The sequence below is a fragment of the Phytohabitans kaempferiae genome (assembly GCF_042433955.1).
Classification (GTDB): Bacteria; Actinomycetota; Actinomycetes; order Mycobacteriales; family Micromonosporaceae; genus Phytohabitans; species Phytohabitans kaempferiae.
The window spans coordinates 170,242-227,912 of sequence record NZ_JBHLUH010000013.1 but is presented as its reverse complement, the minus strand read 5'-3'; the positions used below and the strand labels follow the sequence as shown (position 1 = coordinate 227,912).

The window sequence follows — 57,671 nt, the reverse complement described above, 5'->3', positions numbered from 1 at the left end:
CGGCGCCACGATCTCCTTGGCCCAGCCGGTCTCCAGCAGCAGCTGCGCCTCGCCGGTGCGGGCGTACCCGCCGAGGAGGGCGGCGGCGCCGGCGAGCTGGGCGCGGGTGAGCAGCACCTCGCGGGCGTGCGGGTACGGCGCGCGCGGCTCGGCGTGCAGGTCGTCGCCGTCGTCCCAGAGCGCGACCAGCCCCAGGTCGGCGACGGGCGCGAACATGGCCGCCCGCGTGCCTACCACCACCGGCACGTGCCCCCGGCTCGCGGCCAGGAACGCCCGGTAGCGCTTGGCCGGTCCGAGCGCGGCGGAGAGCGCGACGTGCCGGCCCGCACCGAGCGTGGCGGTGAGCGCGGCGTCGAGGCGGTCGAGGTCGCGCGCGTCGGCGACCACGGCGACGGCGCCCCGCCCGGCGCGCACGGTGGCGGCGGCCGCCTCGGCGAACCGGGCCGGCCAGTCCTCCCCCGGCAGCGCCGACCAGACCGCGCGGGCGGCTCGCGCCTCGCCGAGGGCGGTGAGGAAGCCGGCCGCGCCGTACGCGCCCCAGCCGCTCTCGTCGACGGTGATGTCCGGGCCTTCCGCCGCCGGCTCGGGCGGGGCCGCCTGCTCGGCGCGGGCGTGGCGGGGCGGCACGGCGAGGCGGAGCACGTCGGCGAGGTTGCCCGCGTACCGGTCGGCGACCGCCCGGGCCAGCCGCGCCACCTCGGGCGTGAGCACCACCTCGGGCGAGACGAGCCGCTCGACGTACGCCAACCGCCCCTCATGCCCGGACTCCTCGGCGCGCTCCAGCAGCCAGCCGTCGACGAGCTGCCCGGAGAAGCGCACCTTGACCCGCGTGCCGGGCTGGGCGCCCTCGTCGAGCTCGGCCGGCACGAGATAGTCGAACGGCCGGTCGAGGTGCGCCAGCGGCACATCGACGCAAACGCGAGCGACCGGCAACCGTGTGGCCGGCTGCCGGTCGCTCGTCTTACGCGGGGTCACCGCGCCATTCTGCCGTCCCCTACGCGCCCGCGGCGCTCTTGAGGTCGGCGGCGCGGTCCGTGTTCTCCCAGGTCAGCTCGGGCAGGTCGCGGCCGAAGTGGCCGTATGCCGCGGTCTGCCGGTAGATCGGCCGCAGCAGGTCGAGGTCGCGGATGATCGCGGCGGGCCGCAGGTCGAAGACCTCGTTGATGGCCTTCTCGATCCGGTCGACCGGCACGTTTTCGGTGCCGAACGTCTCGACGAACAGGCTCACCGGCTGGGCCTTGCCGATCGCGTAGGCGACCTGGGTCTCGACCCGCTCGGCGAGGCCGGCGGCGACGACGTTCTTGGCGACCCAGCGCATCGCGTACGCCGCGGAACGGTCCACCTTGGACGGGTCCTTGCCGGAGAAGGCGCCACCACCGTGACGCGCGTAGCCACCGTAGGTGTCCACAATGATCTTCCGGCCGGTCAGACCCGCGTCGCCCATCGGGCCACCGATCTCGAAACGACCGGTCGGGTTGACCAGGAGGCGGTAGCCCTCGGTGTCCAGGCCCAGCCCTTCCAGCTCGGGGGAGATCACGTGCTCGCGGACGTCCGGGGTCAGCAGCGACTCCAGGGAGATGTCGGCGGCGTGCTGGCTGGAGACGACAACCGTGTCGAGACGGACCGGGCGCAAACCTTCGTACTCCACCGTCACCTGCGTCTTGCCGTCCGGACGCAGGTAGGGAATCGTGCCGTCCTTGCGTGCCGCGGACAGGCGGCGGGCCAGGCGGTGGGCCAGCGCGATCGGCAGCGGCATCAGCTCGGGGGTCTCCGAGCAGGCGAAGCCGAACATCATGCCCTGGTCGCCGGCGCCCTGCGCGTCCAGCGCGCTCTCCGAGCCCTCCGCCCGCAACTCGAACGCGTTGTCGACGCCCTGCGCGATGTCCGGCGACTGCGAACCGATCGAGACGCTCACGCCACAGGACCCGCCGTCGAAGCCCTTCTTCGACGAGTCGTACCCGATCCCCAGGATCGTCTCCCGCACGATCGCCGGGATGTCCGCGTAGGCCTTGGTGGTGACCTCACCGGCCACATGCACCTGGCCGGTCGTGATCAGCGTCTCCACCGCGACCCGGCTGCGCGGATCCTGGGCGAGCAGCGCGTCGAGAATCCCGTCGCTGATCTGGTCAGCGATCTTGTCGGGGTGACCCTCCGTGACCGACTCGGAGGTGAACAGGCGGCGTGCCACGGTGCTCCTCACGTTTGTGTCTTCGTTGTTCAACGTCAGTAGGTTTCGCGTCAGCATGTTTTGCGTCAGCATGTTTCGCGGCAGTGTAGCCATCGCCGCTTGAGCTTCGAGCCAGGACGGTCCCGGCCATCAGCCTGACTATCCCTTATGACAGGGCGGTTAAGTGGGGCAGGACGAGATCCAGGACCGCGTCTGCCACCTCGTCCTTGGGGCGTTCGGCCAGCTCAGTCGCTGAGCCGTCGGCACCGAAAACCACCGCCGTATTCGAATCCGCGCCGAACACCTTGTCGACGCCGACCCGGTTGAGCACGATCAGGTCGGCGCGCTTGCGGGCCAGCTTCGCCCGGGCGTTGTCGACCGCGTCGTCGCCCTCGCCCGTCTCTGCCGCGAACGCGACGAGCACCTGGCCGGGGCGCTTTCGCTCGCCCAGCTCGGCCGCGATGTCGGGGTTGGTGACCAGCTCGATCACCGGCGCCCCACCGCCGTCGGCCTTTTTGATCTTCGAGGCGGAATATGCCGCCGGGCGGAAGTCGGCGGGCGCGGCGGCCATCACCACCACGTCGGCGCTCGCCGCCGCGTCGACGGTCGCCTTCCGCAGCTCCTCGGTGGTGCCGACCCGCACGATGTCGACGCCCGCCGGGTCGGGCAGGGCCACGTTGGCGCTGACGAGCGTGACCCGGGCGCCCCGGGCGGCGGCGGCGCGGGCGAACGCGTATCCCTGCTTGCCGGAGGAACGGTTGCCCAGGAAGCGGACCGGGTCGAGCGGCTCGCGCGTGCCCCCGGCGGTCACCACCACGTGGCGGCCGGCGAGGTCGGCGGCGTCGTGGCCGGTGCCGCGGGCCAGCACGCGCCGGGCGATCGCGAAGATCTCGGCGGGGTCGGGCAGCCGCCCCTTGCCGGTGTCGGCGCCGGTGAGCCGCCCCACGGCCGGCTCGATCACGATCGCGCCGCGGTCGCGGAGTGTGGCCACGTTGGCGGCGGTGGCGGCGTGCTCCCACATCTCGGTGTGCATCGCCGGCGCGTACACCACCGGGCATCGCGCGGTGAGCAGTGTGTTGGTCAGCAGGTCGTCAGCGAGCCCGTGCGCGGCCTTCGCGAGGAGGTCGGCGGTGGCGGGCGCGACGACCACGAGGTCGGCGCTCTGGCCGATCCGCACGTGTGGCACCTCGTGCACCTGGGACCACACGTCGTCGGCGACCGGCTGACCCGACAGGGCGGACCAGGTCGGGGCACCGACGAAGCGCAGGGCCGAGGCGGTCGGGACGACGCGGACCGAGTGGCCGGACTCGGTGAGGAGCCGCAGCAGCTCGCAGGCCTTGTAGGCGGCGATGCCGCCGCCTACTCCCAGGACGACCGCGGCCACCGGCTACGGGTTGTCGGTGGGCTCGGCCGTCAGCAGGCCGGCGTTGATCTCGCGCATCGCGATGGAGAGCGGCTTTTCCTGGGGCGTGGTCTCCACCAGCGGTCCGACGTACTCCAGCAGGCCCTCTCCGAGCTGACTGTAGTAGGCGTTGACCTGGCGGGCGCGCTTGGCGGCGAAGATGACCAGCGCGTACTTCGACGAGGTCTTCTCCAGCAGCTCGTCGATCGGCGGGTTGGTGATGCCTTCAGGATTGGCGACGGAGCCCACGTGGATCCTTACTGGTCGCTAGCTGTTTGACCCCGGCCGTGCCGGGGCGAGAAATGATGAACCGAGCAAGCTTACCAGCTCGTCAGCGGCACGCTCGACGTAGTCGTTGACCACGGTCACGTCGAACTCCCGCTCGGCGGCCAGCTCCTCGTCGGCGTGGGCGAGGCGGCGGCGGATGGTCTCCTCGTCGTCCGTCCCCCGGCCGATGAGGCGCCGCTTGAGCTCCTCGACGCTCGGCGGGGCGAGGAACACCAGCTGCGCCTCGGGCATCGCGGCCCGCACCTGGCGCGCCCCCTGAAGGTCGATCTTGAGGAGGACGGGCTCGCCGGAGCGGAGCTTCTCCTCGACCGGACCGCGGGGCGTGCCGTACAGGTTTCCGGCGAACTCGGCCCACTCCAACAACTGGCCGCTGGCGATCATCTGCTCGAACTCGGCCCGGTCGGCGAAGAAGTAATGCACTCCGTCGACTTCGTAATCACGCATCTTGCGGGTCGTGACCGACACGGACAGCCACACCCACGGCGAGCGCGCCCGGATCAGCTCGATCACGCTGTCCTTCCCGACTCCGGAGGGGCCGGACAGGACGGTGAGGCGAGCCGCCGGGCGCGCGTCGTCTTCCATGCTCACTGCTTGTTTCTACACGGTGCGGCCGATCAGTTTGAAGCGAACTCCCCAAGCAGCGCCTTACGCTGCTGCTCGCCGAGTCCGCGGAGGCGCCGGCTGTCGGCAATCTTGAGCTTCTCCATGATCTGGGTCGCTCGAATCTTGCCGATACCCGGGAGCGCCTGAAGCACGGCCGAGACCTTGAGTTTGCCTACGACGTCGTCGGACTCGGCACGTTCGAGCACGGCGGCGAGGGTGGTCTTGCCCTGCTTGAGCTGCTCCTTCAGCTCAGCGCGGGCCTTGCGGATCTCCGCAGCCTTCTCCAGCGCAGCAGCGCGCTGTTCGGGGCTCAGTGACGGGAGCGGCACCAGTTCTCCTCAGGTCCCTATCGCGGCGGCGAAACCACCGCCGCATCTGTGAAACATGGTGTGGCCCGGAACCAAAGGGGCATGTGATTCCCGGCGCCGGGAAAACTAGCGGGCAGCGACGTTTTCGGCAACGTCGGCGCGCCATGATCACGCAATCGTGACGGTGGCATCACCCTGCGGCGCGGGCCAGCACTGCCCGGCACTCGGCCTGCGCACGCTCCACCGCCGCACGCAGGGCCGCGGTGTCCGGACCGCGTTTGAGCACCTCCCGAGAGTACGACGGGAGCACTGCCGAAACGTTCCCGGAAAAGACCTGGCGTAGATCATCCGGCGTACCGCCCTGCGCGCCGAGACCCGGCGCGAGCATGGGTCCGCCCACGCCGGACAGGTCGTGACCTGTCACGCCTACGGTCGCCCCGACCACCAATCCGAAGCTCCCCAGCGGCTCCGCACCCCTGTTGAGCTGGGAAATCTCGTCGATGACGGACTGCGCGACGGTCCGGCCGTCCGCTGCGACCGCGTGTTGCACGTACGGCCCTTCCGGGTTGGACGTCAGCGCGAGCACGAAGACGCCGCCGCCGTGCGCCGCCGCCGTCTCGAACATCGGGGCGAGCGAACCCACTCCGAGGTACGGACTCGCGGTGATCGCATCGACATACAGAGGACTGGATGGATCCAGGTACGCGTCGGCGTACGCGCGGACGGTGGAACCGATATCTCCGCGCTTCACGTCCAGCAGAACCAGAACACCGCCATCTTTAAACTGTCGGATAGTTGACTCAAGGGTGGCGATTCCTCGCGATCCATGCCTCTCGAAGAACGCGGACTGCGGCTTGACGATCGCCACCTGGTCGCCGACCGCCTCCACGACCCTCTCGCAGAAGGTCGCGAGCCCGTCCGGGTCGTCCGGAAGGCCCCACTCGGCCAGCAGCGAGGGGTGCGGGTCCACGCCCACGCAGAGCGGCCCCCGCTCCCCGATCGCCCGGTGCAGCCGCGCCCCGAAGGTCTCCATCAGCTCGTACCTCCCGCTCGTGCTTTTGATCTTGATTGGCCACCCCCGACGGGCGGCTCGGATCGGTCAGGCCGCGCGCGCGGCGGCGGCGATCGCCCGTGTGATCCGCGCGACATCGAGGTCGTCCGCCACGTACGGCGGCATCGTGTAGATCAGGTCGCGGAACGGGCGCAGCCACACCCCCGCCGCCACCGCCGCGGCCGTCGCCGCCGCCATCTCCACCGGCCGGTCCAGCTGGACCACGCCGATGGCACCGAGGACCCGCACGTCCAGCACGCCCGGAGCCCTCTCCAGAGGCGCGAGGCCGGCTCGGAGCGCGCTCTCGATCCTGGAGACCTCCCCCGCCCAGTCACCGTCGCGCAGGAGGCCGATGGAGGCGTTGGCGACGGCGCAGGCGAGGGGGTTGCCCATGAACGTCGGCCCGTGCGCCAGCACCGGCACCGCGCCCCGGGAGATCCCGGCGGCCACCTCCGCCGTGCAAAGCGCCGCGGCCAGGCTCAGGTATCCCCCGGTCAGCGCCTTGCCCACGCACATGATGTCCGGGGTCACGCCGGCGTGGTCGGCTGCGAAGAACGCACCGGTACGCCCGAAGCCGGTCGCGATCTCGTCCAGGATCAGCAGGACGTCGTACTCCCGGGTCAGGTCGCGCAGCGCCCGCACGTACGCCGGGCTGTGGAAGCGCATCCCGCCGGCCCCCTGCACCACCGGCTCGACGATCACCGCCGCGAGGCTGCCGGCGTGCGCCTCCAGCTCCGCCTTGAGCACCTGGAGGTACCCCTCGTCGGGCGGCGCGTCGAAGCCGTCCGGCGGCGCGGGCGCGAAGACCTGGCGGGGCAGCACGTCGGTCCAGAGCTGGTGCATGCCGCCGACCGGGTCGCACACGCTCATCGGATGGAACGTGTCGCCGTGATAGCCGCCGCGCCAGGTGGCGAGCCGGTGCTTGTGCGGGCGGCCGCGCGAGCGCTGGTACTGCAACGCCATCTTCACCGCCACCTCGACGCTCACCGAGCCCGAGTCGCAGAGGAAGACGTGCTCCAGCCCGTCCGGCGTGATGTCGACGAGCGTGCGGGCGAGCGCCACCGCCGGCTCGTGCGTCAGCCCGCCGAACATCACGTGGCTCATCCGCCCGAGCTGCCCGACCACGGCCGCGTCCAGCACCGGATGGCGGTACCCGTGGATCGCCGCCCACCACGACGACATCCCGTCGACCAGCTCCCGCCCGTCCGCCAGGCGCAGCCGCACACCGTCGGCGCTCTCCACGACGTACGGCTCGGCGGTGCCCGGCATCGGCCCGTACGGATGCCACACATGCGCTCGATCGAGCGCCACGATCTCGTCCGGCCTCACCTCGACGCCCTCCCCACTGGCCGCCATCCACTCATGCTCCGCCGGTACGCGCGGCCCGCGTACATGAACGAGGAACGGCCGCCGCCGGGATGAGGGCGACGGCCGGGGGTCACGGGCGGGCCTTGAGGGGGTGGTCCGGTGCGGCGCTGGAGGTCCGGGCCGCACGGGCGATGGCACGCACCAGGGCCGGGCCGCGGTAGATGAAGCCCGTGTAGAGCTGGACCAGGCTGGCGCCGGCGTCGAACAGCCGCGTGGCGTCGTCGGGGTCGACGATGCCGCCCACGCCGATGATCGGGAGGGCGCCGCCTGTCTCCCGGTATACGAATGCGACCACCTCGCGGGCCCGCGCGGTCAGCGGGCGCCCGGACAGACCGCCCGCCTCGGACTCGGCCAGCGCGGCCTCCGGCTCCGCCACGCCGGCGCGGGAGAGGGTCGTGTTGGTGGCGATCAGGCCGGCCGCGCCCCGGGCGGCGCAGACCTCGAGCACCTCGCCGATCGCACTCTCGGTGAGGTCGGGGGCGATCTTGACGAGTACCGGCGGGCCACCGGTCAGCGCCTCCAGGATCGCGTCCAGGTGGGCCCGGTCCTGGAGCGCGCGCAGGCCGGGCGTGTTGGGCGAGGAGACGTTGACCGCGATGTACGAGGCGTGGTCACGCAGCAGGTCGTACGAGGCGCGGTAGTCCTCCACCGCCTGCTCCAGCGGGGTCGCCTTCGACTTGCCCAGCGAGATGCCCAGCGGCACCGGCAGCGGGCCCAGCTCGGCCAGGCGGGAGGCGAGTGCCGCCGCGCCCTCGTTGTTGAAGCCCATCCGGTTGACGATCGCCTCGCTCTGTCGGAGGCGGAAGAGCCGGGGGCGGGGGTTGCCCGGCTGCCCGTACGCGGTGACCGTCCCGGCCTCGACGAAGCCGAAGCCGAGCGCGGGCCACGCGGGCAGCGCCACGCCGTTCTTGTCCATGCCCGCGGCGAGCCCCACCGGGTTGGGGAAGTCGACGCCGAAGACGCGCACCGGGGCGGCGACCGCGTACCGGCGGCGCAGGCCCGCCAGCGCGAGCGGCGAGAGGCGGGAAAGGCGGCGCAGCGTCCACTCGTGCGCCGCCTCCGCGTCACCGCCGCCGATCCGGAACAGCGCCGACCGGGCCAGCGCGTAACTCACTGTGTCTCCTGGTTCGCTCGCTCGTGCGGCGCCAAAGGCGACGTCTTCCTCCGCCGCCCCGAAACCCCGACTCCGTCGGCGGGGCAACTCCGTCCAGACGCCGCCGCGCCAACTCGCTCGCTCACGGTGTCTCCTGGTTCGCTCGCTCGTGCGGCGCCAAAGGCGACGTCTTCCTCCGCCGCCCCGAAACCCCGACTCCGTCGGCGGGGCGACTCCGTCCAGACGCCGCCGCGCCAACTCGCTCGCTCACGAGCCGCCTCGCAGGGCCGAGTGCAGCTCCTGGAGCGGGCGTACCGACATGTCGCCCCGGATCAGCGCCTCGATGCCCATCACCGCGGCGGTCACTCCCGGCACCGTCGTGATGCAGGGAATGTCGGCGGTGACGGCGGCGCTGCGGATCTCGTACCCGTCGGATCTCGCACTGGCTCCTGAGCCCTGAGGCGTGTTGATGACCAGGGCGACCTCGCCCGCGGCGATGAGCGAGACGGCGTCCGTGAGCCCCGGCTGGTCGCCGCGTCGCGCGCCCGCGACGCGGCGACCGGCCTCAGAAGGATCGGAACCGGCCGACTCGTAGTGCTTGGGCACGACCGATACCGCGATGCCGTACCGGCGCAGCACCTCGCCCGTGCCGGCCGTCGCCACGATCTCGAAGCCCAGGTCGGCCAGGCGCTTGACCGGGAAGACCATCGCCCGCTTGTCCCGGTTCGCCACGGTGACCAGGATGCGGCCGGCGGTGGGGAGCGAGCCGTACGCGCCGGCCTGCGACTTCGCGAACGCCTGCCCGAAGCCCACGTCGATCCCCATCACCTCGCCGGTCGACTTCATCTCCGGGCCGAGCAGGTTGTCGACGCCCTTGCCGGCCGGCGTGCGGAACCGCTTGAACGGCAGCACCGCCTCCTTCACCGCGATCGGCGCGCCGTCGGGCGGAGCACCGCCGTCGCCGGTGGCCGGCAACATGCCCTCGGCGCGCAGGTCCGCGATGGTGGCGCCGAGCATGATGCGGCTCGCCGCCTTGGCCAGCGGCACCGCCGTGGCCTTGGAGACGAAGGGCACCGTCCGCGACGCGCGGGGGTTGGCCTCGAGTACGTAGAGCGCGTCGTCCTTGAGCGCGTACTGCACGTTGAGCAGCCCGCGCACGCCCACGCCCCGGGCGATCTCCTCGGTGTACCGGCGCACCTGCGCGATGTGCGAGCCGGCGAGCGTGATCGGCGGCAGCGCGCACGACGAGTCGCCGGAGTGGATGCCGGCCTCCTCGATGTGCTCCATCACCCCGCCTATGAAGACCTCATACGTCCCGCTCGCAGCGTCATAGGAGCAGAGCGCGTCGACGTCGATCTCGATGGCGTCGTCGAGGAAGCGGTCGACCAGCACGGGGTGGTCCGGCGAGATCTCGGTGGCCCGCCCGATGTAGTCGCGGAGCGTCGCCTCGTCGTACACGATCTCCATGCCCCGGCCGCCCAGCACGTAGGAGGGGCGGACCAACACCGGGTACCCGATCTCGGTGGCGATCGCGCGGGCCTCCTCGAACGAGGTGGCCGTGCCGTGCGCGGGCGCCCGGAGCCCGGCCCGGGTCAGGAGCGCGCCGAAGGCGCCGCGGTCCTCCGCGAGGTGGATCGACTCGGGGGTGGTGCCGACGATCGGTACGCCGGCGTCCTTGAGCCGCTGCGCGAGCCCGAGCGGGGTCTGGCCGCCGAGCTGGACGACCACGCCGACCACGCCCGGACCGCCCGCCGCCGTGCCGGAGGAGTGCTCGGCGTGCCACACCTCCAGCACGTCCTCGAAGGTGAGCGGCTCGAAGTAGAGGCGGTCGGCGGTGTCGTAGTCGGTGGAGACGGTCTCCGGATTGCAGTTGACCATGACCGTCTCGTAGCCGGCGTCCCGCAGTGCCATCACCGCGTGCACGCACGAGTAGTCGAACTCGATGCCCTGCCCGATCCGGTTGGGCCCGGAGCCGAGGATCAGCACCTTGGGCCGGTCGGAGGGGGCGACCTCGGTCTCCTCGTCGTACGCGGAGTAGTGGTACGGCGTCTTCGCGGCGAACTCGGCCGCGCACGTGTCCACCGTCTTGTACACCGGGCGCAGCCCGAGCCGGTGGCGGAGCGTACGGATGCCGTCCTCCCCCGCGAACTCCGGGCGCAGCGCGGCGAGCTGCCGGTCGGAGAGCCCCGCCCGCTTCGCCCGGCGCAGCAGCGCCTCGTCGAGTACGGGCGCCGCGACGATCTGCGCGCGAAGCTCGACGAGCGAGGCGATCTGGTCCAGGAACCAGGGGTCCATCCCGCCGGTCGCCTCGGCCACCTGGTCGACGGTCGCGCCGAGCCGCAGCGCCCGCTCGACGGTGTAGAGCCGGCCGTCGTGCGGGGTACGCAGCGCGTCCAGCGTGGCTTCCAGAGAAGAGGAAGGGTCGGGCGCCGTCCAGAAGCCGGCCGCCGTGGACTCCAGCGAGCGCATCGCCTTGTTGAGCGCCTCGGTGAAGTTGCGCCCCAGCGACATCGCCTCGCCCACCGACTTCATCGTGGTGGTCAGCTCGGGGTCGGCGCCGGGGAACTTCTCGAACGCGAACCGGGGGATCTTCACCACCACGTAGTCGAGTGTCGGCTCGAACGCGGCCGGCGTCTCGGCGGTGATGTCGTTGGGGATCTCGTCCAATGTGTACCCGATGGCCAGCTTCGCGGCGATCTTCGCGATCGGGAAGCCGGTGGCCTTGGAGGCGAGCGCGGACGAGCGGGAGACCCGCGGGTTCATCTCGATCACGACCAGGCGGCCGGTCGTGGGGTGCACCGCGAACTGGATGTTGCAGCCCCCGGTGTCCACGCCGACCTCGCGCAGCACCGCGATGCCCAGGTCGCGCAGCTTCTGGTACTCCTGGTCGGTGAGCGTCATCGCCGGCGCCACGGTGACGCTGTCGCCGGTGTGCACGCCCATCGGGTCGACGTTCTCGATCGAGCAGACGACGACCACGTTGTCGTTGCGGTCGCGCATCAGCTCCAGCTCGTACTCCTTCCAGCCGAGCACGCTCTCCTCGATGAGCACCTCGTGCACCGGGGAGGCGGTGAGGCCGGCGCCGGCGATCCGCTCCAGGTCGTCAGGCGTGTGCGCCATGCCCGAGCCGAGCCCGCCCATCGTGAACGACGGCCGGATGACCACCGGCAGGCCGAGCTCGGCGACGGTCTGGTGGACCTCGTCCATCGAGCGGCACACCCGGCTGCGCGGCGTCTCGCCACCGGCCTTGGCCACGATCTCCTTGAAGAGCTGGCGGTCCTCGCCGCGCCGGATCGCGTCGATGCGGGCGCCGATCAGCTCGACGCCGTACTTGTCGAGCACGCCCGACTCATGCAGCGCGACCGCCGTGTTGAGCGCGGTCTGGCCGCCGAGCGTGGGCAGCAGCGCGTCCGGCTTCTCCCGGGCGATGACCAGCTCGACGAACTCCGGCGTGATCGGCTCGACGTACGTGGCGTCGGCGAACTCCGGGTCGGTCATGATGGTCGCCGGGTTGGAGTTGACCAGGCTGACCCGCAGCCCCTCGGCGCGCAGCACGCGGCACGCCTGCGTACCGGAGTAGTCGAACTCGCACGCCTGCCCGATCACGATCGGCCCCGAGCCGATCACGAGCACGTGCTGGATGTCGGTCCGCTTAGGCACGGTCCACCAACTCCACGAATCGATCGAAGAGGTAGTCCGCGTCGTGTGGACCCGCGGCCGCCTCGGGATGGTACTGGACGGTGAACGCGGGCACGTCCAGCGCCCGCAGCCCTTCGACCACGTTGTCGTTGAGGCACACGTGGGAGACCTCGACCCTCCCGAACTCGGTGTCGACCGTGGTCTCGCGTGGTGCGTCGACGGCGAAACCGTGGTTGTGCGAGGTCACCTCGACCTTGCCGGTGGTGCGGTCGAGCACCGGCTGGTTGATGCCGCGGTGGCCGTACCGCAGCTTGTAGGTGCCGAAGCCGAGCGCCCGCCCGAGGATCTGGCTGCCGAAGCAGATGCCGAAGAGGGGCACGCGCCGCCGCATCACCTCGCGGGCCAACTCCACCGGACGATCGGCGGTCGCCGGGTCGCCCGGACCGGGCGAGAAGAAGACCGCGTCCGCGCCGAGCCCGAGCACGTCGTCAACCGTGGACGACGCCGGCAGCACGTGCGTCGTGACGCCGCGGGCGGCCAGCCGCCGCGGCACGTTGCGCTTGATGCCCAGGTCCAGCGCGGCCACCGTGTACCGGTGCTCGCCCTCGGCCTTCACGGTGTACGCCTCGGGCGTGGTCACCTCGGCGGAGAGGTCGGCGCCCACCATCTCGGGCGAGGCGAGCACGCGCTCGCGCAGCGCGGCCGGGTCGGTCTCCACACTGGACACACCGACCCGCATCGCGCCCCGCTCGCGCAGGTGCCGGGTGAGCGCGCGCGTGTCGATGCCGCTGATGCCCACCACGCCCTCGGCGGCGAGCCGCTCCTCCAGCCCGCCGGTGGCGCGCCAGTTTGAGCCGACCCGGGCCGGGTCGCGCACCACGTACCCGGCGACCCAGATCCGCCCCGACTCGTCGTCCTCGCCGTTGACGCCGGTGTTGCCGATGTGCGGGGCGGTCTGCACGACGACCTGGCGGTGGTACGACGGGTCGGTCAGCGTCTCCTGGTATCCGGTCATGCCGGTGTTGAAGACCGCCTCGCCGAAGGTCTCCCCCTCCGCGCCGTACGCCTCGCCGTGGAACGTGCGCCCGTCTTCGAGCACCAGGATCGCGGCCTTGCGGGTCATTGCCTACCTCCGATCCGGACTGCGGGACTCGCGGGTGTGGGTCCGCGATGGCGCCCAGGCCGTCGAAGCTCGTTCCTCGCTCGGATCACTTCACAGCCTTTCCGTCGAGTACCGTCGCCTCGCCGCGCAGGAACGTCGCCACGACCCGGCCGGGGAGCGTCATGCCCGCGTACGGCGTGTTGCGGCTGCGGCTGGCCGAGTCGGACGGGTCGACCACGCGGCGGGCGGCCGGGTCGACGAGCGTGAGCGTGGCCGGCGCCCCCGGGGCGGGGTCGTGGCCGTGCTCGGCCAGCCCGGCGATGCGGGCCGGCGCGCGGGACATCCGCTCGGCGATCAGGTCCCAGTCGTCGCTGTACCCGCTGGCGCTCGCTCCGCTCGCGCGCGGCCCCGGATGCCGGCGCCGTCCCGCCTCGTCGCTGCGCTCCTCGGCCGGGACGTTACCGGCCCCGAGGCCGAGGACGTCGAGCACGATCGAGAGCGCCGTCTCCAGCCCGAGCATGCCCGGCCGGGCGTACGCCCACTCGCACTCCTTGTCCTCCACCGCGTGCGGCGCGTGGTCGGTGGCGACGATGTCGATCACACCCTCGCGCAGCGCCTTCCGGAGCGCCTCGACGTCGGCGGCGGTACGCAGCGGCGGGTTCACCTTGAAGACCGGGTCGTAGCTGGTCGCCCGCTCGTCGGTGAGCAGCAGGTGGTGCGGGGTCACCTCGGCGGTCACCTTCACTCCCCGCGCCTTCGCGTGGCGCAGCACGTCGACGCTGCCCGCGGTGGAGACGTGGCAGACGTGCAGGCGGCTGCCGACGTGCTCGGCGAGCAGCACGTCCCGCGCGATGATCGCCTCCTCGGCGACCGCCGGCCAGCCGGTGAGCCCCAGCCGCGTGGCCACCTCGCCCTCGTGCATCTGCGCGCCCTCGGTCAGCCGGGGCTCCTCGGCGTGCTGGGCGATCACGCCGTCGAACGCCTTCACGTACTCCAGCGCCCGCCGCATCAGCCGGGGGTCGGCGACGCAGTGGCCGTCGTCGGAGAAGACCCGCACCTGCGCCGCGGAGGTGGCCATCGCGCCCAGCTCGGCCAGCCGCTCGCCGGCCAGCCCGACGGTGACCGCGCCGATCGGCTGTACGTCGACCAGCCCCGCCTCGCGCCCCAGCCGGTAGACCTGCTCCACCACGCCCGCGGTGTCGGCGACCGGCGAGGTGTTGGCCATCGCGCACACCGCCGTGTACCCGCCGAGGGCCGCCGCCCGCGAGCCGGTCTCCACCGTCTCGGCGTCCTCGCGCCCCGGTTCCCTCAGGTGTGTGTGCAGGTCGACCAGACCGGGGAGCGCGACCAGGCCGTCCGCGTCGATGACGTGGGCGTCCTTGGCGCTGCCCTCGGCGATCACGCCGTCCCGGATCAGCAGGTCGGTCTTTCCCCGGCCCAGGACCGAAACGCCTTTGATCAGATATTGACTGCGGGGTGCGTTCACGACTTGCCTCCGAGCAGCAGGTAGAGGACGGCCATCCGCACGGAGACCCCGTTGGCGACCTGTTCGACGATGGTGGATCGGGCCGAGTCGGCCACCTCGGGCGCGATCTCCATGCCCCGGTTCATCGGGCCGGGGTGCATGACGATCGCGTGGTCGGGCAGCCGGCGCATGCGCGGCCCGTCCAGCCCGTAGCGGCGGGCGTACTCGCGGGCGCTCGGGAAGTAGGAGGCCGCCATCCGCTCCCGCTGGACCCGCAGCATCATCACCACGTCGGCGTCGGGCAGGACGGCGTCCAGGTCGTACGAGACCTCGGTGCGCAGGTCGGTCGGGATCAGCGTGGGCGGGCCGACCAGCGTGACCTTGGCGCCGAGCGTGGCGAGCAGGTGCACGTTGGAGCGGGCGACCCGGCTGTGCAGCACGTCGCCCACGACCGCGACGCTCAGACCCGCGAGGCGGCCGAGGCGGGCGCGCATCGTGTACGCGTCGAGCAGCGCCTGCGTCGGATGCTCGTGCGTACCGTCGCCGGCGTTCACCACCGAGCCGTCGACCCAGGTCGCGAGCCGGTGCGGCGCGCCCGAGGCGGGGTGGCGGATCACCACCGCGTCGGCGCCCATCGCCTGGAGGGTGAGCGCGGTGTCCTTGAGGCTCTCCCCCTTGGAGACGCTCGAACCCTTGACGGAGAAGTTGATGACGTCGGCGGAGAGTCGCTTGGCGGCCGCCTCGAACGAGATACGCGTGCGCGTCGAGTCTTCGTAGAAGAGGTTGACGACCGTACGCCCGCGCAGCGTCGGCAGCTTCTTCACCTCACGGCCGGCGAGCGTGGCCATCTCGGCCGCCGTGTCGAGGACCAGCGTCGCGGTGGCCGCGTCCAGGTCCGCCGCGGAGAGCAGGTGCTTCATGTGCCTACCTTTCGTTCGCGACTGCGGGGCTCGCGGGCGGGCCTAACGTCGCGCGCTCCGGGCCGTCGAAGCTCACTCCTCGCGCTCACAGCGCCTACCTTTCGTTCGCGACTGCGGGGCTCGCGGGCGGGCCTAACGTCGCGCGCTCCGGGCCGTCGAAGCTCACTCCTCACGCTCACAGCGCCTACCTTTCGTTCGCGACTGCGGGGCTCGGTCGCTAGCGCTCCCTCACTCCTCGCGCTCACAGGGCGGTACCCCCGTAGAGCTTGACCTCGTCAGCGCCGTCGATTTCGTCGAGCGTGACCTTGACGCTCTCGCTGAGCGCCGTGGGGATGTTCTTACCGACGTAGTCGGCGCGGATCGGCAGCTCGCGGTGGCCGCGGTCGACGAGGACCGCGAGCTGCACCGAGCGGGGGCGGCCGATGTCGCTGAGCGCGTCGAGCGCGGCCCGGACCGTGCGGCCGGAGAAGAGCACGTCGTCGACGAGGACCACGCGCCGACCGTCCACACCGGATGGTGGCACCTCGGTGGGCCCGATCGCGCGGGTCGCCTGGCTTCGGAGATCGTCGCGGTAGAGCGTGATGTCCAACACACCAACGGGTACGTCGATGCCCTCGAAGGTGTGAATGCGGTCGGCGAGCCGGCGGGCCAGCGGCACGCCCCGCGTCGGAATGCCGAAGAGAACGGTGTCCGCCGCCCCCTGGGTCTTCTCCAGGATCTGGTGGGCGATGCGGTCGACGATCCGCTTCACGTCGTCGGCACTGAGGATGGACTTCGCGAGGGCAGCCTGCGGTAACGCCACTGGCGGTCACTCCTTCCCCGCCTCACGGGACGGGTCTTAAAGGGTGTCGATATCCAGCGCGACCCGCGGCGTGCGGGCCGGCCGGTGGCCGCACGCAACGTTACCAGTGGACCTTGCAAGGACCTTGAAGGCAGTACTGACCTGCGATTCAGAACCAGCGAAAAAGCGGACAAGCTTACCTCAAGCGGACGGAGGGGCGTTCAGAGGCACTTGACGCTGTGTCTCAATCCCCGTACCGTCACGCTCCGTAGCGAATAGCTGGGGAGAGAACCCCGGGCAGAGCACTGGGAGTGTCGGAATGCCCTCTGAGTACGCCAAGTCCTTGGGCGCCCGCCTGCGCTCCATCCGCCAGCAGCAGGGCCTGTCCCTGCAGGGGGTGGAGGAGAAGTCGAACGGGCGCTGGAAGGCCGTCGTGGTCGGCTCGTACGAGCGCGGCGACCGCGCGGTCACCGTGTCCCGCCTCGCCGAGCTGGCGGACTTCTACCGCGTGCCCGTCTCGGAGCTGCTGCCCGACGGCAGTGGCGTTCGACACGAGCCCACCAACAAGATCGTGCTCGACCTGGAGCGGCTGTACGACGAGGTGTCCGAGGAACTCGCCTACGTCGCCCGGTACGCACGCGCGATCCAGCAGCAGCGCGGCGACTACAACGGCCGCGTACTCTCCATCCGCGCCGACGACCTGCGGGCGCTGGCGATCGTGTACGACATCTCGCCCTCCGGCCTCATCGAGCGCCTGACCGAGGCGGGCGTGCTGGTCGCCGACCCGAGGGCGTTCTTCGCGTCCTGACCCGGCTGCCAGGGCTTCGGCGCTCGGCACGCGCGGACCGGTCTTCGGCCGGAGCGGCGCGTACGGCGGCCGAAGCCTCGTGGCTCGGGTCGGCCCGGTCGGCGGCGCCTCCCTCCCCGGCGCCGCGCCGACCGAGACAAGGCACGTGGTCCACTCCCGGACCACGTGCCTTTCCGTTGTCCGCGGTCGCCATACGCCGAGTGACCGGGCAGGGAACACGGCGAGTGAGGCTAGCGCTCCAGGCTCCAGCCGGACGGGGAGCCGTCGCTCATCGAGCCGTCGTCGAAGCGCGTGGCCGCCGGCGCGGGCCAGGCGCCGTCGGGGAAGGCCACGTGGTCGGCGAGCTGGTGGCGGATCGTGGTGATGGCGTCGCTGACCCACTCGACCAGGCCGGCGAGGGCCGCCGCGCCGCCGCCCACCGCTGCGCAGGCGGTGGCCACGCTCGTCGTCGCCAGGACGATGGCAGCGGGCGCGCCCACGCCGCTGGCGGTGGCGACCGCCGCGCCGATGAGCTGGATCAGCGCCGAGCAGAGGGCCGCCGCCACCGCCGCCCACAGGCCGCAGATGCCGATCGCCAGGCGGGCCAGCGCGGTGTCGACGTCGGTGCCGATCGCCTGGAGCCCGGTCAGCGCCGAACGCTGCCGCGCGGCGGCATCCAGATAGGCGTCGGCGGCCCGCCCCTCCCACTCGTAGCCGGCGGCGAGGTGGTCGGGATCGATCTTGCCGATGTGGTCGCTCAGCGGGGCGGCGAAGTCGGTGGCCCAGCGGCGACCGGTGTCCCACACGCGCACCGGGTCGCCAGCCGGGGCGATGAGGCGGCCGACCAGGTCGAGCAGGCCGCGCACCAGCACCATGAACTCGTCGAGCAGCTGGATCAGATGGCCGGTCAGGAACGGCGGCAGCAGGCGCGCGGCCCGCAGCGCGTCGCTCACCAGGCGGTCGGCGGTCTCGCGGACCCGCTCGACCAGCCGGCGCACGCGCTCGATCAGGTCGTCGAAGCCGGCGGCCGTCAGCGGCAGCGAGAGCGGGAGCGGCACCGCGGCGGGCGGCAGCATGGGCGGCGGTGGCAGCGGGACGGGCGGGGGCAGCGGCACCGTCACGGCTACCACACCCCGCGCAGGCGGTGGACGGCATCGCGCTCGTCGCGCTCGTATCCCTCGGCGGCCGCGGTCAGCGCGTCGGCCACCTCGGCGAAGCGCAGCATGCCCTGCGCGGCCAGCACCTGGGCGTGGTGGCGGAGCGCGGAGTAGGTCTCCGGGAGCCCGACGACGCCGCTGAGCGCGCACATGTCGTTGACCGAGAGGTCGAGCTGATCGACCACAGTGGACGCTCGGGCGAGCGTGCCGGCCCACTCGCGCCACTGCGCCGCGTCGGAACGCAGCGCCGCGAGCGCGACCCTGATCTCCTCGTCGGTAGGCGGCACGCGCAGACGCTACAAACCGCGCCCCGCCCCGGCAACCCCGCAACCGCCGATCAAGGACCAACCGCCTTTCGGCGACGCCTCAACGGGCGGATCCGAGCTACCGCGATGCCCGCCGTGGCCCAGACCGCCGCTCCCGCGGCCTCGCCCTCCGCGTCCACACGACCCTGCCCCGGCGCGGGTCCGCCGAGGGCGAACAGCGGCGCCGTCGAGCGGCGAGGAGGCTTGAAGCGCCGCTGACAGACCCGACCTGCCGCCCGGCACGGTCCGACCCGGGCGTGGGCACGCGGACGGTGAGGCTGCGGGAGCGACGGCCACGAGCACGACGGGCATCGCGGCAGCTCCCCTCTTCCAGACCGGAAGCGAACCGCAACGGAAGGCGCGAACCTCGACCGCGAAAGATCTCTAGTGCGTCGTGAACTCGGCGATCCGCCCCAGCATCCCGTTGAGGAAGCGGGGCGAATCGTCCGTCGACATCTGCCGGGCCAGCTCGACCGCCTCGGTGATGGCGACCGCGTCGTCGATCTCGTCGACGTAGAGCAGCTCGTAGACGGCGATGCGGGCCAGGTTGCGGTCGACCACCGGCATGCGGTCGAGCGTCCACCCCTCGGCGTAGCTGGCGATCAGCTCGTCGATCCGGTCGCTGTGTGCGGCCACGCCCTCGACCAGCCCGATCGCGTATCCGAGGTGCTCCGGGCGGGGCAGCTCGAGGCGCCGCACGTACGCCCTCAGCACCTCGTCGACCGGCATCTCCCGCAGGTCGGCCTCGAAGAGCACATCGAGTGCCCGCTTGCGTGCCTTGCGGCGGGCGGGCATCTGCGACTTCGGCGCCTCAGCCATCGCGGAGACCAGAACGGAACCGAAGGACCCGGCGCATCACGCCCGGCCGAGGTAGCGGCCGTCGCGGGTGTCGACCTTGATCTTCTCGCCGGTGGTGATGAAGAGCGGCACCTGCACGGTCGCGCCGGTCTCGACGGTCGCCGGCTTGTTGCCGCCGGTCGAGCGGTCGCCCTGGAGGCCCGGCTCGGTGTACGTCACCTCGAGCACCACGCTGGTCGGCAGCTCGATGTAGAGCGGCACGCCCTCGTGCGTCGCCACCGTCGCCTCGGCCTCGGGCAGCAGGTAGTTGGCCGCCTCGCCCACGGTGCCGCCGGCCACGTGGATCTGGTCGTAGGTGTCCAGATCCATGAAGACGTAGTCTTCGCCGTCGGCGTAGAGGTACTGCATCGTGCGCTTGTCGACCGTCGCGGTGTCGACCTTCGTGCCCGCGTTGAACGTCTTGTCGACCACCTTGCCGGAGAGCACGTTCTTCAGCGTGGTGCGCACGAACGCGCCGCCCTTGCCGGGCTTGACGTGCTGGAACTCAACGACGGACCACAGCTCGCCGTCGAGGTTGAGCACCAGTCCGTTCTTCAGGTCGTTCGTGGTGGCCATGTCCTGCCTTGATCTTCATCGACTGATTGACCCACCAAGTCTACTGGTACACGCTCACCACGGCGGACTCGCGCCCACCGGCTCCGCGGGAAGCGGCGGACCCGCGCCCACCGGCCCTACGGGAAGCGGCGGTCGCCCGCCTGTCACGAAGACGTCAACCGATGTCTGCGTACCCGACACCCTTCGCTGACAGCCTGCACCGGTGTTGACCAACTGCCGCGTGTTGGGTCTGGAGGGCTCGGCACTCCTCGCGGCGGGTGGCCTGGCCGCCGGCGCACTGCCGGCGCAGGACCCGTTCGGGCTGGCGATCCTGCGGCGCCATCCGGGGTGGGGCGTCGTGGTCGCGTACGCCGGCCTGGTCCTGCTGATCGCGGCCTGGTGGCGCCTCGGCCACCTGGTGCGCGACGCGGACCGCGCCGGGCCGACGCCCCGCCAGCTCATGGTCACGCTCGCGCTCTGGTCCGCCCCGCTGCTGCTCGCTCCCCCGCTGTTCAGCCGCGACGTGTACAGCTACCTCGCGCAGGGCGCGATGGTGGGGGCCGGTCTCGACGTCTACGAGCACGGCCCGGCCTACTACGGCGGCCCGGTCGCGGCCGAGGTGCCCGCGGTCTGGCAGCACACGCCCACGCCGTACGGGCCGCTCTTCCTGCTCGTCGCCACCGGCGTGGCGGCGGCCGCGGGCGCGCACCTGGCGGCCGGCGTGTTGGGCATGCGGCTCGTGGCGGTGCTCGGCGTCGTACTGCTCACCGCCGCGCTCCCCGGCCTCGCCCGCCGCTGCGGTGTCGACCCGGCCGCGGCGCTGTGGCTGGGCGCGCTCAACCCGCTGGTCCTCGCCCACCTCGTGGCCGGCGCGCACAACGACGCGATCATGGTGGGCCTGCTGGTGGCCGGCCTCGCCGCCGCGGTCGCCCGCCGCCCGGCCGTGGGGGCCGCGCTGGTCGCGCTCGCCGCGCTGGTCAAGGCCCCGGCGGCGGTCGCGCTCCTCTTCGTCGCCTCGATTTGGGCGGAGCAGGCCACCGGGCGCTGGCGCCGGGTCCGCACCACGATCTCCGCGGCCGCCGTCGCGGCGGCCACCACCGTCGTGGTCACCGCTGTCGCCGGCACCGGGTACGGATGGGTAGGCGCCCTGGACACGCCGGTCTCGACGGAGAACCTGTCGCCCACGACCGTGCTCGGTCGGCTCACCGGCGCGCTGCTGGGGACCGCGCACGCCGTACCCCTGTGGCGGTGGATCGGGCTCGCCGCGGCCGTGGCGGTGGCGGCGGTGCTCTGGCTGCGCCGCACGCGCCTCGACCCGGTGTACGCGGTGGGGCTGGGCCTCGGCGCGATCGTCCTCTTCGGACCGGCGCTGCGCCCCTGGTACCTGCTCTGGGCCCTGGTCCCCTTCGCGGCCGCGGCGCCGGACGGCCACGTGCGGCGCGTGGCGGCGGTGGCCTGCGCGGCGCTGGCGGTGGTGGTGCTGCCGAGCGGCTTCGCGCCCGGCGCCGAGCAGGTGGCCCAGGCGATCTTCGGGTGCGCGATCGCGGCCGGCCTGGTCGCCGCGCTGCTCACCCCGCCCCGCGTCCCGGTGGTAGCGCGGTGAGGTCGCTCCACGAGAACGCCGTGCCGCGCTCCATGTCCACGCGGGGACCGCGCGGGCACCTCGACCGCCGGTGGCTGCTGGTCGCCGGGCTGGCCCTCGCCACCGCCCTCTTCCTCGCGTTCGTGCCCGCCCACCGCGGCTTCTTCGACGTCGGCGTGTACCACGGCGCGGTGCACCACTGGCTGCGTGACGGCGGCCAGCTCTACGACTACCTGCGACCCCGCACCAACTACGGCTTCACGTACCCGCCCTTCGCCGCGCTGGTGCTCAGCCCGCTCGCGCTGCTCCCCTGGCATCCGGCGATCGCGTTCAGCCTGGTGGTCAACACCGCCGCCGGCGCCGTGCTGCTCGGCCTGCTGGTCGACCCGATCGCGCGGCGGCAGGGCTGGCACCGAGGGCTCACGTTCGGGCTGGCGGCGTGCGCGGTGGCGGTGTTCGAACCGGTCCGCGACACGTTCAGCTTCGGCCAGGTCAACCTCGTGCTGCTCCTGCTCGTGGTCGCCGACACGCGGCTGCTGCGCCAGACCCGCTGGTCGGGCGTGGGCATCGGGCTGGCCACCGCGATCAAGCTGACGCCGGGCATCTTCATCCTGTACCTGCTGGTCAGCGGCCAGCGCCGCGCCGCCGCCGTGGCCTCCGGCACCGCGTGCGCGGCGACGCTGGTGGCGCTCGCGATCGCGCCGGACGCCTCGCGCACCTTCTGGACCGAGGCGCTGTGGCACACCGACCGGATCGGCAACCTCGCCTACGTGTCCAACCAGTCGTTGCAGGGCGTCGTGGCCCGCCTCGACCCGGCCGCGCCGAGCCGGCTGGGGTGGCTGCTGCTGGTCGCGGCGGCGCTGGCCGTGTGGGCGTACCGGGTGCGCCGCGTCGACCCGCTCACCGGCGCCGCGCTCACCGGCGTGGTCGGCTGCCTGGTCAGCCCGATCACCTGGGTGCACCACCTGGTGTGGGTGATGCCCGCGCTGGTGCTGCTCGCCGACTCGCGGCGGCGCGCGGGGGCGGCCGGCGCGTACGTCATCATGTGCAGCAGCCTCGTGTGGCTGTGGTGGGACGGGCTGGCGCCGGGAGCGTTCCTCGGCTCCAACGCGTACGTGTGGATCTGCGTCGCGCTACTGCTCGGCCTGCCGGCGCGCCAGGTGGTGAAGGGCGAGGCGGTAGCCGTCGACGCCGAGGCCGCAGATCACGCCGGTCGCGACCGCGGACACGACCGAGTGGTGGCGAAACTCCTCGCGCGCGTGGATGTTGGAGATGTGGACCTCGACGAGCGGCGCGCGGAGGAGCGCACAGGCATCGCGCAGCGCGTACGAGTAATGTGACCACGCCCCCGGGTTGAGCACCACCGCCGCCTGCTCGTCGGCAGCCGCGTGGATCCAGCCGAGCATCTCGTGCTCCGCGTCGGTCTGGCGCACCTCCACGTCGAGGCCCAGCTCCTTGCCGGTCGCCTCGCAGAGCTCGACCAGCCCCGCGTACGACGTCAGCCCGTACACGTCGACCTGGCGTGTGCCGAGCCGCCCCAGGTTGGGTCCGTTGAGGACGTAGACCTTCACGCCGCCTCCTCGCTTCGCTCCGAGGCGCCGCCCCCGCGAGCTCCTGAGCCTGATGGTTCGCTCGCAAGCTCGCTCACGCCGCCACCTCCTCGTACGCCGCCCGCAGCAGCTCGTCGCTCGGTCCGTCTAGTATGGACGGTCTGGCGATGCCGTCCAGCACCACGAAGCGCAGCTTGGAGCCACGCGCCTTCTTGTCCACACGCATGGTGGCGAGCAGGTCCGGCCAGGCGTCCGCCCGGTACGCGGTGGGCAGCCCCAGCGCCGCCAGCACGCTGCTGTGCCGTTTCGCGGTCGCCTCGTCAAGCCGCCCGGCGAGGTGCCCGAGGGTCGCCGCGTAGACCAGGCCCACCGAGACCGCGTGGCCGTGGCGCCACGAGTAGCCCTCGACCTTCTCGATCGCGTGGGCCAGCGTGTGCCCGTAGTTGAGCACCTCGCGCAGGCCCCCCTCACGCAGGTCGGCACCGACGACGTCGGCCTTCACCCGCACCGCCCGCTCGACCAGCTCCCGCGTGACAGCCTCGTCCGGCGGGCCCTCGTCGGGCGTGCGGCTCTCGATCAGGTCCAGGATGGCGGGGTCGGCGATGAAGCCGCACTTGACCACCTCGGCCAGCCCCGCGACCAGGTCGACCCGTGGCAGCGTGTCGAGCAGCGACAGGTCGCAGAGCACGCCCGCCGGCGGATGGAAGGCGCCCACCAGGTTCTTTCCGGCGGCCGTGTTGACGCCGGTCTTGCCCCCCACGGCCGCGTCGACCATGCCGAGCAGGCTCGTCGACACCGGTATCCACCGCACGCCGCGCAGCCAGCACGCCGCGACGAAGCCGGCCAGGTCGGTCACGGCACCGCCGCCCACGCCGACCACCGCGTCGGTGCGCGTGAAGCCGGCCGCCCCCAACTGGTCCCAGCAGCGTGCGGCGACGTCGATGCTCTTGCCCGCCTCGGCGTCCGGCACGTCGATCGCCAGCGGCGCGATGCCCGCCTCGGAGATCACTCGCGTGATCGCCTCCGCCTGCGCGCGCAGCGGCGGCGCGTAGAGCACGGCCGCCCGCGCGGCGCCGTCGAGCAGCCGCGGGAGGTGGTGCGGAAGATCCCGCCCCACGAGCACGTCGTAGGGGCGCTCGCCCCCGACGGCAATGGTGGTCACGTCGTCCATCGCCGGTCAGCCTAGCCGCCCGGGTTTGTCGCTGGACCGCCGCGGGCCGGCCTCAGACGGTGGCGTGCGCCGGATAGCGCGTGGCCATCTCGGCGAGCTGCTTCGCGTAGGCGGCCACCGCCTCGCGCAGGTCGTCGGGACGCAGCACCGTGAACGGCCACCCCAGGCCGGCGAGCATCTGGGCCGTGCCATCGAGGCTGCTGGCGCGGCACTTCAGCAGTACTCCGTCGGCCGACTCGCTCAGCTCGGCCACGGTCGGGGGGATGCGGCGGCGGGCCTGGTCGAGGTCGGTCTCGAGGATGACCTCGACCTCCCAGGTGTACGGCACGCCGGCCAGCGAGCGGGTCACGTGGGCGACCGCGTCGAAGCCCTCGGGCACCGCGAAGCTCTCGCTTCCCGCCTCGACGGCGCTGATCCGGTCGAGGCGGAAGGTGCGTATCTCGCCGCGCCGGTGGTCGTGGCCCGTCAGGTACCAGCGGCCGGCGTGGAAGACCAGGCCGTACGGGTCGACCTGGCGCAGTGACACGCCGCCGCGCCACGAGCGGTAGGTCAGGCTGACCCGCTGGCGGGCGCGGGTCGCGGCGCCGAGCGCGAGCAGTGTGGCGGTGGCGGGGCGGGCCGAGCCCTCCCGCCGTGGGCGGAGCGTGAAGCCGAGCGACTCGCGCACGGCGACCAGGCGGTCGGCGAGGGCGTGTGGGAGTACCCGCTCGATCTTGGCCAGGGCCACGCCGGTGGCCGGCGCCTCGGTCGTGAGGCCGAGCTGCTCGGCGGCGAGCAGCCCGAGCACGACGGCGGCCGCCTCGTCGTCGGTGAACATGAGCGGCGGCAGCTTGTAGCCAGGGCTGAGCCGGTAGCCCCCGTAGCGCCCCCGGTTGGCCGTCACGGGGATGCCCAGGTCGGCGAGGGTGCCCGCGTACCGCCGCACGGTGCGCTCGTCCACACCCAGCCGCGCGCCGAGGTCGGCGCCGGTGAGGCGGTGGTGGGTCTGGAGGAGTTCCAGCATGCCCAGTACGCGTGAGGCAGGATGTGACACGGGTCACGCTCCTTAATCGGGCGGGTTACGTCCGGATTCGATCTTAACGTTGCTCCCATGACGACATTTGTGCAGGACGCGGAGCTGCGCGGGCTGCCGACTGGCCACTGGCCGATGCTCGGCGAGCCCAAGCGCCTCGCCGAGGTGCTCGACGAGCCGGCTAGGCCACCGGCTTGAGGAGCGTGGCGATCTCGTCGGCGACCTCTTCGGGCTCGCGGCCGTCGGTCGCCACCGTGAACGTCGCGACCTCCTCGTACAGCGGGCGGCGCTGATCCATCAGCTGCTTCAGCGTCGCCCTCGGATTGATGGCCAGCAGCGGCCGGCCGACGCCGAGCCCCACCCGGCTCACCGCGTCGGACAGGCCGACCGAGAGGAAGACCACCGCGTGCCCGGCCAGCGCCGCGCGGGTGCGGGCCGAGAGGATCGCGCCGCCGCCGAGCGCGAGCACCCCGTCGAAGGAGGCCAGCGCCGTCTCCACGGCGGCTTCTTCGAGGGTACGAAAGCGTGCTTCGCCCTCATCGATGAAGATCTCGGAGATGGGGCGGCCGGCGGTCGCCTCGACGTCGGCGTCGGTGTCGCGGAAGGCGGTGCCGAGTCGCGCCGCCAGCAGCTCCCCCACCGTCGTCTTGCCCGCCCCCATGACGCCGACGAGCACGCAGGCGGGGCGGGTCACCGGATCACCAGGTGGTCGAGGTAGCCGGCGAGGTTGCGCCGGATCTCCGCCACCGAGTCGCCGCCGAACTTCTCCGTGGCCGCCTCCGCGAGCACCAGAGCGACCATGGCCTCGGCCACGACGGCGGCGGCCGGCACCGCGCAGACGTCGGAGCGCTGGTTGATGGCGGTCGCCGCCTCGCCGGTCGTCACGTCGATGGTGGAGAGCGCGCGGTTGAGCGAGGAGATCGGCTTCATGGCGGCCTTGACACGCAGCGGCTCGCCCGTGGTGATGCCCCCCTCCAGGCCGCCGGCACGGTCGGTGACCCGCCGCACGCCGCTGGCGGTGGGGATGATCTCGTCGTGCGCCACCGACCCCCGCGAACGCGCCTGCGTCCACGCGTCGCCGATCTCCACGCCCTTGATCGCCTGGATCGACATCAGCGCGGTGGCGAGGCGGGCGTCGAGCTTGCGGTCCCACTGCACGTGGCTGCCCAGCCCCGGCGGCACGCCGTAGGCCAGCACCTCGACGACGCCGCCCAGCGTGTCGGCGTCCTTCTTGGCGGCGTCGACCTCGGCCACCATCCGCGCGCTCGCCTCGGGGTCGAGGCAGCGCAGCGGGTCGGCGTCGACCCGCTCGGCGTCCTCCGGGCGGGGGGCGAGACCGGGCTTGGCGGCCACCGAGCCCAGCTCCACCACGTGCGACACGATCTCGATGCCCAGCGCCTGCTCGACCAGCGCCTTGGCCACGGTGCCCACCGCCACGCGGGCGGCCGTCTCCCGCGCGCTGGCCCGCTCCAGGATCGGGCGGGCGTCGACGTGGCCGTACTTCTGCATGCCGGCCAGGTCGGCGTGCCCGGGGCGGGGGCGAGTCAACGGAGCGTTGCGCGCCTGGCTGGCCAGGACGTCGGGGTCGACCGGGTCGGCCGACATCACCGTCTCCCACTTGGGCCACTCGGAGTTGCCCACGCGGACCGCCACCGGACTGCCGAGCGTCACCCCGTGCCGGATGCCGCCGATGATGTCGACGACGTCCTGCTCGAACGACATGCGGGCACCCCGCCCGTAGCCCAACCTGCGGCGGGCCAACTCCCGCACGATGTCAGCGCTCGTCACCTCGACCCCGGCGGGAACCCCCTCCAGGACGGCGACGAGCGCGGGCCCGTGCGACTCACCCGCGGTCAACCAACGCAACACAGCAGAGAGTCTGCCATGCTCGCCGCCCGGCCTTGTCGATCATGGACCCCCTCCCACCCTGTGGTGTCACGCCGAGGGCGCACACCGCCCCTCGGTCAGGGCTGGCGGCGGGCGGCGAAGAGCGCTTCGCGCATGGCGGCGCGCGGAGCGGGGGTCACGCCGGTGAACTGCTCCCACTGGCCGATCGCCTGGGCGAGCAGCAGGTCGAGCCCCGACACGATGCGGCAGCCGGCCGCGGCGGCGGAGGTGGCCAGTGGCGTGGGCCAGGGGTCGTACAGCGCGTCGAAGAGCACAGTGGACGGTCGCCAACGGACCTCGGTGGCGAGCGGGTCGGCCACGCCCTTCGGCACGGTGGAGACGACCACGTCGGCGGTGGCGTGTGCCGCGGCGTCGGGCCAGGCGGCGCCGGCGAAGGGCACGCCCACCGCCTCGGCCACCGGGCGCAGCTCGGCCACCGCCTCGGGGCGCCGCGCCACCACCGTCACCCCGGCGGCGGCGGCCTGGGCGGCGGCGGCTATCGCGGCGCGCGCGGTGCCGCCCGCGCCGAGCACCGTGAACGTCGCACCGCCGGGCACGTCGCCCAGCGCGTCGACCATCCCCGGGATGTCGGTGTTGTCGGCGTGCCAGCCGTCCTCGGTTCGTACCAGAGTGTTGGCGGCACCAACGGCGGCCGCGACGGGCGTGATGTGGCCGGCCACCGTGAGCGCCACCTCTTTCAGGGGCATGGTGAGCGACAGGCCGGCCCACTCCGGGCCGAGGCCGGCTACGACGGCGGCGAGTTCGGACTCGGCGCACTCGACGGCGGTGTACGACCAACCGGCCAGCCCCGCCGCGGCGTAGCCGGCGTTGTGGATGACGGGCGAGAGCGAGTGGGCGACCGGCTTGCCCAGCACGGCCGCCCGGTGAATCGTGTCGGTCAAAGGACGCCGTTCTGCCGTGCGATGTCTTTGTTGCGCTCGTGCTGGTTGGGGTCGTTGGTGAATGCCGACTTGCCCGCCTTGTCGATCGCCACGAAGAAGGTCCAGTTGCCCTCCGGCGGCGCCATCGCACCCTCGAGCGCGGCCTTGCCGGGGTTGTTGATCGGCGTCGGGATGAGACCGCGGAGTTTGCGGTTGTATGGGTTCTTGGGGTCGTTGAGCTCCGACTGGGTCATGTCCTTGGACGCCTTGATGGGCAGGTCGCGCAGCTCGCGCCAGTAGTTGACGGTGACGTCCATCTCGAGGCAGTTGCACGGGAACGCGCCGTAGAGCCGGTTGTACGCGACCCGTGCCACCTTGCCCAGATCCTCCGGGATGCCCGCTTCCGCCTGGGCGAGCGAGGCGACGATCAGCACGTCGTACGGCGTGAGGTTGAGCGCCTGCGCCTTCTCGTCGAGCTTGAGGTTGCCGGTCACGGTGAGGAAGTGGTCGACCATCGAGCGGACGATGTCTTCCGCCGTCCACTTAGGATCGATCTCGTACGTGTCCGGGAAGAGGAACCCCTCGATCGACGGCGTCACCTTCTTGCCGTCGCTCCGCGTGAACCACCAGTCCGGGATGCCCAGCGCGATCGGGTCCTTCGTCGCGTCTTCGAACTCCTTGGCCGGGATCTTCGTGGCCTTTTCCAGCTCCTTGAAGGTCGCCTTGGCGGACAGCCCTTCGCGGATGAGCACGCCGTTGACGACCTTGTTCTTCAGGTCGACCAGCATGTTGAGCGCCTCGACGCCACTCATCTGCAACCGCACCTTGTAGGTGCCCGGCTGGATGCCCTGGCTCCGATCGTCTTCCTTCGCCGCGTCGGTGAATGCCTTGGCGCTCTTCACCACATCGGCCGTCACCAGCGTGTTGGCGATGTCTGTGGCGGTGTCGCCCTGCTCGACCCGGATGGTCACCTCACCCTGGCCCGCGCCCGTGTAGTCGGGAGTGGTGAAGAAGCCCTGGAGGCGGTCGTAGCCGTACCACACGCCGACCCCGAGGCCGCCGAGCATCACGACCACCACCAGCAACGCGATCACGCTCTTGCCCGCGCCGCCACGCCGCTTCTTCTGGCCCCGCTTACGTCCACGACGGTGTCGCCACCGTTCGACGGGCTCGTCGTCGAACGCCAGCTCCAACTCGTCGATCATTTCGCTCGCCTCCGCTGCGCGTCTAGCCAGCCCTGCAGGATCTCCACCGCGGCCGCCTGGTCGACCACCGCTCGTTGGCGCTTGCCCCGCACGCCACGCTCGGCCAGCCTACGGGTTGCCGCGACGGTGGACATCCTCTCGTCGGCCAGCCGCACCGGCACCGGTGCGATCGCCTTGCCCAGGCGCTGAGCGTATGCCCTGGCCTGCACCGCCGCTGGTCCTTCCTTCCCGGCGAGTGTCACTGGCAATCCCACGACGACCTCTACGGTTTGATACGCATCTACAAGTCGCGCAAGTTCAAAGATATCGGAAGGAATAGCGTCAACTTCCGCATTCAGGTCGCGACGGAGCGTGGCCAAAGGGGTGGCGAGGATGCCGTCGGGATCGCTGATCGAGACACCGACCCGCACCTGTCCCACATCGACGCCAAGACGGCTACCCCGCACAAACTCGCCCATTTGTTCCCTCTGCTCGCGCACGCTCTGATCCATTCATGTTCGCGTACGAGGTGGGAGTGGGTCGCGGTCGGGGGCATGATCTCCCGCGCGCGGATCGGTCGCCAAGCACCTCGCCGTGCTGGAGCGGGCCGGCATCGTCCGAGGTCACCGCCACGGGCGCGGGGTGCGCTACAGCGTCGACGCCGAGCGGCTCCGCAGAGCCAGCCAGTGCATGGCGGGCGTCGCCGAGCAGTGGGACGCCCGCCTGAGCGCGATCAAACGCATCGCCGAAGGAGTGGCCCTGTCTCATGAGGACATGCCAGGCTTGCGGCGGCCCTAGGCGGTAGCGAGTGCCTGCTCCACCGACGCGAGCAGCCGGGGCGCCTCGGCCGCCGGAAGGCCACCGCCCTGCGCCAGGTCGGGAGAACCGCCGCCACGACCGGAGAGCGCCCCCTTCACCAGCTCGGACGCGGACACGCCCCGCCCGCGCGCGGCCTGGTTGACCGCGACCACCAGCGACGCCTTGCCGCTCGACCGGGCCGCCACCGCGACCACCGCCGGCCGGGCCGGGTCGATCTTGCCGCGGATCTCCTGGGCCAGCGTGCGCACGTCGTTTCCGGCCGCGCCCTCCGGCGCCTCGGTGGCCACGAACGCCACCCCGCCCACGTCGCGCGCCCCGCTCGCCAGCGCGGCCGCGCCGCCGAGTACGAGCTGGGCGCGGAGCTTCTCCAGCTCCTTCTCCGCGTCGCGCAGCTGCGTCACGGTCTGCTCGACCCGCTCGGCGACCTGCTCGTTGGGGACCCGGTACAGCTCGGCCAGCCGCGACACCAGCAGGTGCTCGCGGGCCAGGTAGCCGAACGCGTCGAGCCCCACCAGCGCCTCGACCCGGCGTACGCCCGAGCCGATCGACGACTCGGAGAGGATCTTCACCAGGCCCAGCTGGCCGGAGCGGGCCACGTGCGTGCCGCCGCACAGCTCGCGGGCGTAGTCGCCGACCTCGACGACCCGCACCTCGTCGCCGTACTTCTCGCCGAACAGCGCCATCGCGCCCAGCCGCCGCGCCTCCTCCTGCGAGGTGATGAACGCGTGCACCTCGAGGTCGCCGAGTAGCACCTCGTTGACCTGCTGCTCCACGTCGTGCAGCACGCTGGCCGGCACCGCGCCCGGCGTGTTGAAGTCGAACCGCAGCCGGCCCGGCGCGTTGAGCGAACCCGCCTGGGTCGCCGACTCGCCGAGGAAGTTGCGCATCGTCTGGTGTACGAGGTGGGTCGCGGTGTGCGACCGCGAGATCGCCTTGCGGCGGGTCACGTCGATCTCCGCGTACCCCGTGTCGCCGGGACGGACCTCGCCGCGCACGACGCGTGCCTTGTGGACGATCAGGCCGGGCAGCGGCTGCTGCACGTCGATGATCTCGACCTGCCCGCCCCCGACGGTGATCAGGCCCTGGTCGGCCTGCTGGCCGCCGCCCTCGGCGTAGAAGGGGGTGGCGTCGAGCACCAGCTCGATCTGCTCGCCCTCGCCGGCCGCCGGCACCGCCTCGCCGGCCGCGTTGAGCAGCGAGCGCACCCGCGACTCGCGCGCCACCTCGTGGTATCCGGTGAACTCCACCGGCCCGCCCTGGTCGAGCGACTCGCGGTAGCCGGAGAGGTCGGCGTGGCCGGTCTTGCGCGCCCGCGCGTCCGCCTTCGCCCGGGCCCGCTGGTCGGCCATCAGCCGGCGGAAGCCCTCCTGGTCGACCGAGAGCCCCTGCTCGGCCGCGATCTCGAGGGTGAGGTCGATCGGGAAGCCGTACGTGTCGTGCAGCTGGAACGCCTTGTCGCCGGGGAGGGCGATCGCGCCAGCACTCTTGGCCTCGACAAGGGCGGTGTCGAGGATCGTCGTACCCGCCCGCAGCGTGGACAGGAACGCGTCCTCCTCGGCGTACGCGTACTGCGAGATGCGCTCGAAGTCGCTGGCCACCTCGGGGTAGGAGGGCGCCATGCAGTCACGCGCCACCGGCAGCAGCAGCGGCAGCGCCGGCTCCTGCCAGCCCAGCAGCCGCATCGCCCGGATCGCCCGCCGCATGATCCGGCGCAGCACGTAGCCGCGCCCCTCGTTGGACGGGGTCACCCCGTCGCCGATCAGCATCAGCGCGGTGCGCACGTGGTCGGCGATCACCCGCAGCCGCACGTCGTCGGGGTGCGACTCGCCCGCCGCGTGGCCCGACTTCGCCCCGTACCGCCGGCCGGTCAGCTCCGCCGCCTGGTCGAGGATCGGCCGCACCTCGTCGATCTCGTACAGGTTGTCGACGCCCTGGAGGATCGACGCGATCCGCTCCAGCCCCATGCCGGTGTCGATGTTCTTGCTGGGCAGCTCGCGGACGACGCGGAAGTCTTCCTTGCTCTTCACATCCGCGATCTCGTACTGCATGAAGACCAGGTTCCAGAACTCCAGGAACCGGTCCTCGTCGACATCCGGGCCGCCCTCCGGGCCGTACGACGGGCCACGGTCGTAGTAGAGCTCCGAGCACGGACCCGCCGGCCCCGGAATCCCCATCGACCAGTAGTTGTCCTTCTTGCCGCGGCGCACGATCCGATCCAGCGGCAGGCCCACCGTCTTGTGCCAGATCTCGATGGCCTCGTCGTCGTCGAGGTAGACCGTCGCCCAGATCTTGTCGCCGTCGAGCCCGAAACCCCCCTCGGAAACCGGCTTGGTGGAGAGCTCCCAGGCCAGCGGGATGGCGCCTTCCTTGAAGTAGTCGCCGAACGAGAAGTTTCCGTTCATCTGGAAGAACGTGCCGTGCCGCGACGTCTTGCCGACCTCGTCGATGTCCGGCGTGCGGATGCATTTCTGCACGCTCGCCGCACGCGGATAGGGCGGCGTCCGCTGGCCCAGGAAATAGGGCACGAACTGCACCATGCCCGCATTGATGAACAGCAGGTTGGGATCCTCGATGGCCGGCAGAGCAGCGGAAGGCACGACCGTGTGCCCATTGGCCGCGAAATGGGCCAGGAACCGCCGCTTGATCTCCGCCGTTTTCATCGATTGCCTTCCCGTGTCATCAGTTCGTCGTCAACGGCGAACTCGTCGTCCTCGAAATGGACGCCCGCCTCGATCGCCTCGTGGATCTGCTGCTCGCGCTCGGCCATGCCCTCACGGACGTCATCCACGAAGCTACGCACGGACTCCACGAGCCCGCCAGCGGATTCCGAGAGCGACGCCGCGATGCCGCCCGGTGTGTACGACTGGGCCTTCTGGGTCACCTTGCGCACGACGAGCGCGCCCACCGCGAGCCCCACGCCCAACCAGAGCAACCGCCTCATGCTCTCATCCTTCCCGTACCGCCGACCGCGCCGAGCGCCGGGGGTCAGCGGATGACTTGTCCTGCCTTGCGGGCCGCGCGCGCCGCCTTGCGCTGCTGCTTGAGGGTCGTCCGCACCTCGCGCTCCTCGTCCGCGTGGCGGCGGGCGGCGGCGGCACGGCGTACCCCGTATCCGAATGCGGCGACCTTGACCAGCGGATTGGCCGCGGCGGCGGACACGACGGTGGCGAGGTTGGCGGCGTTGGCCGTGACGCTCTGCGCGTGGCCGGTGATCGTGTCCACCTTGGCCAGTTGGATGTTCACACCGTCCAACGTGGTGTGCACCTGCCCGAGCGCCTCGTTGACCCCCAGGATCGTGGTGTTGACGTTGCCCATCAGGGGGGCGGTGCGCTCGTTGATGTCATTGATCGCGCGCGTCGCCGCGTCCACTGTGTGCCGCAGGCGCAGGATCGGCACCATCAGCGCCAGCACGAGCATCAGAAACGCCCCAGCCAACACCAGCAGCGCGATTTCCCAACCGTCCACGCGCGTCCTCCTCCGCCCAGGCACACCCATTTCGCCAACGTGCAGACCCTACCGTCAGTGACGGGCGGTCGCCGGCTCAGGATGCCGACGGCGCCGGATCGTCGAGCAGCGGGTCGTCGGTGAAGATCGGATCGGGGTCTTCGCCGGTCAGCGACGGATCGGTGCTCGGCCCCGACTTGACCCGGTCGTCATCGATGGCATTGCGCACCTTCACCGATACCACCGAACCCTCGCACGTGCCCCCCGGACCCGCCGGTGGCGGTGTCACCGGCGGCGTCACGCCCTCGGTCGGCTGCACCGCGCACGACGGCGGCCGCACCCACAGGTCGAGCGTCAGCTCGTCCCGCGTCCAGCACGTGTAGCTCCCGGCCACCGGCTGCTCGGGGCACATCTTCGCGGCCTCCCACCGCTGCCAGCCGGCCCCGGTCAACGCCGCCTCGTACACCTGCGCCGTCTCCTCCGGCCCCTGCTGCGACTGCGCGGTCCGCTCCCGGAAACGGCAGTCCACCAGGCACCAGCGGCTGCCGCTCACCGCGTCCTGCGCGTCGACGGCCGCCCAGGCGGGCAGGTCGAGGGCGTCCAGGGAGTTGAGGACCGGGTCGCGGGTCGCGGTGCGGATGCCGAAGTAGAGCGGCAGCGCGCCCAGCACGATCAGGCTCGCCACCACAAGAGCCACCAGGCGCCAGGTCCGCTGCTCCCGCGCCTCCGCCGGCCCGGGACCGCCATCGCGGTCCAGCTTCTCCTCTGGTACGCCCTCCGACTCACCCGCTGCACCGACCGGCACCGGAGGCCGGGGCCCCCGCCCGGACACCTCGGCCGGCACGACCGACGCGCGCGCGACGGCCACCGGCTCCGATTCGCCCGCGACCGGCCTAGCGGGCGGCGCCACGGGACTCCCCGGCGGTACGGCACGCCCCGCGTGCGGTCCGCCTGGTCCACCGCCGCCTGGTCCGCCGGTGTCGGGCCTTCCGCCGCCCGGTCCGGCGCCGGCGGGCCCGCCCGGCCTTCCGGCGCTGGGCAGGGGGACGCCGGCACGCCCGGGAGGCGTGGCCGGACCGCCGGGAGGCGCTCCAAGCGGCGCTCCCGGCACTGCTCCTGGCGGTGCCATGGGCGGCGCTCCCGGCGCTGCTCCTGGTGGCACGACGGGTGCGGCCGCGGCGGCGCGCGCCGTCCCCGCGGCGGGGCCGCGTGCGCCCGGGTCGCCCGGCCGTCCGTCCGGTCCGGGTCCGCGCCGGCCCTGTCCATCCGGGCCGTGGCCCGGCGCCGGCGCGAAGCCCGCGCCGCTCGCTCCTGGGCCGTTTGCCCCCGGGCCAGCGTGCGGTCCTGGGCCACCGTGCGGTCCTGGGTTGTTGGGTCCCGGGCCGCCGCGCGGTCCTGGACCGTGTGGTCCGGGGCCGTTTGGTCCCGGACCGTGCTGTCCTGGGCGGCCGCCTGGTCCGGCCTGGCGCATCTCGTCCGGGCTCCCTGGGCGCCCGCCCGGTCCGGCCTGGCGCATCTCGTCCGGGGCCCCTGGGCGCCCGCCCGGTCCGGCCTGGCGCATCTCGTCCGGGGCCCCTGGGCGGCCGCCCGGTCCGGGCGTCCTGGCTCGGCCCGTGGGCATCCCGGGGCCGTCCGGCATGGTGGCGTGTTCCGGCATCCCGGGGCCGTCGGCCAGCCCCGGGCCAGCGGGCACCGCCCGCCCGCCCGCGCGGCCGGCCGCGCGCGGTCCGCCTGGTCCGCCGGGGCCACCGCCCGCGCCGGGTCCACCGCCCGTGCCTGGTCCGCCGGCACCGCCACCTGGTCCGCCCGCGCCGCTGATCGGCATGGCGGGCCCGCCTGGCATGCCCGGCCCGCCTGCTCCACCGCCGCCACGCCTGCCCGGCCCGCCGGGTATCCGCGCTGAGCCCGATCCGGCCGGCCGGCCCTGCGCCGCGTCAAGACCGAACGCCCCCCGCCCGGCCTGCGGCCCTTCCGCCCCAGGCCCGCCCGGCCCGAACTGCCCGCGGCCACCGTGCGGCGCGTCCGGCCCCCGGCCACCACGAGGCGCGTCCGGGCCGAAGGGCCCACGTGCAGCCGGCGGCCCGTCAGGCCCGGACTCTCCGCGCGGCCCTGTTGGCGTGTCCTGCCCGAAGCCACCTCGCGGCCCGTCCTGCCCGAACCCGCCTCGGGGCCCGGTAGGCGCATCCTGGCCGGGGGGGCCGGCCGGCCCGTCCTGGCCGAAGCCACCACGAGGCCCGGTGGTCACGTCCTGCCCGAACCCGCCACGGGGACCACTTGGCGCGCCCTGACCGCGAGGACCGGCCGGTGCGTCCTGGCCGAAGCCACCACGCGGTCCGCTTGGCGTGCCCTGGCCACGGGAACCGGCCGGTGCGTCCTGGCCGCGCGGACCGGCTGGTCCGTCCTGGCCGAAGCCACCGCGCGGACCCGCCTGGTCCACCTCTGGCCGGCCGCCGCCACGACCGCGTCCGCCGGCCGGTGGGGTCGCGCCCTGCCGGCCCGGCACCACGGGCGGTGCGACCGGCGCGGCGGGACCGCCGTCCGATACCGGCGCGGCCCCCGACCCTCGGCCACCGTGCGGGCCGGGCCCCGCTCCCCCCGGCCCCATGCCGGGCGCGGACTGCCCCATCGGCGGGCGGGAGCGACCCGCCCCACGGCTGCCCCGAGGGCGGCCGCCGGGCCCGGCGAAGCCTTCCATCTCGTCGTCCGCCGGCTCGCGCTCCGGACCGGGCGCACCGCCGCGACGCCGAGCGCCGCCGTGGTCGCCGACATCTCCGGTATCGAAGCCAGCCGCCCTCCCCCGCCGGCCCGCGCCATCGGGGTCGGCGAGGTCACCGGTGTCATAACCGGCAGCCCGGCCACGCCGTCGACCGCCATCCGGATCGGCGACGTCACCGGTGTCGTAGCCAGCGGCCCGGCCCCGGCGCCGGCCGCCGTCCGGGTCCGCGACGTCGCCGGTGTCGTACCCGGCCGGCGCGCCCTGTGCCCGGCGGCGCTGGCCGTCTGGCGGGGGCAGGTCCGGCATCGGCGGTCGGGCGGACGGCGGCCCCGACTGGGCGGCGTGCGCCGAGCGGGACGCGTCGGTGTCAGTCCGGCCGTCCGGTGCGTCCGGGAGTCGCTGGCCGCCGGTCGTGTCGTGGTCGGTCCAGCGCGAACGGGCACCGCTCCCGCCCCGCTCGCCGGTGGAACGGGAACGGCCGCGCGGCGGCATGCCCGGCTCGCTCGGCGGATCGGGCTCGGTGCCGGCGGGCGGCACGGACTGTACGTTGCCGTGGCGCGAGGCGCGGGCGGCGGGCATCGGCGGCAGCGGAGCGTCCGCCCGGCCCGCGGCACCATCGCCTGCCGGGTCGGGGCGGCCGGGCACGCCGGTACGCGGGAGGTCGGGGGCGTCGCGGGGCGCCGGTGGTACGTCCGGCGCGTTGCCGGAGGCCGGTACGACCGTCTCCGGTGGCCGCCCCCGGTCGAACCCGGAAGGCCGGGCCGCAGGCGGTGCGCCCATGGCCTGGAAGCCGCCGGTCCCGGGCTCGTCGTGCGGGGAAGCGCCCGGGCCGGGCCGCACCGGTATCGGCTCGCCGTGGCGGGGCGCTGGTGCGGCGACACCGGGGCGGCCGGGGCCGTCGTCGCCGTGCCGGGGCTGGGCCGGCTCGCCACGGCGGGGCGGTGCCTCCTGACCCGACCAGGGCACCGCGCCGTCGCGCCCGGGCGGGGCCGCTGTGTCGTAGCGGGTGCCGGGGTCGGCGCGTCGCGGGTCGGGTTCGCCGTGGCGGGCGGCGGGAGTGGCGGCGCCACCGCGGCGCCCGGAGCCGGTGATGTCGCCCGTGTTGCCGTGGCGTCCGCCGCCCGTGATGTCACCGGTGTCGCCGTGGCGTCCGCCGCCCGTGATGTCACCGGTGTCGCCGTGCCGGCCCGAGCCCATGATGTCACCGGTGCCGTGCCGGCCACCGCCGGAGGCTGCACCGGCATGACGCCCGCCGGCCATGATGTCGCCCGTGTTGCCACGCCGGCCACCGCCCGTGATGTCACCGGTGTCGCCGTGCCGGCCCGAGCCCATGATGTCGCCGGTATTGCCGTGCCGCCCGCCGGTGACGTCGCCCGTGTCGCCGTGCCGGCCACCGCCGACAGCGGCACCGCCGTGCCGGCCACCGGCGATGTCGCCCGTGCCGTCGTGGCGGCCCGCGTCGCCGTACCGGGCGCCACGGCGGCCGCCGCCGGTGACGTCGCCCGTGTCGTGGCGGCCACCGCCCGGCGCGGCACCGCCATGGCGACCGCCGCCCGTGATGTCGCCCGTGTCGCCGTGCCGGCCGCCGCCCGGGGCAGCCCCGCCGTGCCGGCCACCGGTGATGTCGCCCGTGTCGTGGCGGCCAGGTGAGGCACCGTCGAAGGGGGCTGCGCCGTCGACGCCGCCACGCACGCCGGGTCCACCGGGGGGTGGGGCGTCGAACCGCCCTGGCTCGCCGTGGCGACCCGCGACGGGCGCGTCGTCGTAGCGGCCGGGAGGTGCGGGGAGGCGGACGCCGGGGCCGGTCACCACCGGCGCGCCGGGGGGCGGCACGACCGGTGGGCCCGCGGGTGCGCCCCCTGGAGCACCGTCGCGGGGACCGGGACCGCCGGGGCCGCTCGGGCGCCGCACGGTCGAGCGTTCGGACGCGTGCGGCGGCGGGCCGCCCGGACCAGGCACGCCACCCGGACCAGGCACGCCACCGGGGCCAGGCACACCACCGGGACCACCACCACGGGGACCGCCGGGACCATCCGGGCCAAAGCCACCGCCCGGACCACCACCGCCGCGCGGGGCACCAGCGCCGCCCGGGCCGCCGCGCTGGGCGCTCGGCAACGGCACCGAGGGAGCGGCGGGCTCGTCGCGTGCGGGGCGGCGGAAGGGGGTGGGCCAGCCGTCCTCGTCGGCGTCGTCGGCGTCTTCGTCGCCCGTGGGGAGCTTCGCGTAGGCGGAGGCGCCGGCGGCACCGGGGCCGATCGCGGCGCGTTCCTCCTTGGCGGTGCGCAGGTCGTCGAGCCAGCCGGTCTCCTCGCCGCTGACCGGCTCGTCGACCGGTTCTTCGCCCTTGCCTCGACCCCAGCGCTTCACCATGAGCCCACGCCCCGAAGCCGGGACTCCACACCCCGAAGCCGAGAAACCTGCCGATAAATGGCGCGAGCCCCCCTACGCATCGTCACCTCGCACGATCCGGCGCAGCGCGGGCAGGCGGGCGGCCACCGCGCGCTCGGCGCCGTGCTCGCCCGGGACGTAGTAGTCGGTGCGCGCCAGGTCGTCCGGCGCGTACTGCTGGGTGACCACGCCCCGCTGGTCGTCGTGCGGGTACTTGTAGCCGGTGCCGTGGCCCAGCCCTCGCGAGCCCTGGTAGTGGGCGTCGCGCAGGTGCTTGGGGACGGCACCGCCGCGGCCGGCGCGTACGTCGGCCATCGCCTTGCCGATCGCCACCGTGGCCGAATTGGACTTGGGCGCGGTGGCGAGGTGGATCACGGTGTGCGCGAGGTTGAGCTGGACCTCGGGCAGCCCCACGTATTCGACCGCGTGTGCCGCCGCCGTCGCCACCTGGAGCGCGGTGGGGTCGGCCATGCCCACATCCTCGCTGGCGAAGATGACCAGGCGGCGGGCGATGAAGCGGGCGTCCTCCCCGGCGACCAACATGCGGGCCAGCCAGTGCAGCGCGGCGTCGACATCGGAGCCGCGCATGCTCTTGATGAACGCGCTGGTCACGTCGTAGTGGGCGTCGCCGTCGCGGTCGTAGCGCACCGCGGCCACGTCGACCGCCTGCTCGGCGGTGGCGAGGTCGATGGTGGACGCCCCGAGCGCCTCGGCCGACGAGGCGGCCGCCTCCAGGGCGGTGAGCGCCTTGCGGACGTCACCGCCGGCGAGCCGCACGAGATGCTCCTCGGCCTCGGGATCGAGCGTCACCGCCCCGCCCAGGCCGCGCTCGTCGGTGGCGGCGCGGCGGAGCAGCCCTCGCACGGCGTCGTCGTCGAGCGGCTGGAGGGTGAGCAGGACACACCGGGAGAGGAGGGGGGAGATGACGGAAAAATACGGGTTTTCCGTGGTGGCCGCGAGCAGCGTGACCGTGCGGTCCTCCACCGCCGCGAGCAGCGAGTCCTGCTGGGTCTTGCTGAAGCGGTGCACCTCGTCGATGAAGAGCACGGTGGGCGGCCCACCGGCGCGCCGCTCGCGCCGGGCCGTGTCGATCACCGCGCGTACATCCTTGACGCCGGCCGAGAGTGCCGACATCGCCACGAACCGCCGGTCGGTGGCCGCCGCCACCAGGTGCGCGATCGTGGTCTTGCCGCTGCCCGGCGGCCCCCACAGGATCACCGACATCGGCGTCGAGCCGCCGACCAGCTGCCGCAGGGGCGCGCCGGGCGCCAGCAGGTGATCCTGACCGACCAGCTCGTCGAGCGACGCGGGGCGCATCCGCACCGGGAGCGGGGAGTCGGCGCCAGGCGGGGTGAACCCACCGGTCGCGCCGCCCCCGGCCGGTGCGGTGCGCACGCCGGTGGCCGCGAGGGGGAACAGGCCGTCGGTCTCCATCACCCACAGACAGTACCGGCCGATCGTCAACCGCGGCCGGGACGCCGTCCCCGGTACCACCGGCCGCCGCCGCCCGAGGGGCCGCGGCCAACGCCGGCGAAGTACAGGGCGAGCAGGAAGAGACCGATCAGGACGAGCGTCTGCCAGTTGAACAGGTCGGGCGCGCCGAGATCGGAGTCGAGCAGGTCGAGCAGCAGAGCGAAGCCGAACACCGCGGCAGCAGCGATGGCGAACATGAATCCTCCTTGAGGGGGGTTTGGTGCACGCCTCATGTACCCCGCGCCACATCCCGCCACGCGTCCATCGTGGACATTTCTGGTGCCGCCGTAGGCTCCCAAACACGCGGGTGGTCACGGAGCGTGCGGCGGTACTCGCGGCGGCGAGTACCTCTGGACGTCCGCGCCGCCGCCCGCCCCGCCGAGGCCGCCGTGACACAGCTCACTCCCGCCGACGAGCCGGAGACCGCGGCGTTGATCCAGGAGGCGTTTCCCACCTCGAAGGCCCGGCCGGGCGACGCGCGGATCCGCGCCTGGCTGGGCATCCGCGACCAGGGCCGCCTCGTCGCGTGCGGCGCCGACCGCAGCCGCGGGCGCACCGCCGCGCTGCCCTACCTCCACACGGGGCGGCGGCGCCGGCACGCGCGCGACCGGCCGTGGGCAATGTCGGGGACACAGCCCTTTGCGACGGCTTTGAAGGGGCTATGTCACCGACACAGCCCCTTGGCGCCATGCGCAAGCTAGCGGCTGTGCTCCACCGGCACCGCGACCCCGGCGGTGCCGGGCTTCTCGGCGGCGCCCGCCTTGTCGGCGGCCGGTGCCTTGGGCTTGGCGTCGACGCCCGCCTCGGCGCGCTGCTGCGCCGTGATCGGCGTGGGCGCGCTGGTCAGCGGGTCGTAGCCGCCCCGCGTCTTGGGGAACGCGATCACCTCGCGGATCGAGTCGGCGCCGGACAGCAGCATGCACACGCGGTCCCAGCCGAAGGCGATGCCGGCGTGCGGCGGCGGGCCGTACTTGAACGCCTCGAGCAGGAAGCCGAACTTGTCGTTGGCCTCCTCGGGCGAGATGCCGAGCAGGTCGAAGACGCGGCGCTGCACGTCGGCGCGGTGGATACGGACCGAGCCGCCACCGATCTCGTTGCCGTTGCAGACGATGTCGTACGCGTACGCGAGCGCGCGGTCCGGCGCCTCCTCGAAGCGGCCGACCCACTCGTCGGTGGGCGAGGTGAAGGGGTGGTGCACCGCGGTCCAGCCCGCCGGCTTGCCCTCCTCGGACTCGGTCCGCTCGAACATCGGCGCGTCGACCACCCAGCAGAACGCCCACGCGTCCTCGTCGACCAGCCCGACCCGGCGGGCGATCTCGATGCGGGCGGCGCCGAGCAGCTCCTGCGCTTCGCGCCGCTCGGCCGCGGCGGCGAAGAAGATCGCGTCGCCCGGCTTGGCGCCCACCGCGTCGGCGAGGCCGGCCAGGTGCGCCTCGCTGAGGTTCTTGGCGACCGGGCCGCGGGCCTCGCCGGTCTCCGCGTCGAGCACCACGTACGCCAGGCCGCGGGCGCCCCGCGCCTTGGCCCAGTCCTGCCAGCCGTCGAGCTCCTTGCGGGTCTGCGCGGCGCCGCCCGGCATCACGACCGCGCCCACGTAGCCGCCCGCGTCGATCGCGCCGGCGAACACGCGGAACTCGGTGCCGCGCAGGTAGTCGGTCAGCTCGGTCAGCTCCACGCCGTAGCGGAGGTCGGGCTTGTCGGAGCCGTACCGCGCCATCGCGTCGTGCCAGGTGATGCGCGGGATCGGCCCGTTGATCTCGTGGCCGGCCAGCTCCCGCCACAGCCCGCCGACGATCGCCTCGCCGAGCCCGATCACGTCGTCCTGGGTCACGAACGACATCTCGATGTCGAGCTGCGTGAACTCCGGCTGCCGGTCGGCCCGGAAGTCCTCGTCGCGGTAGCAGCGGGCGATCTGGTAGTAGCGCTCCATCCCGCCGACCATCAGCAGCTGCTTGAAGAGCTGGGGCGACTGCGGGAGGGCGTACCAGGTGCCGGGCTGGAGCCGCACCGGCACCAGGAAGTCGCGCGCGCCCTCGGGCGTCGAACGGGTGAGCGTGGGCGTCTCGATCTCCACGAAGTCGCGGTCGTGCAGCACCGTACGCGCGATCTGGTTGGCCCGCGAGCGCAGCCGGAGCGCCCGGGACGGCCCGCTGCGGCGCAGGTCGATGTAGCGGTACTTGAGGCGGATGTCGTCGCCCGCGTCGACGTGGTCGTCGACCGGCAGCGGAAGCGGCGCCGCCTCGGAGAGGATCTCCAGCGTCGAGACGTTGACCTCGATCTCGCCGGTGGGCAGCTCGGGGTTGTCGTTGCCCTCGGGTCGGCGCTCGACCGTGCCGGTGACCTTGACACAGAACTCGTTGCGCAGCGCGTGAGCGTCAGCCGACTCCTCGCTGAGCCCGATCTCCTCGGTCGCTGGCGCTCCGCGGAAGACCACCTGCACCACGCCCGACGCGTCGCGCAGGTCGACGAAGATGACACCCCCGTGGTCGCGACGGCGGGCGACCCAGCCGGCGAGCGTCACCGTCGTGCCGGCGTCCGCGGCCCGCAGGCTTCCGGCGTCATGGGTACGGATCACGGGTACGTCTCCTTTTGTCCTGGCTAACTCGCACATTCTGTCAGTAGGCGCCCGATGACCACGGGAGGGGCCGCCCGCACAAGCGAAACGTGCTGGAAACGTTGAGGTGTCAATGTGACCCGGTGTTTCTGACCCGGCACGAGCAGGACCGGCTGCTGATCCACGTGGCGGCCGACGTGGCCTGGCGGCGCCGCGAGCGCGGCCTGCGGCTCAACCATCCGGAGGCGACCGCGGTGATCACCGCGTTCCTCCTGGAGGCGGCCCGCGACGGGCGCACGGTCGCCGAGCTCATGGAGGCCGGCCGGCAGGTGCTCACCCGCGAGGACGTGCTCGACGGCGTGCCGGAGCTGCTGCCGGAGGTGCAGGTGGAGGCGACGTTCCCGGACGGCACCAAGCTTGTCACCGTCCACGAGCCCATCCCATGAGCGATCCGATCGTCCGGCTCGGCGTGCGTGGCGTCTCGGGCCCGGCCGCAGCGACGCGGGCACCAATGAGCGGACACCGCTCGGGGCGGCGGGCGTGGGCGAGGAGGTGGCGGTGATACCGGGCGAGATCATCCCCGGCGACGGCGAGGTGGAGATCAACGCCGGGCGGCCCGTATTGACGCTGCCGGTCACCAACACCGGTGACCGCCCCGTGCAGGTCGGCTCCCACTACCACTTCGCCGAGGCCAACCCGGCCCTCGACTTCGACCGCGCGGCGGCCCGCGGGCACCGCCTCGCGGTCCCGGCCGGCACGTCGGTGCGCTTCGAGCCGGGCGTGCCGCGCGACGTCGACCTCGTGCCCCTGGCCGGCGGGCGGGTCGTGCCCGGCCTCCGCGGCGAGGTCGGCGGCCCGCTGTGAGCGGCGGACCCGGCGCGCCGGCACCGAACCACCTCGCCGCCACCGGCGGCCCGTCGCGACGCCGCCCGCCCGCGCGCGGGCGCGCACATCCGGAGGCACTGTGAGCACTGTGGACCGGCGGCGCTACATCTCCCTCTACGGGCCCACCACCGGTGACCGCATCCGGCTGGCCGACACCAACCTGCTGATCGAGGTCGAGGAGGATCGCTGCGCCGGCGGTGACGAGGCGGTCTTCGGCGGCGGCAAGGTGATCCGCGAGTCGATGGGGCAGTCGCGGGCGACCCGCGCCGAGGGCACGCCGGACACGGTGATCACCGGCGCCGTCGTACTCGACCACTGGGGCGTGGTGAAGGCCGACGTGGGCATCCGCGACGGGCGGATCGTGGCGCTCGGCAAGGCCGGCAACCCGGACACCATGGACGGTGTCCACCCCGACCTGGTGATCGGGCCGGGCACCGAGGTGATCGCCGGCAACGGCAAGATCCTCACGGCCGGCGCGATCGACTCGCACGTCCACTTCATCTGCCCGCAGATCCTCGAAGAGGCGCTGGCCAGCGGCATCACCACCGTGATCGGTGGCGGCACCGGCCCGGCCGAGGGCACCAAGGCCACCACCGTCACGCCCAACGCCTGGCACCTCGCCCGCATGTTCGAGGCGATCGACCCCTGGCCGGTCAACGTGCTGCTGCTCGGCAAGGGCAACACGGTCAGCGCCGAGTCGATGTGGGAGCAGTTGCGGGCCGGTGCGGGCGGCTTCAAGCTGCACGAGGACTGGGGCACCACGCCCGCCGCCATCGACGCCTGCCTCACCGTCGCGGACGCGGCCGGCGTGCAGGTCAACATCCACACCGACACGCTCAACGAGGCCGGCTTCGTCGAGGACACACTGCGGGCGATCGGCGGCCGGGCCATCCACGCGTACCACACCGAGGGCGCGGGCGGCGGCCACGCGCCCGACATCATCACGGTCGCCTCGCACCCCAACGTGCTGCCCTCGTCGACCAACCCGACCCGCCCGTACACGCGCAACACGCTCGACGAGCACCTCGACATGCTGATGGTCTGCCACCATCTCAACCCGTCGGTGCCGGAGGATCTGGCGTTCGCGGAGAGCCGCATCCGGCCCAGCACGATGGCGGCCGAAGACGTGCTCCACGACCTCGGCGCGATCTCGATCATCGGCTCCGACTCGCAGGCGATGGGGCGGGTCGGCGAGGTCGTGCTCCGCACCTGGCAGACCGCCCACGTGATGAAGGAGCGCCGGGGCGCGCTCCCCGGCGACGGGGCGGCCGACAACCACCGCGCCCGCCGGTACGTCGCCAAGTACACGATCTGCCCCGCCGTCACGCACGGCATCGAGGGCGAGGTGGGCTCGGTCGAGGCGGGCAAGCTGGCCGACCTGGTGCTGTGGGACCCGGCGTTCTTCGGCGTGCGGCCACACCTGGTGATCAAGGGCGGCATGATCGCCTGGGCCCAGATGGGCGACGCGAACGCCTCCATCCCCACCCCCCAGCCGGTCCTCCCCCGCCCGATGTTCGGCGCCTACGGGGCGGTGCCCGCCGCGACCAGCCTCGCCTTCGTGGCGCCGGCCGCCGTCGAGGACGGGCTCGCCGCGCGCCTCGCGGTGGCCCGCCCGCTGGTGCCGGTCACCGGGGTACGCGGGCGCGGCAAGGCCGACCTCCCGCTCAACGACGCGACGCCGCGGATCGAGGTGGAGCCGGACACGTTCACGGTGCGGATCGACGGCGAGGTGGTCGAGCCGCGGCCGGTGACCGAGCTGCCGATGGCCCAGCGGTACTTCCTGTTCTGATGGGCGCGCACTCCACCCTGCTGCTGCTCGCCGACGGGCGCTTTCCGGCCGGCGGGCACGCCCACTCGGGCGGCCTCGAAGCCGCGGTCACCGCCGGGCGCGTGCGTGACCTGGCGAGCCTGGGCGCCTTCCTGCACGGCCGCCTGGCGACGGCCGGCCTGGTGACCGCCGCCTTCGCCGCGGCCGCCTGCGCCGCGAGCCGGCCTCCGGCAGAGCCTCGACCGGCCACAATGCTCCAGCCCGCCGTCGCGGTGTGCGTGCGGCACAGTGTCGCCGAGTTGGACGCGGGCCTGGACGCGCGCACGCCGTCGCCCGCGCTGCGCAGGGCTTCCCGGGCACAGGGTCGGGCGCTGCTGCGCGCCGGCCGGGCACTGTGGACGCTTTCCACCGTGGAACGCGAGCTGCACCAGCCCGTCGCGCTGGGCGTCGTGGCGGCCGCCGCCGGGCTCTGCCCCGCCGAGGCCGCGCTCACCGCCGCGTACGGCACGCTCACCGGGCCGGCCAGTGCCGCGGTGCGCCTGCTCGGCCTGGATCCCTATGCCACGCACGCGCTCGTCGCGCGCCTCGCCGAGGAGTGCGACGCCACCGCCACGCGCGCCGTCGCCGCCGCGCTGGAGTCTACTGTGGACGACCTGCCCGCCTGTTCCGCACCACTGCTGGACATCGGGGCCGAGATACACGCCAGCTGGGAGGTGCGTCTCTTTGCGAGCTGAGACCGACACACACGCCGCCGCGCACTCGCACGCCGAGGGCGAGCCGGATCACACTCATCCGCACCCCGACGTCGACCCGCACGCCCCGCTCGCGAGCGGTGGGCGGGCGCTGCGGATCGGCATCGGCGGGCCGGTCGGGTCGGGCAAGACGGCGCTCGTCGCGGCCCTGTGCCGCGCGCTCGCCGCCGAGCTGCGGCTCGCCGTGGTCACCAACGACATCTACACCACCGAGGACGCCGACTTCCTGCTCCGCAACGGCGTACTCCCGGCCGACCGCATCCGCGCCGTGGAGACTGGCTGCTGCCCGCACACCGCGATCCGCGACGACATCTCGGCCAACCTCGACGCCTGCGAAGACCTGGAGGCCGGCCTCGGCCCGCTCGACCTGGTGCTCGTGGAGAGCGGCGGCGACAACCTCACCGCCACGTTCAGCAAAGGGCTGGTCGACCGGCAGATCTTCGTGGTCGACGTGGCCGGCGGCGACAAGGTGCCGCGCAAGGGCGGCCCCGGCGTCACCACAGCCGACCTGCTGGTCGTCAACAAGACCGACCTCGCCCCGCTCGTCGGCGCCGACCTGTCCGTGATGGCCCGCGACGCGGCCGCCCGCCGCGGCGATCTGCCCACCGTCTTCCTCTCGCTGGTGCGGGACCCGGCGGCCACGCCGGTCGCCGACTGGGTACGCGGCCTCGTCAAGCCATGAAGGCCACCGCCCGGATCGCGGCGGTCGCGGACGCCGGGCGCACGCGGCTGGTCACCCTCCGATCGGAAACCCCCCTTCTGGTACGGAGGACGGGGCCCCGCCACGCCGACGGTGAGGTGGAGGTGCACCTGGTCGGCGGGGCGGCCGGCCCGCTCGGCGGCGACCGGCTGCGGATCGAGGTGACCGTCGCCGCCGGTGCGCACCTGTGCGTACGGACCGTCGCCGCCTCGCTCGCCCTGCCCGGCCGGGATGGCGCACAGTCCACACTGGACGTGCACGCGACCGTGGCGGCCGGCGGCTCGCTGCGGTGGCTGCCCGAGCCGCTGATCGCCGCGCGGGGCTGTGACCACGTCTCCAGGTCCCTTGTGGACCTGGAGGGTGACGCCTCCCTCACCTGGCGGGAGGAGGTGGTGTGCGGCCGCCACGACGAGGAGCCCGGAGACGCGCGCCTGGAGAGCACCGTGCGCCACGACGGCCGTACCCTCATGCGTCAAGATCTGGCGGTCGGACCGCGCGCGGCGGGCTGGGCCGGGCCGGCGGTCCTCGGGGGCGGCCGCGCGACCGGCACGCTGCTGATGGTGGATCCCCTGTGGACGGAGAAGCCGCCGGAGGCGGCGGTGCTGGGGCCGGGCGCGGCGCGGATGCCGCTCGCCGGCGGGCCCGCCGCACTCGCCGCGGCGGTCGGTGCCGACCTGCGCGAGGTGCGGGAGGCACTCGACCGCGCGTTCACGTGAGAATCGTTCGCATAGACATTCGTAGATGGAATGGGTTAGGATCTCCTGGCCGTGGGGACCAGTCTCTACAGGAGCTCTCCATATGAACCCTGCACGCATCCCCGACCTCGTCACCACGCTCTTCCGGCTGGTGCTAGGCCTGCTCTTCGCCTTCCACGGCGTGGCGTCCCTCTTCGGTGTCTTCGGCGGAAACCGTGGCTCCGGCGAGGCGATCACGGTCGGCACCTGGCCCGGCTGGTATGCGGCGGTGATCCAGTTCGCCGGTGGCCTGCTCGTCCTGTCCGGCCTCGCCACACGGGTCGCGGCGATCATCTGCTCCGGCTCGATGGCGTACGCCTACTTCGTCGTCCACCAGCCCGACGGGCTGCTCCCGCTCAACAACGGCGGCGAGACGGCGGCGCTGTTCTGCTGGTCGTTCCTGCTGATCGCGGCACTGGGGCCGGGTCGGCTGTCGCTCGACCACATGCTCACCCGCCGCCGCGCCCGGGCGGGCCTGCCCGAGCCGGCGGTCGTGTCGTGAAGGTCCCGCGTGCCCTCGGCGCTCTCGCGCTGGCGGGCACGCTCAGCCTGGCGGGCGCCCAGGGCGCGTCCGCCAGCGGCGAGGGGATCACCGAGTTCGAGATCTACAGCGTCAACGGCACCATGACGCTCACCTGTGACCCGGAGGGTGGCACTCACCCGTACGCGAAGGAGGCGTGCGCGGAGATCGACGGTGCGCGCGGTGACATCGCGGCGGTGCCCCGCCTGCCCGGCTACGGATGTCTCGACGAGTGGGACCCGGTTCTGATCGGCGTGACCGGCCGGTGGCGCGGGCAGGAGGTGCTGTTCAGCTCCTTCGAGTCCAACAGGGGCTGCGCGGCCATCCGGCACGGGCACATCTTCTGGTAGCGGGCGACGGGCGGCGGTTCCACTGGGCCTGACCCACCACGGGTGAGGCGCGCCCAGGGTTCCGTCGCCCGTTGCCGCGGCCACACTTGCTCCACAGTGGACCTGTGTGGTGCTGAGCGCCTGGACGGGGCTGGTCGTGTGCGCCTGGGCACAGGCAGCACTGTGCTGATGGTCACGCAGGCGTGGAGGAGAATGTCCTTCCGGGCCAACCGTGGTCGTCCTTGCGTCCGATCCGGGCTGAATTGCGGTGAACCTCCCCATCGGCCTTCCGACCGACCATAAACTGTCGGCTAAACGACTCCCCGAGTTTCTCGCACCGCGGGCACGGGCAGAAGACCCTGGTTCACCCGTACCATCGCCGTCACCAGGTAAAACAGCCCGTCTGAACCCCGGTAAATCGGAGCATCGGCCGATGCGTGCCCGTACGGATCTGCGATGGCTCGCCTCCCTAAGAGGTGCTGGAGTGTTCATGCTGCGGTAGCACGGGAGGATCAGGCGTGGCGTCGTCGGGGCACGTCGTTGGGGGACGGTACCGGCTCGACTCGGTGCTGGGCGCCGGTGGCATGGGAGTGGTGTGGCGAGCGTTCGATGAGCGCCTCGCCCGATGGGTCGCGGTCAAAGAGATCCGCTTCACCCAACCCATGACGCCGGAGGAGCGTGAAGAGGTCAAATATCGGGCGATGGTGGAGGCGCTGAGCGCCGGCCGCCTCGTCCATCCAAACGTGGTCGCGATCTACGACGCGGTGGACGACGCCGACCAGCCGTGGGTCGTGATGCGGCTGGTCGAGGGGCGTTCGCTGCGCGAGCTGGTGGCGCAGGAGGGGCCGCTCGACGCCGCGACGGCGGCCCGCCTCGGTCTGGGGCTGCTCGACGCGCTGGACGCGGCCCACGCGGCCGGTGTCGTCCACCGCGACGTCAAGCCCTCCAACGTGCTGATCGCCAACGGGCGGCCGTTGCTCACCGACTTCTCGATCGCCACCGTGGCCGGCGCGCAGGTGCCGCTGCGGGGCACCGCGGTGATGGGCAGCCCCGGATACGTGGCGCCGGAGCGGCTGCACGGCGAGGAGGGCGGCGTGCCGGCCGACCTCTTCGGCCTCGGCGCGACGCTCTTCTACGCGGTCGAGGGCGTGGGGCCGTTCGCCCGCGAGGACGCGATGGCCTGCCTGATCGCCACCGTCTGCGACCCGCACCCCCGGCCGGTGCGGGGCTCGGCACTCGCCGCGGTCATCGACGGGCTGCTCGCCAAGGACGTGGCCGACCGCATGGACTCGGCCGCCGCCCGCGCGGCCCTGCTCGCCGCCGCCCGGCCGCGCAGCACCCGCACGGTCTACCGCGTGCCGCTCACGTCCCGCCGGGCGTACACCGGGCACCGCAGCGTCGCGGTCCTGCCCGGCCCCGCGGTCGCCAGCCTGCCGGAGGCGAGCGCGCCCGACACGCGGCGCAGCCGCCCACCGCGCCGCCGGCGGCGGGTCACCATCCTCACCGCGGGGGCGGCGCTGCTCGTACCCGTGGTGGCCACCCTCGCCAGCACCGGCGGCCCGGCCAGCACCGGGCTCGCCGGCCGCGCCGACGCCGCCGTACGCCCCGCGCCGCCCGGCCAGGACGCGTCAGCCGACCCGTACGGCGACGCGCGGGCGCTCGGCGTGCCCGGCGTGTTGCTCTCGCCGTCGTCCGACGGGCAGCTCCCGCCGTACGCCTCGATCCCGCCGATCGGCGGCGGCATGGTCACCCAGCCGGTCTCCGGCACCAGCCAGCCCGGCAGCCCGATCACCGGCCCCGGCAACGGCCTGCCCACCGAGCCGAGTGGCGGTGGCGGCGGCAACACGGGCGGCACCACACCACCTCCCGCACCACCGGCGGTGACCGGCCTGACGGTGTCGGTCTCGGTCGACCCGACCGCGTGCACGTACTCCGCGACCGCGTTCGCCACGGTCTCCGCACCCACCACGGTCACCTACCGCGTGACGTGGACGGACGGCACCAACAGCGGCGTCAGCACGGAGTTCACGGCGGCCGGGAGCGGCACGCTCACCGTCCCGTCCGGCGTACCGCACGGGGCCGGCCCGGTGTGGGTGCAGGTCGACGTGGTCTCGCCGACGGCACTTTCCCAGCGCGGTGGCGCGGAGCTTCCCGCGCGGTGCTCGCCGACCACGCCGCCCTCGGTACCCGACCCGTCCCCGATGACGTCGCCCTCCTCCCCCAACCCGGCCCCGGTCGACGGCGCCGACCCGACCCCGAGCGGGGCCGACCTCCCCGTCACGACAAACCCGTAGCCGGGCGCTCGCTCCCCGGGCACGGCGGCGGCCTCGACGGTGGCGGTCAGTGGGAAGGCGCGCCATCGCGGCGCTGGGCGCCCCGCCCGGGGGCGGTGACCACCTCGCGGGGCTTGAGGCCCTCGTGGCCGGCGGCGCAGCGCATCACGGCCCGCACCTCGCCGCCGCACTCGCGGTGGACGATGGCCACCGGTGCGCCCTCGGGGTCGGCCAGGTAGCGGTTGCCCCACTCGGCGATGGCCGCGAGCATCGGGTAGACGTCGAAGCCCATCTCGGTCAGCCGGTACTCGTGGCGGGGGCGCGCGCCCGGCTCCCGATACGGCACGCGGCGCAGCACGCCGCTGTCGACCAGCATCGCGAGGCGGTTGGCCAGCACCTGGCGCGGGATGCCGGTGCGCTCGCGCATGTCGTCGAAGCGGCGGATGCCGGCGAAGATGTCGCGGAGCACCACCAGCGTCCACTTCTCACCGAGGATCGCCATCGCGCGGGCGATCGTGCAGTTGTCGACCGACCAGTCGAGTGCCTCAGGTCTCACCTCACCGAGCCTAAGTCTTGTTGACAGACCCAGCAAACCGGTGACACCCTGCGTCCATGACTCAGACTCAGGCCGCACGACCACCGCAGGCCGCCGCGTCCGGTGGTGCCGGGCCGGTTGACGGCGACGGCGGCGCCCCGGTGCGGAGCCGGACGTTCGAGTGGGCCGACCCGGCGGGAAACGCGGCGATGGTCGGGCGGCGCCCCGGGCTCGATCTGCTGCGCGGGATGGTCGCGGGCGAGCTGCCGCCACCGCCGGTCATGCGGCTCATCGGAGTGTCCGGGCTGGAGGTGGACGAGGGGCGCGTGGTCGTGGAGATGACCGCGCAGGAGTTCCACTACAACCCGCTCGGATCGGTGCACGGCGGCGTCCTCTCGACGCTGCTCGACACGGCGGCCGGCTGCGCGGTGCACTCCACGCTCCCCGCCGGGGTCGGCTACACGACGCTCGACCTCAACGTGAAGTTCCTCCGGCCGGTGACGACCGACTCGGGCCTGGTGCGGTGCGAGGGCACGGTGCTCTCCCGCGGGCGCCGCACCGCCCTGGCCGAGGCGCGGCTCACCGACGGCAAGGGCCGCCTCGCGGCGCACGCCACGTCGAGCTGCCTGCTCTTCGAGGTCTCCTGAGCCCCGCCCGGCAGCGGCGCTCAGGACGAGCGAGCCACGCCCGAGAGCGGCGCCGCGGACAAGCGAGCCACGCCCGAAAGCGGCCGCGTGGACGAGCGAGCCACGCCCGAGAGCGGCGCCGCGGACGAGCGAGCCGCCCCTGGGAAGGCGCCCTGGACGATCGAGCCGCCCCTGAGGGCGCGCGAGCCACAGCCGACCGGTGGGCCATGCCGCGGTGGACCACCGCCAGCCGCGGGCACGGCGGCGTAGCAATGGGGCCGCCGCGCCGCCGTGCCCGCCCAAGCCGAACGCCGCCCGAAGCCGGGTCAGGACCGCTACGCGATCGGTTCAAGCCCAACCCCGACGCGCTCCCGGCTCCGGCCGCGGTGCGTCCGTGGCGACTTCTTGACCCCATCGAGCCTGTTGCAGAATCGCCAAATTCGAGCGAGGCGAGGGTCGCCTTGACCCTCGCTGGCCGCCGTTCGGCGGCCAGCGGCCGACACAGCCGTGTTTTTCTCAACACGTTCCGCGATCAGGCCATTTTGCAACAGGCTCCATCGGGTCAACTTCTCGCCACGCACGGACCCCGACCCCTCGGTCTGGCGGGCGCGGCCGACCGGCCTTTGTGTTGTCAGAGCGACGACGGACGCATCCGAAGGGCGAGCCGGCGAAGGGCTTCACACGGCCAGTGCCTGCCGTACGTCGCGCTCCGCCTCCTGCCCGCCGGCGCCGGACGACGTGACGCGCCCCGACTCCAGGACGTAGTACCGCTCGGCCGCCCGCAGCGCGAAGCCCACGTGCTGCTCGACCAGGAGTACCGACAGCCCGCCGCGGCGGGTGAGGGACAGGATCGTCTCCTGGATCTCGGCGACCACGGACGGCTGGATCCCCTCGGTCGGCTCGTCCAGCAGGAGCAGCCGCGGTGACGTGATCAGCGCCCGCGCGATGGCCAGCTGCTGCCGCTGCCCGCCCGACAGCAGCCCCGCCCGCCGCCCCATCAGGCCGCGCAGCGCCGGGAAGAGCTCCAGCGCGTCGGCCATCGCCACCTTGCCGTTCGGCCGCGAGTCGGCGATCAGCTGGAGGTTCTCCGCGGTGGTGAGGTGCGGGAAGGACTGCTGGCCCTGCGGCACGTACGCCATGCCGCGCGCCACCCGCTCGTGCGGCGCCAGCCGGGTCACGTCCACGCCGTCGAGGAGCACTCGCCCGGTGCGTGGCTTGAGCAGCCCGATCGCCGCCCGCAGCAGCGTGCTCTTGCCGGCGCCGTTGTGCCCCATCACCGCTGCCACGCCGTCCTCGGGCACGGCGAGCGAGACGCCGTGCAGGACCAGGCTGCGGCCGTACCCCACCTGGACGCCGTCGATCTCCAACATCACGCCACCCCCAGGTACACCTGCTGCACCGCCGGATCGGCCTGCACCTGCGCGACCGAGCCCTCGCTGAGCACCTTGCCGGCGTGCAGCACGGTCACGGTGTTGGCGAAGTTGCGCATGAAGTCCATGTCGTGCTCGATCACCACCACCGTGCGGTCGGCGCTCACGACCCGCAGCAGCTCGCCGGTGGCGTCCCGCTCGTCGTGGCTCATGCCGGCGACCGGCTCGTCGAGCAGCAGCAGCTTCACGTCCTGTACGAGCAGCATGCCGATCTCCAGCCACTGCTTCTGCCCGTGCGCCAGCGCGCCCGCGGGCCGGTCGCGGAGAGCGGCGAGCCCGATCGTCTCCAGCGCCTCGGAGACGGCCGCCGGAACGTCGCGCCGCCGCCGCGCGAGCGTCCAAAAAGAGCGCCCCGCCCCCGCCGCGATGTCGAGGTTCTGCAGCACGGTCAGCTCCTCGAAGACCGTCGCCGCCTGGAACGTGCGCCCCACGCCCATCCGCGCGATCCGGTGCACCGGCCGCCCGAGCAGCTCGTGGTCGCCGAAGCGCACCGAGCCGCTGGCGCGGGCGAGGCCGGTGACCGCGTCGACGAGCGTGGTCTTGCCTGCGCCGTTGGGCCCGATCAGGAACCGGATGTCTCCCGGTGCCACCTCCAGGTCCACCCCGTCGACCGCCACGAACCCGTCGAACACCACACGCAGGTCCCGGACCACGAGGCCGCTCATGCCGACACCGCCTGTCCGGAGGGAACGACCGCGGGAGCCGGCGAGACCGGCGCCGGATCGGGCGGCGGGCGGCGTCGGCGGACCAGGCGTACGAGCGAGGCCAGGCCGCCCGGCAGGAACGCCACGACCAGCACGAACAGCAGCCCTTGGAGGTACGTCCAGGCGCCCGGGAACTCCTCGGAGAGCGTCGTCTTGGCCCACGCCACCGCGACCGCGCCCAGCACCGGGCCGAGCAGCGACGCCCGGCCGCCCACCGCCACGCCGATCACGAACTCGATCGACGGCACGATCCCGATCAGCGCCGGGTTGATGATGCCGACCGCCGGTACGAACAGCGCCCCCGCGATCCCGGCCATGCCGGCGGCGGTGACGTACGCGACGAGCTTGACGTTGGCCGGGTTGTAGCCGAGGAAGCGGACCCGCTCCTCGCCGTCGCGCACCGCCACGAGCAGCTCGCCGTACCGGGACCGCATGAGCTGCCGCGCGATCACCAGCAGCAGGAGCAGCACGCCCGCCACGATGAAGTAGACCATCCGCTGGTTGACCGGGTCGTCCAGGTCGTACCCGAAGAAGCCCTGGAAGTCGGTGAGGCCGTTGGTGCCGCCGGTGGTGCCCTGCTGTCCGATGAGGAGGATCGCCATCGCTGCGGCGAGCGCCTGGCTGAGGATGGCGAAGTACGCGCCCCGCACGCGCCGCCGGAAGACCAGCGACCCGAGCAGGAACGCCACGAGCATCGGCAGCAGTACCGTCGCCGGCAGCGCGAACCACGGGTTGGCGAATGGCCGCCACCACCACGGGAGCGCGTCGAGCTGGCCGTAGAGCTGCATGAAGTCGGGCATCTGCCCGGGGCCGGCGTCGGCGAGCTTCATGTGCATGGCCATCGCGTAGCCGCCGAGACCGAAGAAGACGCCCTGCCCGAGCGTTAGCAGGCCGCCGCGTCCCCAGGCCAGGCCGATGCCGACCGCCACCATGGCGAGGCACAGGTACTTGGCGAGCAGGCTGAGCCGGAAGTCGGAGAGCGCGAAGGGTGCGACGGCGAAGAGGAGGACCGCGCCGACCGCGAAGCCGGCACCGGCGCGCCAGGAGAATTTCATGCCAGGCTCCGCGTACGCAACGTGAACAGCCCTTGCGGCCGCCACTGGAGGAAGGCCACGATCGCGACGAAGACGAGCACCTTCGCGACGCTGACCGTGGTGGAGTACTCGACGAGCGACTGGAGCGTGCCGAGCGCGAACGCCACGATCACGCTGCCCTTCAGGTGCCCGATGCCGCCCGCCACCACGACCAGGAACGCGTCGATGATGATGTTGGTGCCCATGGTCGGGCCGATCGGGCCGAGCAGGGTGAGCGCGACGCCGGCCACGCCCGCCAGCCCCGAGCCGATGAAGAACGTGACCCGGTCGACCCGGCCGGTGGGGATGCCGGAGACGGCCGCCAGGTCGCGGTTCTGCACCACCGCCCGGATCCGCCGGCCGAGCGAGGTGAACCGCAGCGCCAGTGTCAGCGCCACGACCGCGAGCACGGCCAGGGTCAGGATGAAGAGGCGGTTGTTGCTGAATACCAGGTCGTCTGTGATCTTGATATTGCCGGTGAGGAGGTCGGGCGCGCGGGTCTGCACGTTGGGCGCGCCGAAGATGTCCCGGGCGAGCTGCTGGAGGATCAGCGAGACGCCCCAGGTGACCAGCAGCGTGTCCAGCGGCCGCGCGTAGAGGCGCCGGATGAGCAGGAGTTCCAGCAGCACGCCCATCAGCCCGGCCACGCCGAACGCCACCGGCAGCGCCACGAGCAGCGAGAAGCCGGCGTCGGTGATGACGTTCTGGAGCACGTACACGGTGTAGGCGCCGGCCATGATGAACTCGCCGTGCGCCATGTTGATGACGCCCATCTGGCCGAAGGTGAGCGCCAGGCCGAGCGCGATGAGCAGCAGCACCGCGCCGATGCTGACGCCGGTGAAGAGTTGGCTGACGATGACCGTCATTCAGCGGGCCTCCCAGTCAAGAGGCCCGCCGGGCCGGAGCCCGGCGGGCACTGGTGTCACGAAAGGCCGGTGGCCCAGGGGTAGCCCTTGAGGTAGGGGTCCGGCTTGACCGGCTCGCCGGAGTTCCACACCTCGGTGATCAGGCCGTCGCCGCCCACCTTGCCGATGCGCGCGGTCTTGTAGATGTGCTGCGTGGCGCCGTCGACTGTGACCAGCCCTTCGGGCGCCTCGAACGTCACGCCGTCGGAGGCGGACTTGACCGCGGCCACGTCGAATGAGCCGGCCTTCTCGACCATGGCCTTCCACAGGTACACCGACACGTACGCGGCCTCCATCGGGTCGCTCGTCGGCTTGTCCTGCCCGTACTTGGCCTTGTACGCCTTCACGAACTTGTCGTTCGCCGCGCCGGGCGTGGTCTGGTAGTAGTTCCAGGCGGTGAGCTGGCCGTCGAGGTACTGCGTGCCGATGCTCTTGACCTCCTCCTCGGCGATCGACACGGAGACCACCGGCATCGAGGCCGCGGTGAGCCCCGCCGACTTGTACTCCTTGAAGAAGGCGACGTTGCTGTCACCGTTCAACGTATTGAAGACAGCCGACGCCTTGGATGCCTTGACCTTGTTGACGATCGTGCCGAACTCCGTGGAGCCGAGCGGCGCGTAGTCCTCGCCGAGGACGGTCATCCCGTTCGCCGCGGCGTACGCCTTGATGATCTTGTTGGCGGTACGCGGGAAGACGTAGTCGCTGCCCACCAGGTAGACGCTCGTCTTGCCCTGCGACTTGAGGTAGTCGAGTCCGGGCACGATCTGCTGGTTGGTGGTGGCGCCGGTGTAGAAGATGTACGGCGACTGCTCCAGCCCTTCGTACTGCACGGGGTAGAAGAGCAGCGCCTTGTTCTCCTCGAAGACCGGCTTGACCGCCTTCCGGCTGGCCGAGGTCCAGCAGCCGAAGACCGCGGCCACCTTGTCCTCGCGGATGAGCTTCTCCGCCTTCTCGGCGAAGGTCGGCCAGTCCGAGGCGCCGTCTTCGCTGATCGGCTCGAGCTTCTTGCCGAGCACGCCACCGGATGCGTTGATCTCCTCCACGGCCAGCTTGATGGAGTCACGCACGGTGACCTCGCTGATCGCCATCGTGCCGGATAGGGAGTTGAGCAGACCCACCTTCACCGTGTCGCCGGACGTGTCCGCGACCGCGCCGCTGGTCGACTCGTTCTCGCCCGTCCTACTGCCACACGCCGATAGCGCCAGAACCGCCGCGAGCGGCAGCAGGGCACCTTTCCAGCGCCCGCGAATATCGAACATCAGAACCTCCGCACCAGGGGATTCGGCGCCACTACACCGGGGGCCGGAATGCACGGTCAGCGTCTGCGAGGTTCGTTGCGGAGGCATTTCCCGGCCCTTAAGAGCCTGTTTCCGGCATAGCTCCGCGTCCGCATAAAAAAATGCCCGCACAAAGGTCTCCCGAACCTTTGCACAGGCGATTAACTATTGCCGATACTTCCCACAGGAAGTATCTCGACAGCCGTCTACAGTGTCAAGTGGTCAGCTCGGCGACCACTGTGAACTCCAGCGCATCCGCCTCCGCCAGGTAAATCCGCTGGCGCAGGTGGCGGTCGCGCATCCAGACCCGGCCGCGCGGCCCCTCGTACGACACCGACTCGGCGCTCGCCCCGATCGCCCGCACGTCGAGCGTGCCCGCCTCGCCGATCAGCGCGGCGAGCAGCCGGACCCCCTCGTAGCAGGACTCCCCCAGGCTGCCCAGCGGCGGCGCCTCCACGCCGAAGCGGCGCGCGTACCGCCCGTGGAAGTCGAGATTTTCCTGGGTCACCAGCCCCGCGAAGAACCCGGCCGTGCTGTAGAGGCCGGCGGTCGCCCGGGAGCCGCTGGCGAGCAGCATGTTCTCGTCCATGAGCGTGGAGAGGCGCAGGCATCGGGCGTCCAGATTGGACCGTGCGAAGGCCCGGTTGAAGCGCACCGCGTCGCTCCCCACC

The 57,671-nt window shown here is 72.8% G+C and carries 53 protein-coding genes and 2 pseudogenes (2 of these 55 only partly in view); 15 read left to right on the top strand and 40 right to left on the bottom strand.

What is annotated here, in order from left to right:
* The 14 genes from ACFFIA_RS12800 to pyrR all read right to left on the bottom strand — a co-directional run.
* On the bottom strand, nt 1-933 hold the start of the coding sequence (locus ACFFIA_RS12800) for a primosomal protein N' (RefSeq protein WP_377250302.1). Its footprint begins 987 nt before the window's first position; the window shows 933 of its 1,920 coding nt (coding positions 1-933); its start codon is at nt 931-933; its stop codon lies beyond the left edge, outside the window.
* A 61-nt stretch (nt 934-994) separates the two neighbouring features.
* Entirely contained in the window at nt 995-2,188 is a 1,194-nt protein-coding gene (gene metK, locus ACFFIA_RS12795) for a methionine adenosyltransferase (RefSeq protein ID WP_377250192.1), read from the bottom strand.
* 145 nt (nt 2,189-2,333) lie between these two features.
* Nucleotides 2,334-3,551, bottom strand: coding sequence for a bifunctional phosphopantothenoylcysteine decarboxylase/phosphopantothenate--cysteine ligase CoaBC (gene coaBC / locus ACFFIA_RS12790; RefSeq protein WP_377250190.1), 1,218 nt, complete (start codon nt 3,549-3,551; stop codon nt 2,334-2,336).
* A 3-nt stretch (nt 3,552-3,554) separates the two neighbouring features.
* The gene (rpoZ, locus tag ACFFIA_RS12785) at nt 3,555-3,818 is read right to left on the bottom strand and encodes a DNA-directed RNA polymerase subunit omega (protein ID WP_173075204.1); all 264 of its coding nucleotides are present in this window, start codon (nt 3,816-3,818) and stop codon (nt 3,555-3,557) included.
* An 18-nt stretch (nt 3,819-3,836) separates the two neighbouring features.
* Entirely contained in the window at nt 3,837-4,445 is a 609-nt protein-coding gene (gene gmk, locus ACFFIA_RS12780) for a guanylate kinase (protein WP_446686965.1), read from the bottom strand.
* A gap of 26 nt (nt 4,446-4,471) precedes the next feature.
* Nucleotides 4,472-4,789, bottom strand: a complete 318-nt coding sequence (gene mihF / locus ACFFIA_RS12775) for an integration host factor, actinobacterial type (protein ID WP_173033615.1) — start codon at nt 4,787-4,789, stop codon at nt 4,472-4,474.
* A 169-nt stretch (nt 4,790-4,958) separates the two neighbouring features.
* Nucleotides 4,959-5,801 carry an orotidine-5'-phosphate decarboxylase gene (gene pyrF, locus ACFFIA_RS12770; protein ID WP_377250185.1) on the bottom strand — a complete coding sequence of 281 codons (843 nt, stop codon included), beginning with the start codon at nt 5,799-5,801 and terminating at the stop codon, nt 4,959-4,961.
* A 66-nt stretch (nt 5,802-5,867) separates the two neighbouring features.
* A complete protein-coding gene (locus tag ACFFIA_RS12765; RefSeq protein ID WP_377250300.1) occupies nt 5,868-7,148 on the bottom strand; it encodes an adenosylmethionine--8-amino-7-oxononanoate transaminase in 1,281 nt (426 codons plus the stop codon).
* Between the two features lie 109 nt (nt 7,149-7,257).
* Entirely contained in the window at nt 7,258-8,301 is a 1,044-nt protein-coding gene (locus ACFFIA_RS12760; RefSeq protein WP_377250182.1) for a quinone-dependent dihydroorotate dehydrogenase, read from the bottom strand.
* 246 nt (nt 8,302-8,547) lie between these two features.
* The gene (gene carB, locus ACFFIA_RS12755) at nt 8,548-11,940 is read right to left on the bottom strand and encodes a carbamoyl-phosphate synthase large subunit (protein WP_377250179.1); all 3,393 of its coding nucleotides are present in this window, start codon (nt 11,938-11,940) and stop codon (nt 8,548-8,550) included.
* Nucleotides 11,933-13,042 carry a glutamine-hydrolyzing carbamoyl-phosphate synthase small subunit gene (carA, locus tag ACFFIA_RS12750; protein ID WP_377250177.1) on the bottom strand — a complete coding sequence of 370 codons (1,110 nt, stop codon included), beginning with the start codon at nt 13,040-13,042 and terminating at the stop codon, nt 11,933-11,935. Before carA ends, carB begins: the two co-directional genes overlap by 8 nt.
* Nucleotides 13,043-13,127: 85 nt before the next feature.
* Complete coding sequence (locus ACFFIA_RS12745) at nt 13,128-14,507, bottom strand: dihydroorotase (RefSeq protein WP_377250175.1); 1,380 nt, start codon at nt 14,505-14,507, stop codon at nt 13,128-13,130.
* Nucleotides 14,504-15,406, bottom strand: coding sequence for an aspartate carbamoyltransferase catalytic subunit (locus ACFFIA_RS12740; protein WP_377250172.1), 903 nt, complete (start codon nt 15,404-15,406; stop codon nt 14,504-14,506). Before ACFFIA_RS12740 ends, ACFFIA_RS12745 begins: the two co-directional genes overlap by 4 nt.
* 241 nt (nt 15,407-15,647) lie before the next feature.
* On the bottom strand, nt 15,648-16,208 hold the full coding sequence (pyrR, locus tag ACFFIA_RS12735) for a bifunctional pyr operon transcriptional regulator/uracil phosphoribosyltransferase PyrR (RefSeq protein WP_377250170.1): 561 nt from the start codon (nt 16,206-16,208) through the stop codon (nt 15,648-15,650).
* A 298-nt stretch (nt 16,209-16,506) separates the two neighbouring features.
* On the opposite strand from pyrR, the gene bldD reads away from it, so the two are divergent.
* Nucleotides 16,507-16,995 carry a transcriptional regulator BldD gene (gene bldD / locus ACFFIA_RS12730; RefSeq protein ID WP_173075226.1) on the top strand — a complete coding sequence of 163 codons (489 nt, stop codon included), beginning with the start codon at nt 16,507-16,509 and terminating at the stop codon, nt 16,993-16,995.
* A gap of 230 nt (nt 16,996-17,225) precedes the next feature.
* Here the strand turns inward: bldD and ACFFIA_RS12725 are convergent, their stop codons facing one another.
* The 4 genes from ACFFIA_RS12725 to efp all read right to left on the bottom strand — a co-directional run bounded on the left by ACFFIA_RS12725 (nt 17,226) and on the right by efp (nt 19,849).
* A complete protein-coding gene (locus ACFFIA_RS12725; protein ID WP_377250168.1) occupies nt 17,226-18,095 on the bottom strand; it encodes a hypothetical protein in 870 nt (289 codons plus the stop codon).
* A gap of 2 nt (nt 18,096-18,097) precedes the next feature.
* On the bottom strand, nt 18,098-18,418 hold the full coding sequence (locus ACFFIA_RS12720; RefSeq protein ID WP_377250166.1) for a hypothetical protein: 321 nt from the start codon (nt 18,416-18,418) through the stop codon (nt 18,098-18,100).
* Nucleotides 18,419-18,820: 402 nt separating this feature from the next.
* A complete protein-coding gene (gene nusB, locus ACFFIA_RS12715; RefSeq protein WP_377250298.1) occupies nt 18,821-19,231 on the bottom strand; it encodes a transcription antitermination factor NusB in 411 nt (136 codons plus the stop codon).
* Between the two features lie 60 nt (nt 19,232-19,291).
* Complete coding sequence (gene efp, locus ACFFIA_RS12710; protein ID WP_377250163.1) at nt 19,292-19,849, bottom strand: elongation factor P; 558 nt, start codon at nt 19,847-19,849, stop codon at nt 19,292-19,294.
* Between the two features lie 202 nt (nt 19,850-20,051).
* On the opposite strand from efp, the gene mptB reads away from it, so the two are divergent.
* Both mptB and ACFFIA_RS12700 read left to right on the top strand, forming a co-directional pair.
* The gene (gene mptB / locus ACFFIA_RS12705; protein WP_377250161.1) at nt 20,052-21,431 is read left to right on the top strand and encodes a polyprenol phosphomannose-dependent alpha 1,6 mannosyltransferase MptB; all 1,380 of its coding nucleotides are present in this window, start codon (nt 20,052-20,054) and stop codon (nt 21,429-21,431) included.
* Between the two features lie 32 nt (nt 21,432-21,463).
* Nucleotides 21,464-22,630, top strand: a pseudogene (locus ACFFIA_RS12700) (glycosyltransferase 87 family protein); the annotation flags it as partial.
* On the opposite strand, the gene aroQ reads toward ACFFIA_RS12700, so the two are convergent.
* The 8 genes from aroQ to ruvX all read right to left on the bottom strand — a co-directional run bounded on the left by aroQ (nt 22,544) and on the right by ruvX (nt 29,574).
* Nucleotides 22,544-22,981, bottom strand: a complete 438-nt coding sequence (aroQ, locus tag ACFFIA_RS12695) for a type II 3-dehydroquinate dehydratase (protein WP_377250159.1) — start codon at nt 22,979-22,981, stop codon at nt 22,544-22,546. The pseudogene ACFFIA_RS12700 and the gene aroQ overlap by 87 nt on opposite strands.
* Nucleotides 22,982-23,054: 73 nt before the next feature.
* Nucleotides 23,055-24,131, bottom strand: a complete 1,077-nt coding sequence (gene aroB / locus ACFFIA_RS12690) for a 3-dehydroquinate synthase (RefSeq protein ID WP_377250157.1) — start codon at nt 24,129-24,131, stop codon at nt 23,055-23,057.
* A gap of 52 nt (nt 24,132-24,183) precedes the next feature.
* The gene (locus tag ACFFIA_RS12685) at nt 24,184-25,164 is read right to left on the bottom strand and encodes a helix-turn-helix transcriptional regulator (protein WP_377250155.1); all 981 of its coding nucleotides are present in this window, start codon (nt 25,162-25,164) and stop codon (nt 24,184-24,186) included.
* A 160-nt stretch (nt 25,165-25,324) separates the two neighbouring features.
* Nucleotides 25,325-25,804: a shikimate kinase gene (locus ACFFIA_RS12680; protein WP_377250296.1), complete on the bottom strand. Its 480-nt coding sequence runs from the start codon at nt 25,802-25,804 to the stop codon at nt 25,325-25,327.
* A 29-nt stretch (nt 25,805-25,833) separates the two neighbouring features.
* A complete protein-coding gene (gene aroC, locus ACFFIA_RS12675) occupies nt 25,834-27,012 on the bottom strand; it encodes a chorismate synthase (protein ID WP_377250153.1) in 1,179 nt (392 codons plus the stop codon).
* Between the two features lie 95 nt (nt 27,013-27,107).
* A complete protein-coding gene (locus ACFFIA_RS12670; protein ID WP_377250151.1) occupies nt 27,108-27,932 on the bottom strand; it encodes a shikimate dehydrogenase in 825 nt (274 codons plus the stop codon).
* Complete coding sequence (mltG, locus tag ACFFIA_RS12665) at nt 27,929-29,116, bottom strand: endolytic transglycosylase MltG (RefSeq protein WP_377250149.1); 1,188 nt, start codon at nt 29,114-29,116, stop codon at nt 27,929-27,931. The genes ACFFIA_RS12670 and mltG overlap by 4 nt, the downstream gene beginning before the upstream one ends.
* Nucleotides 29,113-29,574, bottom strand: a complete 462-nt coding sequence (gene ruvX, locus ACFFIA_RS12660; RefSeq protein WP_377250294.1) for a Holliday junction resolvase RuvX — start codon at nt 29,572-29,574, stop codon at nt 29,113-29,115. Before ruvX ends, mltG begins: the two co-directional genes overlap by 4 nt.
* Before the next feature lie 115 nt (nt 29,575-29,689).
* Between ruvX and ACFFIA_RS12655 the strand changes: the two genes are divergently transcribed.
* Nucleotides 29,690-29,893 (top strand): hypothetical protein, encoded by a 204-nt coding sequence (locus ACFFIA_RS12655; RefSeq protein WP_377250146.1) that lies wholly within the window; start codon nt 29,690-29,692, stop codon nt 29,891-29,893.
* Here ACFFIA_RS12655 and alaS read toward each other — a convergent pair.
* The 4 genes from alaS to ACFFIA_RS12635 form a co-directional block, all read right to left on the bottom strand.
* Nucleotides 29,890-32,574 (bottom strand): alanine--tRNA ligase, encoded by a 2,685-nt coding sequence (gene alaS, locus ACFFIA_RS12650; RefSeq protein WP_377250143.1) that lies wholly within the window; start codon nt 32,572-32,574, stop codon nt 29,890-29,892. The genes ACFFIA_RS12655 and alaS overlap by 4 nt on opposite strands.
* Complete coding sequence (locus ACFFIA_RS12645) at nt 32,571-32,855, bottom strand: hypothetical protein (RefSeq protein WP_377250141.1); 285 nt, start codon at nt 32,853-32,855, stop codon at nt 32,571-32,573. Before ACFFIA_RS12645 ends, alaS begins: the two co-directional genes overlap by 4 nt.
* A gap of 44 nt (nt 32,856-32,899) precedes the next feature.
* A complete protein-coding gene (locus ACFFIA_RS12640; RefSeq protein WP_377250139.1) occupies nt 32,900-33,379 on the bottom strand; it encodes a DUF948 domain-containing protein in 480 nt (159 codons plus the stop codon).
* A gap of 76 nt (nt 33,380-33,455) precedes the next feature.
* A complete protein-coding gene (locus tag ACFFIA_RS12635; protein ID WP_377250291.1) occupies nt 33,456-34,115 on the bottom strand; it encodes a hypothetical protein in 660 nt (219 codons plus the stop codon).
* A 1,815-nt stretch (nt 34,116-35,930) separates the two neighbouring features.
* Between ACFFIA_RS12635 and ACFFIA_RS12630 the strand changes: the two genes are divergently transcribed.
* Nucleotides 35,931-37,724 carry a hypothetical protein gene (locus ACFFIA_RS12630; RefSeq protein WP_377250137.1) on the top strand — a complete coding sequence of 598 codons (1,794 nt, stop codon included), beginning with the start codon at nt 35,931-35,933 and terminating at the stop codon, nt 37,722-37,724.
* 807 nt (nt 37,725-38,531) lie between these two features.
* Here ACFFIA_RS12630 and ACFFIA_RS12625 read toward each other — a convergent pair.
* The 3 genes and pseudogenes from ACFFIA_RS12625 to aspS all read right to left on the bottom strand — a co-directional run.
* A pseudogene (locus ACFFIA_RS12625) lies at nt 38,532-39,896 on the bottom strand (replication-associated recombination protein A); the annotation flags it as partial.
* A gap of 26 nt (nt 39,897-39,922) precedes the next feature.
* Nucleotides 39,923-40,132, bottom strand: coding sequence for a hypothetical protein (locus ACFFIA_RS12620; RefSeq protein WP_377250135.1), 210 nt, complete (start codon nt 40,130-40,132; stop codon nt 39,923-39,925).
* Between the two features lie 500 nt (nt 40,133-40,632).
* On the bottom strand, nt 40,633-42,510 hold the full coding sequence (gene aspS, locus ACFFIA_RS12615; RefSeq protein WP_377250133.1) for an aspartate--tRNA ligase: 1,878 nt from the start codon (nt 42,508-42,510) through the stop codon (nt 40,633-40,635).
* Between the two features lie 122 nt (nt 42,511-42,632).
* On the opposite strand from aspS, the gene ACFFIA_RS12610 reads away from it, so the two are divergent.
* From ACFFIA_RS12610 to ACFFIA_RS12570, 9 genes are all read left to right on the top strand, one after another.
* Nucleotides 42,633-42,935, top strand: a complete 303-nt coding sequence (locus ACFFIA_RS12610) for an urease subunit gamma (RefSeq protein ID WP_377250131.1) — start codon at nt 42,633-42,635, stop codon at nt 42,933-42,935.
* 94 nt (nt 42,936-43,029) lie between these two features.
* Nucleotides 43,030-43,353: an urease subunit beta gene (locus ACFFIA_RS12605; protein ID WP_446686964.1), complete on the top strand. Its 324-nt coding sequence runs from the start codon at nt 43,030-43,032 to the stop codon at nt 43,351-43,353.
* A gap of 100 nt (nt 43,354-43,453) precedes the next feature.
* Complete coding sequence (locus ACFFIA_RS12600) at nt 43,454-45,163, top strand: urease subunit alpha (RefSeq protein ID WP_377250129.1); 1,710 nt, start codon at nt 43,454-43,456, stop codon at nt 45,161-45,163.
* Entirely contained in the window at nt 45,163-45,876 is a 714-nt protein-coding gene (locus tag ACFFIA_RS12595; protein ID WP_377250126.1) for an urease accessory protein UreF, read from the top strand. The genes ACFFIA_RS12600 and ACFFIA_RS12595 overlap by 1 nt, the downstream gene beginning before the upstream one ends.
* Nucleotides 45,866-46,576 carry an urease accessory protein UreG gene (ureG, locus tag ACFFIA_RS12590; protein WP_377250123.1) on the top strand — a complete coding sequence of 237 codons (711 nt, stop codon included), beginning with the start codon at nt 45,866-45,868 and terminating at the stop codon, nt 46,574-46,576. Before ACFFIA_RS12595 ends, ureG begins: the two co-directional genes overlap by 11 nt.
* Entirely contained in the window at nt 46,573-47,310 is a 738-nt protein-coding gene (locus ACFFIA_RS12585) for an urease accessory protein UreD (protein ID WP_377250120.1), read from the top strand. The genes ureG and ACFFIA_RS12585 overlap by 4 nt, the downstream gene beginning before the upstream one ends.
* 82 nt (nt 47,311-47,392) lie before the next feature.
* Entirely contained in the window at nt 47,393-47,830 is a 438-nt protein-coding gene (locus ACFFIA_RS12580; RefSeq protein ID WP_377250118.1) for a DoxX family protein, read from the top strand.
* A complete protein-coding gene (locus tag ACFFIA_RS12575) occupies nt 47,827-48,198 on the top strand; it encodes an SSI family serine proteinase inhibitor (protein ID WP_377250116.1) in 372 nt (123 codons plus the stop codon). Before ACFFIA_RS12580 ends, ACFFIA_RS12575 begins: the two co-directional genes overlap by 4 nt.
* A 497-nt stretch (nt 48,199-48,695) precedes the next feature.
* Entirely contained in the window at nt 48,696-50,471 is a 1,776-nt protein-coding gene (locus ACFFIA_RS12570; RefSeq protein ID WP_377250114.1) for a serine/threonine-protein kinase, read from the top strand.
* 46 nt (nt 50,472-50,517) lie between these two features.
* On the opposite strand, the gene ACFFIA_RS12565 is transcribed toward ACFFIA_RS12570, so the two are convergent.
* Nucleotides 50,518-51,006 (bottom strand): winged helix-turn-helix transcriptional regulator, encoded by a 489-nt coding sequence (locus ACFFIA_RS12565; protein ID WP_377250111.1) that lies wholly within the window; start codon nt 51,004-51,006, stop codon nt 50,518-50,520.
* 56 nt (nt 51,007-51,062) lie between these two features.
* Here ACFFIA_RS12565 and ACFFIA_RS12560 point away from each other — a divergent pair, with 56 nt between their 5' ends.
* Nucleotides 51,063-51,632: a PaaI family thioesterase gene (locus tag ACFFIA_RS12560; protein WP_377250109.1), complete on the top strand. Its 570-nt coding sequence runs from the start codon at nt 51,063-51,065 to the stop codon at nt 51,630-51,632.
* Between the two features lie 656 nt (nt 51,633-52,288).
* Here ACFFIA_RS12560 and urtE read toward each other — a convergent pair.
* From urtE to ACFFIA_RS12530, 6 genes are all read right to left on the bottom strand, one after another.
* Entirely contained in the window at nt 52,289-52,981 is a 693-nt protein-coding gene (gene urtE / locus ACFFIA_RS12555; RefSeq protein ID WP_377250107.1) for an urea ABC transporter ATP-binding subunit UrtE, read from the bottom strand.
* The gene (urtD, locus tag ACFFIA_RS12550; protein ID WP_377250105.1) at nt 52,981-53,706 is read right to left on the bottom strand and encodes an urea ABC transporter ATP-binding protein UrtD; all 726 of its coding nucleotides are present in this window, start codon (nt 53,704-53,706) and stop codon (nt 52,981-52,983) included. Before urtD ends, urtE begins: the two co-directional genes overlap by 1 nt.
* Entirely contained in the window at nt 53,703-54,800 is a 1,098-nt protein-coding gene (gene urtC, locus ACFFIA_RS12545; protein ID WP_377250103.1) for an urea ABC transporter permease subunit UrtC, read from the bottom strand. The genes urtD and urtC overlap by 4 nt, the downstream gene beginning before the upstream one ends.
* Nucleotides 54,797-55,684, bottom strand: coding sequence for an urea ABC transporter permease subunit UrtB (gene urtB, locus ACFFIA_RS12540; RefSeq protein WP_377250101.1), 888 nt, complete (start codon nt 55,682-55,684; stop codon nt 54,797-54,799). Before urtB ends, urtC begins: the two co-directional genes overlap by 4 nt.
* Before the next feature lie 56 nt (nt 55,685-55,740).
* Nucleotides 55,741-56,982 carry an urea ABC transporter substrate-binding protein gene (gene urtA, locus ACFFIA_RS12535; protein WP_377250098.1) on the bottom strand — a complete coding sequence of 414 codons (1,242 nt, stop codon included), beginning with the start codon at nt 56,980-56,982 and terminating at the stop codon, nt 55,741-55,743.
* Between the two features lie 232 nt (nt 56,983-57,214).
* Nucleotides 57,215-57,671, bottom strand: the 3' portion of a protein-coding gene (locus ACFFIA_RS12530; RefSeq protein ID WP_377250096.1) for a substrate-binding domain-containing protein. 611 nt of this gene lie beyond the right edge of the window; 457 of the gene's 1,068 nt are visible here — the last part of the coding sequence; the start codon falls outside the window, past its right edge; its stop codon occupies nt 57,215-57,217.

Bases quoted from the DNA above. Each gene is read 5' to 3' on its own strand.
- pyrF (WP_377250185.1), bottom strand. From the start codon at position 5,801: ATGGAGACCTTCGGGGCGCGGCTGCACCGGGCGATCGGGGAGCGGGGG.
- ACFFIA_RS12645 (WP_377250141.1), bottom strand. From the start codon at position 32,855: ATGAGGCGGTTGCTCTGGTTGGGCGTGGGGCTCGCGGTGGGCGCGCTC.
- alaS (WP_377250143.1), bottom strand. From the start codon at position 32,574: ATGAAAACGGCGGAGATCAAGCGGCGGTTCCTGGCCCATTTCGCGGCC.
- efp (WP_377250163.1), bottom strand. From the start codon at position 19,849: ATGGCCACCACGAACGACCTGAAGAACGGACTGGTGCTCAACCTCGAC.
- ACFFIA_RS12560 (WP_377250109.1), top strand. From the start codon at position 51,063: ATGACTCAGACTCAGGCCGCACGACCACCGCAGGCCGCCGCGTCCGGT.
- mltG (WP_377250149.1), bottom strand. From the start codon at position 29,116: ATGATCGACGAGTTGGAGCTGGCGTTCGACGACGAGCCCGTCGAACGG.
- ACFFIA_RS12740 (WP_377250172.1), bottom strand. From the start codon at position 15,406: ATGAAGCACCTGCTCTCCGCGGCGGACCTGGACGCGGCCACCGCGACG.
- nusB (WP_377250298.1), bottom strand. From the start codon at position 19,231: ATGCCCGCCCGCCGCAAGGCACGCAAGCGGGCACTCGATGTGCTCTTC.
- urtE (WP_377250107.1), bottom strand. From the start codon at position 52,981: ATGTTGGAGATCGACGGCGTCCAGGTGGGGTACGGCCGCAGCCTGGTC.
- urtD (WP_377250105.1), bottom strand. From the start codon at position 53,706: ATGAGCGGCCTCGTGGTCCGGGACCTGCGTGTGGTGTTCGACGGGTTC.
- ACFFIA_RS12620 (WP_377250135.1), bottom strand. From the start codon at position 40,132: ATGTTCGCCATCGCTGCTGCCGCGGTGTTCGGCTTCGCTCTGCTGCTC.
- urtA (WP_377250098.1), bottom strand. From the start codon at position 56,982: ATGTTCGATATTCGCGGGCGCTGGAAAGGTGCCCTGCTGCCGCTCGCG.
- ACFFIA_RS12595 (WP_377250126.1), top strand. From the start codon at position 45,163: ATGGGCGCGCACTCCACCCTGCTGCTGCTCGCCGACGGGCGCTTTCCG.
- aroB (WP_377250157.1), bottom strand. From the start codon at position 24,131: ATGGACGACGTGACCACCATTGCCGTCGGGGGCGAGCGCCCCTACGAC.
- bldD (WP_173075226.1), top strand. From the start codon at position 16,507: ATGCCCTCTGAGTACGCCAAGTCCTTGGGCGCCCGCCTGCGCTCCATC.
- ruvX (WP_377250294.1), bottom strand. From the start codon at position 29,574: ATGGGCGAGTTTGTGCGGGGTAGCCGTCTTGGCGTCGATGTGGGACAG.
- ACFFIA_RS12680 (WP_377250296.1), bottom strand. From the start codon at position 25,804: ATGGGGGCGGGCAAGACGACGGTGGGGGAGCTGCTGGCGGCGCGACTC.
- urtC (WP_377250103.1), bottom strand. From the start codon at position 54,800: ATGAAATTCTCCTGGCGCGCCGGTGCCGGCTTCGCGGTCGGCGCGGTC.
- carA (WP_377250177.1), bottom strand. From the start codon at position 13,042: ATGACCCGCAAGGCCGCGATCCTGGTGCTCGAAGACGGGCGCACGTTC.
- ACFFIA_RS12585 (WP_377250120.1), top strand. From the start codon at position 46,573: ATGAAGGCCACCGCCCGGATCGCGGCGGTCGCGGACGCCGGGCGCACG.
- urtB (WP_377250101.1), bottom strand. From the start codon at position 55,684: ATGACGGTCATCGTCAGCCAACTCTTCACCGGCGTCAGCATCGGCGCG.
- ACFFIA_RS12580 (WP_377250118.1), top strand. From the start codon at position 47,393: ATGAACCCTGCACGCATCCCCGACCTCGTCACCACGCTCTTCCGGCTG.